This is a genomic window from Paenibacillus sp. FSL F4-0097 (assembly GCF_038593125.1).
GTDB lineage: Bacteria > Bacillota > Bacilli > Paenibacillales > Paenibacillaceae > Paenibacillus_AQ > Paenibacillus_AQ odorifer.
Map to the genome: position 1 here is coordinate 5,877,609 of NZ_CP151965.1, position 57,671 is coordinate 5,935,279.

A 57,671-nucleotide genomic window follows, 5' to 3' on the forward strand; every position below is an offset into this window, starting at 1 on the left:
TAGTCTGCGTGACAGTTGCAGTAACATAATGTTCAGCCTCAACAGTAATGGCATAACTTCCTTCGGCCGGAAATACTGCTGCTTCGATTGTGATTTTTCCCGGTTCAATAGTGTACTGCTCTGCATTAAGTGTTGTACCGTTAACCTTTACCGCCATGATTTGATTCCGCCAATTTGCATTGTCGATAAAAGTAAGCTCAATCGGCTGCGAAACTCTGTTATTGCTGCTGTCGCTTAGCAGCTCCTGCGGTTTGGCCGGTGCATTTTTGATCTCAAATTTCACATTGTCAATGATAATATCATGGTTTTGAGGAATACTAATCCCCTCAACCTTCCCAAGCAGGAATTTTAGAGACAATGTATCCTTGCTTCCTTGCCGGAATTCGAATCTGTAATGATTCGTCTCCGGCCTTACCTCCACGATATTGCTGAACGAGGCCTGATACGTACCATTTTCTACGTTCACCCCGATTTTGCGGATTACGGTTGAACTGGCGTCAAATTCAACCACATAATCCATTCCAGCAGCAGCTTTCAAGTTGTTCTGAAACAACATTACAGAATACGCCTGACTGCCGGTATTCGTAATGCTAAATTTCGCTGCTCCATCTGCAACCGTAGCGCTGCTCTGACCACCCTGCTCTGTCAACAGGCGGTCCCAGGCGCTAAACCCAAAGTTAAATTCACCATTCAAGAGTGGGTAGTATATTAGCGATGGATCAAAATAGAAGCTAGTACGCAGCATCTGGAAATTATCCAGAATGACTGTATCCGCAGCACCGTTTAACAGTAATACGAATTGTCCTTCATGATCGGTTGCACCTGCAAGATTGATAAAGGTAGCTTTAATTTTTTGCTCACCTTCGCTTAAGTTAACCGGTTGTTCTGCCTGTACACTGCCGTCTTTCCCTAGTAGTTGAACCGTTCCTGTGCGTGCAGAGGAGACTGAAGCATTGAACGTAACCTCATAGTCCTGCCCTTGAATGAGCTGAATTCCCTTCTGAAGTAACCGAACCTCACCATTTTCACTGCCGCCAATCTGCAGCTTTAACTGGCCATTGTCATTAACGCTTGATTCTACCATGGCACCACCAGTTGCTTCCGTATGCCAATAACTCATCCGATTGGGTTCCCCAATATCGAAAGTACCATTGTACAGATGATTACCGTTGGCCAGCGGTTCCTTCACACTATCATGCGGGAATTGAATATTCTCAATCTCTTCTAATCTGACATTACCAAACCATACCGGTGAAGTATTGGTACCCACGTTGAACTCGACGCGTGCAGCAATATCTGAGTTTTCCTTCATTTGAAACATCGTCTCGTAATGGGTCATCGCTGAAGTTAGATCTACCTTAAGCGATGGAGAATACGCTGCAAATCCACGAGATTCTCCACCTGTTAACCGGACGCTCATACTGCGGGACATATCGGTTTTGGCATCGAAGCTGAGTTTATAGAACCTGCCTTTAGCTATAGATACGATAGCTTGGGGTTGAATCGAATAAAAATTGCCGCCACCACTGCTGATATCTACCTTCACATAATTGCGCTCCCCAATAGGAACGGTAGAAACCGTAGCTTCAGCCCCTGCTTCTTTATAAAGTACCCAATGTGCGGTATTCGGGATTCCCATACCGTCATCCCCCGGCACCTGCTCCGAATAATTGTTGTTATAGACCATGTTGCCGTCTGCCAGTGCAAGCTTGGAGCCTTCTGGATAGGCTTCCTTCTCCAGTGTAACTGGAATAGGCTCGCGGTACTCACGACCTGTCAGCTCATAGACTCTAACGTAATCGATCTCCATCGATTTTGGAAATACGGTTTCGCTAGTCGGATCACCATCAAAGTTACCGCCTACGGCCAGATTCATCAGCAAGTGGAACTTCTGATTAAACGGCGCTGGATACACATTATTGGCAGGCTGCCCATTGCTGATGCTATACCAGTCATTTTTGGTCGAATATAATTCACCATCCACATACCAGCGAATTTCGCCCGGCTCCCACTCAATAGAGTACGTATGGAACTGCTCAATCGTAGCGTTATCCGGAAATACATACTCTTTGCCGGAGTATACATTGTTCGGCGCCATACCGCCGTAATGAATCGTCCCCGCTACCGTGTTTGGACGACTGCCCCAGCCTTCCATAATATCAAGCTCACCGGAAGCAGCCCAAGTCCCGTACACATCGTTCTCCGGCAGCATCCAGATCGCCGGCCAGTACCCTTTTCCAGTAGGTGCTTTGGCCCGAATTTCAAATTTGCCATATTTTTTACTAAACAACCCTTTAGTCTTAATCCGTGTAGAAGTATATTGTTTGCCAGCTTTTTCTTCTTTGTGGGCCGTAATGATCAGGTTACCGTCCTGTTCCTTTACATTCTTCTCATCGTTGGTATACCACTGCTTCTCATTGTTTCCCCAACCTGGATTGTTGTATTGCGAACCATCTCCAAGGTCATAGGTCCACTTTGTAGCATCAATGTCTCCATCATCAAACTCATCCCCCCACACCAGTGTCCACGGATCAGTGGTCGGTGTTGGTGTGGCTGTTGGTGTCGGTGTCGGTGTCGGTGTTGGTGTTGGTGTTGGTGTTGGTGTTGGTGTTGGTGTTGGTGTTGGTGTGTTTGGTGTTGGTGTTGGTGTCGGTGTTTCGGTTGGTGTTGGCGTCGCTGTTGGTGTCGGTGTTTCGGTTGGTGTTGGTGTCGCTGTTGGTGTCGGTGTTTCGGTTGGTGTTGGCGTTGCTGTTGGTGTCGGTGTTTCGGTTGGTGTTGGCGTTGCTGTTGGTGTCGGTGTTTCGGTTGGTGTTGGCGTTGCTGTTGGTGTCGGTGTTTCGGTTGGTGTTGGCGTTGCTGTAGGTGCCGCCGTTGCTTCAGGTGTGGCGCTTGGCGTCGTTATTGGACCTACATTCCCCGAACTGCTTGGCGCTGAGCTTGCTATTGGCAATGTTGTTTTGCCAGTGTTTCCTTTTTTCATTGCTACACCGCCAATCGTCACTCCATCGGCTTTGTTATCTATTGTGGTTACGCTTCCGCTGCCTTGAATTGCTGTAGCTCCAGCGCTCGCAGATAGGATTAGTGCCGCCACTTGTGAATTATTCTCCAATGTTAAATGGGTCGGACTTCCCAGAGTAAGGCTGCCGACAGTTCCAAGGATTCTTAACAAAGAACCGCTGACTGCTGAGTCTGCCGAACGAACCGCTCCAAATGTTCCGCGAAGCGAAATATTGTGAGGAACGACATCCATCTCAACATCCCCAAACCCTGCCCCGGTAAGATCGCTGCTTTCTTCCAAGATTGACCCAGATAGCAGCTGCACAGTACCCACAGCTGTCGACCCGCTGGCATAAATCCGAACCTTACCATTAGGCTTGGCTACTTGAAGCAGTCCAAGAGAAGTATGGTGTAAGCCGATACTTTGCTCGCCGCCTCCCCGTACAAAAGTAGTCCCTGTTACCTTTACACCTTCAAGCTTTGCATTCCCTTCAGCTATCCCCTCGGTTAGATAAAGATTACCTTGGATGACCGTGTCTTTAAGAATCACATCAGCCCGATTAATGACTACATTGCCCTTTACTGTTCCTAGTGAAGTCTCTCCTGATTTCAGGAGGAGTCCCGAAACCATTCGATCAGCCAACTGAGCTAACTCTGCACGGGTGATCCCACCATCAGGCTTAAACAAACCTCCAGGATAACCTTTTACATAACCTGCACTCGATAGAACGGCTATTGCTTTTGCGGTTTCATCGCTGACTCCGTTCAGATCGGTGAATGCTGCTGTACTGCTTTTGTCTGCATTGAAACGAAACACTTTCTCCAATGCTAACGCTGCCTCCGCGCGCGAAAGTGCTTTTGAAGGATAAATATTGTTCTTCTGATCACTGCTTAAATATCCAGCTGCAATCCCTTTGGCTATATCATTTTTATACCAGTCTGTAGCCTGGACATCAGCGGGAACCTTATCCGATTGCTCCTGATAATTAAATATACGATTCATAATAGCTGCGAATTCTGCCTTCGTGACTTCCTTACCCGGACGAAACGACCCGTCGTCATATCCGCTTATGATCCCATTTGTGCTCCAACGCTGTAATGGGCCTGCGGCCCAATGATTTGGAGATACATCGGTAAACGCTTTCAATCCATTGATTGGTTCATTTTCCACTTTCGTTGCCGCTGAATCAGGTGAGTTTTCCTTTAACGCCTCTGCCGCTGAAGCATTCATGCTCCCAACCGGTGATAGCAGCCCGGTGACAAGGAGCATAGCAGCAAGTGCTGCTGTGAAATTCCTTTTCATCCTAAACATCACTCCTCGAATTTCGTAATATTCGTAATTCAAGCGAAAAATCGAAATCGGTTTCGACAATGCTATTGTTGCTTAGTTTTCTATTTTTGTAAAGATGTAATTTTGAATTTTTTTACATAGATTATTTTGGAGTAAATCTGCATAGTGAAATATATATTTGACTTGTTTCGGCAATAATAATAGACTGAAAATAATTGAATTTTCATTCACCCTATTCATAATAACTCGCAAATAACCGCTCTAGAACAGTCTTTTTCTCAAATTTCAACGATTTAGCGGAGGGTGGCATTATTAACTATGAATATCAAAATGATTGCCGAAATGGCGGCGTTTCTGTCTCGACTGTTTCGAAAATTATGAACAATTACAGTGATGTTTCCGAAAAGACCAAGCAAAGAGTTTTGGAAATCATCGAACAAACCGGATACTCACCTTCCAACTCCGCCAAGACACTCGCAACTAAGAAGTCGAATCTGATCGGGGTTATTTTTGCTGGCGAGCTTAATGTCGAATTTACACATCCCTTTTTCGTAGAAGTGCTAAATTCTTTTAAAAAGCAGATGGGCGTTCTGGGCTACGATCTCATTTTCTTTTCCAACGAGAAATTCATCAGCAGCGGCGATTATTTCGCTCGATCTGTTCATTTTAATGTGGATGGATGTGTCATTATTTCCGGGCAAAAGATGGAGCCTACCATCCGCGATCTGGATATGAGCAGTATTCCTTGTATCGGGGTCGACCTTGAGCTAAAGGGCAAAAAATCCGGCTTTGTGATGTCAGATAACTTTCAGGTTTCTTCCAAGGTCGTGGAGCATTTTTATCTGCTTGGCTATAGAGAACTTGGATTTATCGGAAGTGCAGCGGATTCAGATATTTCTAACCTGCGGGAATCCGGATATGTCAAAGCTATTGAAAGCTTCGGCCTCACTTTGAACCGTCAGTGGTTTGTTCATGGCGACGATTTCTTTGAGCCCAGCGGTTATACGGCTATGCAGCAATTAATTCAAGCCGGAAATTTACCAAAAGCCATTTTTGCGGCTTCTGATTTGCTGGCTCTGGGAGCCATCCGGGCTTTGAAAGAACACGGTCTCAGCGTACCTGAAGATATTGCCATTATCGGATGTGACGACATTGAAGCCTGTAAATATACCAGTCCAAAACTGTCGACCATCCGCCAGAACAAAGAACGGCTTGGCATCCTCGCTGCCCATATGCTCTATGACTTGATTAACAATCAGTCTGGCGGTGGATCATTTGTAGTGGAGCCTGTGCTTATTGTGCGTGAATCCTGTGGCAGTCAATTAAATACTTAGTTAATCAACAAAAAAAGACAACTTATGTAAGCGGGTTTCCGCAAACGGCGTTGTCTTTTTATTGATTATCGAAAATGTTTCGTTATCTATCTTCATTGGTCTCTAGCTGGCCGAACTCCACCTCTTAATATGGAGTAGGTATCCCTACCTGATGATCCAAATTCAACTCAATCAATTGTCCTGCCTGGGTTAATCCGGCACCAAAACCATACATCAGGATCTTTTGTCCATTTTGTACCTTGCCCTCGCGGATGCCCAAATCGAGTGCTAAAGGAATCGTGGCAGCAGATGTATTGCCGAAATTCACAAGACTGTGCAGCACCTGCTCCAGCGGATAATTTAATCGCTCGCAAATTGGCTCAATCATCCGCATATTAGCGCTGTGTGGAATAAACCAGTCTACTTCCTCCAGACCTACCTCCGCTTTTTCTAGCAGCTGTTGCACACCTAAAGGAACCGTTCTGACCGCCCAGCGAAACACTTCTCGTCCGTTCTGTACCAGCATTTGTGTATCTACCAGCTCAATATTGTTTACAGTATGGGCAAGCCCCGTACGGTAAACATGATGTGCCCCACCGCCATCACTTGCCAGCTGGAAGCCTAAAAATCCCGTCGTCTGCTCATCACTTTCCACAAGCACTGCTCCAGCGCCATCCCCAAAAAGAATACATGTACTGCGGTCAGTATAATCCGTAATCTTGGAGATCGTATCCGCACCAATAACCAGTACCTTGCGATGCATTCCTGAAGCCACATAACTGTGAGCAGTATGCAGTGCATAGACAAAACCTGCGCATGCTGCACTCAAATCCATAGCACCAGCAGTCTGCGGAATGTTAAAACGATTTTGAATCAAAGAAGCTACTGAGGGAAAGGAAAAGTCAGGTGTACTCGTAGCTACCAGGACCATATCGACATCCTGAACGCTTTTTCCATAACGAGTCATAAGATCCTGCACAGCTGCTGCACATAAATCACTTGTATACTCATCCTGCCGACTAATTCGGCGCTCACGGATTCCGGTCCGTTGCACAATCCATTCATTATTTGTATCTACGATCTGCTCCAGATCGGCATTAGTCAGTCTTTTGGCTGGGACATAGGTTCCGATAGCGGTAATTTTTGCACCTGTCATTCCAATCACCTCTTCAATTAGTATCTGATATTAGTACTTGGTACTAATTATAACTCTGTGCCTGCTAAAAAGTAAAGAAGGCCGGTAAAGCATCCTAGCTTCCCGGCACTTCCGAAACCTTACGAACCCACTTAGAAACGTTTCCTATTACGCTGCTTTCTTTTTCTGACGAACAATATAATCGCAGTTGCAATAACCACCACTAAAATGATAAGCACAATCACGATATTCCATACATTAGGCACATAAACCTGCATTTGAATTGGCTCTGTATCCGCTAGTGTAACATTCCAAGTAAGGGTTCTGCCGTCCTCCACATTTGCATTATTGTCTCCATATAGATCCACAGGTAACGTTAATTTAAAGTCGAAAGCCATGTTTTGCAAAAAAGCCCGAATAATCGGCTTCGATAAACTGAGCGATCCCATATTATCCATTATGGTGTCTATGTAGCTATTTAATTTGGGCTTCGCCTCAACGTCATATTTGGTATAAAACCAATTATCTTTGGTATCTAATTTCAGGTCCACAATATCCAAGTCACCAGAAAGTGCTTTCATATCCTCAAAAGAGGCATAAGATTTCACGAATTCATAGACTGTAGATTTTCCATCTTGGCTTTTCTCTAGCTCAATCCCCTGATCCTTAAGTTTGTTTACCAGAGCATCTTCCATTTTTCCGCTAATCAACGCTTCTGCACGCGAATTCACTTTCATGTTCACTGCAATATCTACGCTTCCGTTCTTATTCACTGTGACATGAGCAGTGCCTTTAGAACAGCCTGATAATAGTACAAGCATTAAGAGCAGCCCTAGTAACGAAAACCCTCTCCATTTTGACAACAACATTTCCCTCAAACCCTTCAGTAACATGTATTTATATAACGGCTACCCATTCTATAAAGGCTAACTCATTTATATCATAGAATCAAACTCTATATGAATGAATAATCAAATTTGAGAACCGTCAAACTTAAACTTTATACGCGCATAAAAAAGAGGCCCTCACAGAAGTAATCATTTCTACTCATGAGGTAACCTCTTTCATAAAAACAGCACACGTAATGTTACTTCGAACGCTAGTTGTTCATACGATGCTCAATGTTACTTGGAGTGCCTATTGTTACTCAAGATGCTCATTGTTACTTGGAGTGCTCGACGTTACTCGGGATGCTCAATATTATTCGGAGTGCTTATTGTCGCTTGGGTGCACGGTGTTACTTGGACTTTCAAAGTCGCTTTCGGACTCCAGAGCCGTTATTTCCCCACAAACACCTCTTTTCATGAGCTATCGGACTCCAGAGTCACTATTGCCGCAAAATCACCCCATTATGAGCCAACTTACGAGGATTAGCGCCTCTCCAGTCCGAAACTATCCAAAAAAGGACCTAAACCGGCAAATAGCTGCAGCTGAGTCCGAAAGCACAACGCCAGAGCTCCCGTAACCGCCCTACTGCCCCTAAACTAATCAATTTTCGAGCCGCAGAGTTGCTCTTGTTTAATCGGGATGATCATTGTTACTTGAAGTGCTCATCATTACCTAGAGTGCTCGACGTTACTCGGGATGCTTAATGTTACTTGAAGTGCTCGGCGCTTCTCAAGATGCTTAATGTTACCTAGAGTGCTCGACGTTACTCGGATGCTTAATGTTACTTGGACTTTCAAAGTCGCTTTCGGACTCCAGAGTCGCTATTTCCGCACAAACGTCTCTTTTCATAAGCTATCGGACTCCAGAGTCACTATTGCCTCAAAATCACCCCATTATGAGCCAATTTACGAGGAATAGCGCCTCTCCAGTCCGAAACTACCCGTAAAAGGCTCTAAATTAGCAAATAGCGGCATCTGAGTTCGAAAGCACCTGTCCTCCCGTAACCGCCCAACTACCGCTCTCCTGCAGCCGCCCTACTATCGCCCTACTATCGCCCTACTATCGCACTACTGCAGCACTACTACCGCTTACTCCGCCCTACTGCCGCAACAAACACTACTCAACAAACAACGTCCGACTCTTAAACCACTCCATTGCCCATCAAGCTAGGCTTATAGAGTCCCGCTTATGTGGTTAACGAGGTGCTTCTTTTCCCGGCTCCATGTAGTGAAGCATTCTCTTCACTCAAGCCGATATCCGCTTGGCGGAGAACCTTTCGCCCCCTCCAGCGCGCCAGAACAAGCAAGCCTCTCACCAATTCGTCGGCTATCATACAACAATAGATACCCATAAGTCCCCAGCCGACGCTGATTCCTAACCAATAGGAGCAGCCCACGCCAATGAGGGACATAGACACGATGGAAGTATACATCGTATAACGCGTATCCCCGATGGCATTCAGCGCGTTGCCGAGGGCCATATTCAGCATTTTGGAGGGCTGGAGCAATAGATTTAGAGCTAACAAAGAAACCCCGATCGCAATAATCTTCGGATCAGATGTGAAATAACCGAGCAGCTGTTTTCCGAACAGGAATAGTAACAGCATGTTAGCTGACACAATGCTCAAACCAATAAAGAGTGTACGATACGCACTGCGATAAGCTTCTTTCAATTTGCCTGCTCCAAATAAATGAGCAATCTGTATCTGCCCCGCCAGCGCAAAAGCATAACCAAGTGTGAAGCAAAAGGACTCCAAGGTATTAAGATACGTGCGTGCTGCTAACGCTTCGGCTCCAAGTGCAGCCAGAAAGGAATATACAATAAGCTGGGAGAATACCCAACAGGAAGAATTGATCCCGAGAGGCCAGGCAATCTTCAAAATTTGCTTGAACAGCTTGCCATTGAATATGCGGAAATCTCTAAGTCTAACCTTGATCTCGAAAGAACGCCGGAATAAGGAGTAGAGAATAATCACTCCGACCAGTCTACTGATAATACTGGAGATCGCGATGCCCGCAAGGCCTAGCTGTGGCAGACCGAATACACCAAATATAAAAATATAGTTCAGAATAATATGGATGACATTGATTATAATCCCTGTGTACATCGGTCCTTTGGTATTCCCTGTGTTACGGATAGCGGTACCGAGGGAAGCGATCATCCCGACCATAAAAAGTCCACCGCCGACGTAGGAGATATAGACATTGGAAAGTGACAATAGCTCAGGTGCTATATTTAGAACCCCACCAATAGGGCCCGCATAGAAAAACAACACAATACTCACGACAATCCCCAACACGAGGCTAACCGATACTCCCATAATAGCAATCGTGCGTGCTTCACCAAAACGTTTGGAGCCCATTCTCTGTGCGATCAGAATCCCCGCTCCACCCGCAAATGTTGTAAAAAGCGTGGTCAATGCACCGAACAATTGATTGGAAATGCCGACTACGGCGACTGCATCATCAGAGATACGGCTGACCATTAATGTATCTACCGTACCCAGCAGAGTCTGTAGAAATACCTCTATAAATATAGGCCAAGCCAATACCCAGAGTCCAAAACCCTGTCTTTCTTTTTTCACTATACAAACCCTCCTCGTAAACCATGCCTACAGACTTAGCCTAAAAAATAACATCTTTATTCATTAGGTCAGACTAAATTATAGATGATATACTTTGGATGATGGTACAGATTTCAAACCAATTATTACATTATTCCAACCTCACTAAAAGGAGCTTCTGACATGAACATCTTGAACTTCACCGTTCCTCCGTTGCTGTACTACATTGTAAGCGGATTCCATACTTTCTCCCCCGGCCATTATCATATGAGCCGCCATAATACCCGGGTGTTCGATTTGCTTGTAGTTAAACAAGGCTGTTTATATATGAGTGAAGGCGGACTCCCTTTTCAAGTAAAAGCGGGTCAGGCGCTCTTGCTTCGTCCAGACAGCCATCATTTCAGTACGGACAGCTGCAAGGAATCCACCTCTTATTATTGGCTGCATTTTCAAACGGTGGGTGAATGGAATATGACCGAGGATACGGCTGCTGCGCTTGAGAAGGACAACGTCAAAATAGAGAACTCCCTGCAATCTGACGAATTTGATATCCGGCCGTTTAGCTTACGCCTGCCTCAGTATACGACTCTGCTGCAGCCGTCCAAGATAGAAGAGCTGCTCTCACAGCTGAATCAGCTTGTGCCTAATTCCCATTTAAGCGATACTCCATTTCAGCAGCAGCTGTTGTTTCAGGAGGTTATTCAGCAGTTATCCGCCTCCCTCAGCCATGAGCGCCCCTCGCCCTCCAAAACATGTGCAGAGCAAGCGGCCTCCTATTTACGCAGCCATTTTCGTGAGCACATCACTGCGCAGCAGCTAGGGGAAAGCCTAAGCTTTCACCCTGTATATATCGCTCGTTGCATGAAGAAGGAATACGGCTGTGCGCCGATGGAATATCTGCTGCATTATCGAATTCAGCAAAGTAAACTTTTGCTGATGCAGACCAGCTACACGATTGCCCGTATAGCCGAGGAAGTCGGCTTCAATCAGGCCCCTTACTTCAGCTCCAGCTTTATTCGAATAGAAGGGACCACTCCGCGGGAATTCCGCCAACGCTTTTCGTAGATCCTGAAGACTCTAAAAAACACAAAAAAAGGGATGCTCCCCATTTGGCTTAGGGAACATCCCTTGCTACTTTTATTATTTCAAACCCTTCTCCTGCACATAAGCGTCCCATTGCTTGATATATTCGGTCTGGATTTTCTCAAGGCCTGCTTGCTTAGCCTTTTCCATAAAGGTGGCTAAACCCGCATCAACATCCTCTACTAATCCAGCTTGCAATGGATACAGGTATTGCTTTTCCACCTGCTCTAGTGCTGCTTTTTCCGCCTGATAGGAGGTATAATCCTCAGCAAAACCCGTGAAAATATCCGGCTTCTGAATTTTGTCGAGCTCAGCGAAGATTTCCTTCACGCCGTCATAGGATTTATCAAACAACATGAACTCCGGATTCCGCCAAGCCCAACCATTCATTCCCTCGCGTGTAAAACCGTTTGTTGAAGCATCTCCAATAAGTTCATAGTAGCCGTTCGCATCAATTTTATAGTTCTTTCCTTCCACACCGTATTGTGTGAGTTGGTTGTAACGTTTATCCATGACCATCTTTTCATAGAAGGCCAGCGCACGTTCAGGGTTCTTGCTGCTCTTCGGAATGGCGAAACCATTATGAATAGGATGAACTGGTGTTGCATAACCAATGGTATTGCCATAAGGATAGTAACCTAGATCCCAATCCGGATGTGCTGCTTTCACCTTCATCAACGTATCGTTGAAGCGAGTCGGATTATCTCCGAAGATGCTTGCTGCCTTGCCCGCGATAATCGGCGCCTGGATGGTATCCTTTAAGTTCAGGACGTTTTTGGAAATCAATCCGTTTTCCTGCCAGCGTCTCATCGTCAGCAGCTCTTCTTTATGTTCCTCCGAGCCCCAATAGAGATAAGCTTTTGAAGGATCATCGTACTTAATACCAATACCGTAAGGCAGCGGACTGCCGACCTGTGCGGTAAGTGTTGAATATACATCATGAATGTTACCTCTTACATCACTGTTAAAAGAAGCCGGCGACATCTGCGGTTCATTTTTCTTGATTCCTTCCATGTATGCTTCATAGCTAGCCAGATCTGTCGGCTGAGGCAGATTGTATTTCTTGCGCAGATCCTCACGCCATACGAAGCCATTCGTTACATACTCCTTATAAGTCGCAGGAACGGTGTAAATCTTGCCATCAATCTTCACGGCATCCCACATTTCCTGTGGTACGAATTGCTGGAGTTCTGGGGCAGCTTTTGGCAGCAGATCATCTATAGCCAAAAAAGCTCCCTTTTTCGCATAAGCCTGATATTGTGTCCAGTCCGCAGTGAAGATCAAATCAATCGATTGACCCGACGACAGCAGCAGCTTATATTTCTGATCCCAATCTGTCCAGGTTGTATAATTGAATTTAACGGTTGCATTCAGATCCTCTTCAGCCATTTTGTTAATTTCGGCTTCAATGCTTGAGAGATCCTTCGGCGCATCGCCTAGCATATAGAATTGCAGCTCGACCTTTTTGGAAGTGTCCAGTCCGGTCTTCTCCTCAGTAACTGCGTTCGTACTTTGTGCTGTGTTTCCTCCGCTATTGCTCTCTTTTACCGCCGAATTGTCTCCGTTTGCAGAATTAGAATTCCCCCCGCAGCCTGCCAGCAGCGTCAAGCCCAATACTGACGTAAGCAGAATAGACATGCGTTTGCCCCGTTGTTTATTCATCTGAATCCTCCCTTTTCACTATGCTTCTATGTTAGCCGACTGTACCTTAACCCGGTAGTGGGCAGGTTGCGGTTCTAACCTTTCACAGCGCCGATGGTTAGGCCTTTGACAAAATAACGCTGAACGAACGGGTACAGAAAAAGAATAGGTCCCGTCACGACAATTGCCATCGCCATTTTGGTAGACTCAGCAGGGACCTCCGTAGCCAGTGACACCCCGGTTCCCGCCCCCATCTGTGCGATAAACTGTGCTGAATTAATAACATTGTACAGATAGAACTGCAGCTGATATTTATGCGTATCATTGATGAACAGGGAAGAGGTGAACCAGTCATTCCAGTAATACAAAGCCAGAAACAAACCGACTGTAGCGATGCCCGGCATGGAAAGCTTGAGTACAATCTGCCAGTAAATCCGGAAATCACCAGCCCCGTCTATTTTGCCAGAATCGAATAATTCCTCAGGAACTGCAGATTTGATGAAGTTTTTCATTAAAATGATCAAAAATGGCGTCATCAGACCTGGAAGCACCAGTACCGCATAGGAATCCAGCAGGCCGAGGTATTTCGTAATCATGATGTACCACGGGACAAGTCCTCCCCCAAACAAAGTCGTAAAGTATATATAGAAGGAAAAGCTATTTCGATATTTGAAATCTTTACGCGCCAGTACATAACCGGCCATAGTCATGAAAAAAAGTCCCATTACCGTTCCAATCGCAGTTGTGCTGACTGTGACCGCATATGCCCGCAGCACCTCATCCGGGAAGATGAATACCGTCTTGTAGCCCTCCAGTGAGAACTGTGCCGGTATCAGATGATAGCCATCGCGAATAATGGACTCATTGCTGGTCAAAGACGCAGAGATAATTAGCAAAAAGGGCAGCAGGCAAGCGATCGACAGGCCAATAATGACCACATAGGCAATCCAATGAAGCATTCGCGTATATTTATCCTTTTGAATTTTCATTCCTTATCCTCCTAGAACAGGGCGTAGTCATCGTTTATTTTGCGGATAATATAGTTGACCGTCATAATGAGGACGAAGCCGAACAAGGATTGATAAACCCCGGCAGCCGTTGCCATGCCCACATCAAAGGTTACTTTAAGCGAACGGTATACATAGGTATCAAGGATATCCGTCGTATTGTAGAGCAGCCCGTTATTGCCTATTAATTGATAGAAAAGATCGAACTGGCCCTTCATAATACTGCCGAGCGCAAAGAGCAGCAGCACCACAAAGGTTGATTTGAGCATCGGCACCGTTATATACCAAATCCGCTGGAAAATATTAGCGCCATCAATTTTGGCCGCTTCATAATATTCGTCACTAATCCCCGTAATCGCCGCCAGATAAATCACCATACTGTAGCCAAGATTTTTCCATAGATAAAAGATAATGATCAGAAAGATCCATGCCCAAGGTTTACTGTAAACGTCGACCGGATCAAGGCCAAATTGGGTAAGTATTGTATTCAAGAAACCGCTGTCATAATTAAACAAGTTGTAGACAATTACACTGAGAATTACAAAGGATACAAAGTAAGGCAGAAACATTACCGATTGGCTAATCTTTTTAAACCATTTTCCATTGAGCTCACTCAGCAGGATCGCACAGACAATTGCCAGCACATTCCCTAGTACAATAAAAGCAATATTGTATCCTATCGTGTTCATCGTGAGCTTCACCAGCGTACCGGATCTCCAGAGGAACTCGAAATTCTGCAACCCGACAAAATTGGAATTGAACATACTGCTGTTGAAGTCGAATTGAGTGAACGCATAATAAATGCCTACCATTGGAAAATAGGAATTCACCAGAAAAAAGACCAAGGTGGGCAGCAGCATCAGAAACATTACCCGATTGTGCACCAGCTCATACAACAATCCTTTCTTCTTTCTTGTCGTTCGTAAGCGTGCTCTACCATCAGCCTGGATGCCAAGTTCGACGTTTGAAATTCCTTTGGATGAGGTTTGGCTCAAGATCTCTCACTCCCCTTAATATAGAAACTGCATAATTCCACTATAGGGGGATTCTTCTGAACACAGAAGTGAAGCTTACAAGCCTTACTGCACAAACTGGCGAAACAGGAACTGAACAATCAGGATGTTTATGTAAAAGTCTTCGGAGACCCACAGAGCTTCTCAAGCTTCGCTAACCCCGTATAATCCTTGTAGAAAAGGCTGTTTTGTACATGAATATTTAATTTGTTCACTCCCTTCAGATTGGAAAAATGCAGGATTATAAGGTTGCTCCACTGTTCCGTTCACTCTTGGGGACTTATAATAAAGGAACTTCATAATATGAATTCATCCAGAGTCTTGTCCGAGTAAGTCATATGATGATCAGGGGGGACGGTATGAAGAATAATGATCTACGGAGAAAAAGACTACTGTATGGCAAGCTGCTCACTACCATAACCCTGTGCATATCGTTAACCCTTCTTATCTCTACTTTTGTTTACTATACGTACTACATCGGTGTCGAGAAGACGCAAACCTTCCGCTCCGATCTAAGGGACCTGACCCAGACCGGCAAAAAAGTAGTCAACATGGCTGAAGTCGCGCAAACGCTTTCATTTCAACTGTATCGAACCAGCACGATTTCTCATCTGTTGTTCTACAACAAGCCTTCTATTTATGAGGTAACCGCAGCGATGTCCGATCTCGGAAACTACTTAAATTCCATGCCCTATATTGAATCCATCTATGTATATAATCCGAATAATGACACGGTTTATATTTCGGCAGCACAGGGCCAGAATGGCGTATTCACCACCCGCGAACTGGTGGACACTGAAATTATTCAGATGCTGAATCATTATCAGGATTACAAAACATTCACGCCGATTCCGCGAACCTATTCCATAAATGAACCTGAGAAGAAAACCATCTCAGTCTATACTTACCTCTGCTATGATGCCATCAATTGGGACCGCTCTATTAACTCTGCGGTTATTGTTAACATATCCGCGGCTTGGATCAATAAAGAACTGGCTAACGGCAATACACCCGGTAGTGGCAGTACCTACATTTTAGATGACCAAGGCCGTTTTCTGTCGGGGAATAAGCTGACACTGGAGAAGCTCTCCGGGGATGAAAACAGTTGGCTGGAGCATCAAGTAAAAGCACGCTCTGCCGGCTATTTTACTGCCCCTTTTAGAGGGAATAAATCACTGGTGTCCTATACTTCGCCCGATTCGCTTGGCTGGCAATATGTGCGCATTACTCCTTATGAGGTGATTACTGAACAGACCAATCATATCCGCAATACTACACTTCTGATTTCTATAATTATTCTATTGTTCGGTCTTGTTATTTCTAGAGTACTGTCCAAACGGCTTTATCTGCCGATTGATTCGATCGTAAGCCGAATGAACACCCTTGAGGCAGATAAACGCAACACCATGTTCACGATCAGGCAGAATTCATTACGCAATCTGGTGCTTGGCATTAAATCTCCTCATAACAGCCGGCAAAATGATGTTCAACAGCTGGGTATTTCTTTTAATTTAAACGAGGGCTACCGGCTAGTATTACTACGCATTGATGAGTACGAAGCTCTGCGAAAGGAACGAGGCTCTTATCTGCTTCCGTACAAGTTTGCCATCATGAATATTGCCTCAGAGATCTGTGGACAGACTTATCAGGTGGAAACTGTAGATATGAATGACGATAGCGTGGTCATGTTGCTTAGCAGCATGACCTCCACTGAACATCTGGATACCGAGCTGATTGAAGTGCTGCTGCGGCAGATCCGCGTGGCCTGCTGTGATTATCTAAAAATCGGACTGTCGTTAGTGTACAGCCCCATCAGTGATAATCCTGATGTACTAAACCGGCTGTACAGTCAGGCCAGAGAAGCTTCCAAACATAGACTGTTTTATGGTCATGGCAGCTTGATCAATGCTGAGCGCATTAGCGAGCTTCAGAACAATCTTTACTCCTATCCGGCTGACAGCGAGAAAAAGCTGGTCGATGCGCTCACAAGTGGCAGAACAGACGAAGCCCGCAGTCACTTCTCCGAAATGGTACGTGAAATGGAGCAATATCCCTATCATGTGCTGGAACTTACTGTTTCAAGGGTGACGCTAACGATTAAACGAATCGTCGATAACATCAAGAAGCTTAGTCCTACCTCCACCGAAGGGATGATGGTGATGCCTTCGCTTGAACATTATGAAACGATAGAAGAATTTGAAGCGGCTTTTTACCAGCTTTTCGATCATATTCAGGAATTCCAAGCGGATAAGCGCAGCTCCAAGCAAAGCGATCTAATCCGGCAAATCAACCAAACCATTCAGCAATCTTACATGGACCCTTGCCTAAGTCTGAACCAAATCGCGGATGAACTTAATATGTCTCCGATTTATGTCAGCAGACTTTATAAGCAGCAGACCCTAACCACTATTGTGGATGTCATCATGGAGGTACGGATGAAGGAAGTTTGCCGCCTGCTTGTAGAGAGTGATTTGTCGGTATCGGATATTGCTGAAGTAACTGGCTTCACCAGCAGTTCTTATCTCCACCGGATGTTCAAACGCAACTTCAGCCTTACACCAATAGAATTCAGACGGACCAAAAACAGTTCATAACATGAATCACCTATCCCCCAAAAAGAAGGGTGTTCCAGCAGCCATTAACCCAGCCTTTGGAACACCCATCGATATCATATGAAATATTAAAATACCTTCGCAATATTTGCTTCATTCTCACCTGCAAGAATGGTGTATTCTTTGGTCAACAGATTCGCTTCAAGCTTCGCCACACTGTTCTCATTTTTCCAAGTGATGTTCAGCTCATTCTCACTACCTTGTTCAATCTTGATCTCACCATCAAAAGCTGGACAGCTATTTCTGAATTTTAACAATGCGAACAGCTTTTGAACAACAGGACGTTGTACCTCAGCAGCAATTTCATCTTTAGAATAATAATGGCGGTTAATATTGCGTCCTTCTTTTGTGCTTTCGAGCAGCTCAATATCATTCTCGCCAGCGAATAGACCTACATAATAAATCTGTGGAATACCAGGGGCGAAGCACTGAATAGCTCTGGCCAAAAGATATGCCTGATCATCATTGCCAAGTGCAGAATAATAAGTGCAGTTAATTTGATAAATATCCAGATTATTATAAGCGGCGGAGCTATATTTTTTCTTAACATTCGCTCCTTGGCTATATAGGCTTTCTCTGGTCATTTCAGCTTCTTCGTCGGTCATCAGGTCCTTAACATCCACTACGCCGATGCCGTCATGCGTATCCAGGGTAGTGAATTGTTTTCTCGGACAGATTTCCAGCCAATGCGCAAGCCGATTTACTTTTCCACTATACAGAGCATGTAATACCAACATTGGCAGGGCAAAATCATAGACATAATAATCCTTGTCTGCAATCTTCAATTGAATGCTGTAATGCTCATGGATTTCCGGAAGAACAGTTACGCCATAAGGTTCTACTACTTCTTTAGACAAATTCAACATTTCCCAAATATCCGGTTCTACGAAAAAGCAGTTGGTACCGATCTTTTTGTTGGCATAGGCAAAAGCGTCCAGCCGGATAATCGATGCTCCTTTATCAGCAAGAAAGGTCAGATTGTCTTTCACGAATTTCTTCGTAGTTTCCGTAGTCACGTCCAGATCAATCTGCTGCTCATCAAACGTACACCAAACCTTTTCCTTCGTCCCATCTTTAAAAGTAACCTCTACGTATGGCGCCCGCGGTTTACGTTTATAAATTAAATCCACATCAACCTCAGTTGGTTCACCGTTAGGCCAGAAATCCTTGTAACGAATGAATAAATCCTTATATTCCGATTCATCCTTCTTCTCAAGGAAATCTTGAAAGTATGGAGACTGCTGTGAAATGTGATTGATCATGAAATCATACATCATGTAGAACTTCTGGCTCATCTGTTCAATTTCCGCCCAGTCGCCAAAAGCTGAGTCAACCTTGGTGTAATCCATCGGGGCAAATCCCCGGTCGCCCGAAGAGGGGTAAAACGGCAATAAATGAACCCCACCCACGACTCCTTGCAAGTGTGTATCCAGTACTTCGTTTAGTTCTTTTAAATTGTTTCCCATGCTATCTGCGTAAGTGATAAGCATAGCTTCATTTTTAATCTGCATATTGGAGTTCTCCTTCTATTTCAATTTATACACTCTTGCTTCATAAGTCAGAGAAATCATCAAACTAATGTAATTTAATGAAAGCGTTCTCCTAAGAATCCTGTTCCTCCCTAGATGAACGTTTATTCAAAACCAATTTTATAGATGCGCAAATAATATGTCAAACGTTTTCATATAATTATATTCATATAATATAGACAAAATTATTGATATTTAATATTATACCTGAATATTTTGTGGTAACGTATAACATACCTATTATAACTATCAAAAACAATCTATGCTTTTACAATTGTTAGTCTTGATTAGTGTCAACAATCCAAGAAACGTTGTAGAATATAGATTAGAGCATTTTATGAAACGGGGATGAGGGTATGGCAAGTATTAAAGATGTTGCCAAGGAAGCGGGCGTTGCTGTAGCTACCGTGTCCAGAGTAATGAACAACCGGGGATATATCAGCAAAGAGACGCGTAAAAAAGTTGAACAAGCGATGGACGCCTTAGATTATCATCCTAATCAAATCGCCAGAGCCTTACAGAAGAATCAATCCCTTTTTATTGGGATTATTGTTCCAGATTCGAACCACCCTTTCTTTTCCGATCTCATCAAGTATGTTGAAATGAGTGCTAATGAAAAAAACTATAAATTGCTAATATGCAATTCTCTTGACGATCCTGAGAAAGAAGCCAACTATATTAGCATGCTTCGCCAGAATCAAGTAGATGGCATTATCATGTGCAGCCACACCATGAATATTGAAAGCTATAAAAAGGTCCCTTTCCCTATTGTCTCTTTTGACCGTTTTATTTCCTCCAACATTCCTTGTGTGGGATCGGATAATTACCGCGGTGGTGAGCTAGCTACCGAACATTTGATACAGCTGGGCTGTAAACGGTTGCTACATATCTCCGGCCCGCTAGATCTGGATATTCTAGCGAATCGTCGTCGGGATGCTTTTGTCATCACTAGTATGAAACATGGTGTAACCTACGATATTATCGAAGGTGCGCATAATAAGCTTACCTTTGATTATTTTTGGTCCTTTGTCACCGAAAATATCTCTCCAGCCCAACTTCGAGAATATGATGGAGTATTTTGCAGTAATGATATTGTGGCTTATGCTTTATACATTTATGCTGAACAGCAAGGCATTCGAGTGCCCGAGCAACTGAAAATCATCGGTTATGATTACCACAGCTTTACCCGCATGCTTCAGAGTCCTAAATTGACTACCATAATGCAACCTAGTGATCGGATCGGGGTCATGCTGACCAATACTCTCCTGCAAATGATCGAAAGTGCTGACGGAGAGCTAATCAACAACACTACTGTAGACGTAACTCTTATTAAAGGAGAGACTACTTAACGTATCTATTAAAAAGGTAGACTACCGTAATTAGCGGTGGCCTTCCTTTTTTTGTATTGCTTCATTAATAACGACTTTCAGGAATAACGGCTTTCAGGGCAATTATTGTAACAACTTCCGCTTCTCAGAATATGCTGATTGGGCAGGTTCCCATTTTTTAAAGGAATGAACAGGAGAAGTTCAAGGAGGAGATATAGAAATATGCCTGATTACAGACCATTTAAAGGCGATGCTATCCTAAACAAGCATGGAAGGATCAGCAGTCCTATTAGAAAGAGGGAGTGTAACGCACTATTAAAAATAGTCACTGATCTCTCTGCAGTGGTACCCCCCGTACTTACGAATCCCACAACACTTCATATTGTCAATCTCCAAAGAGTGTTAAGAGAGCTATTGGAATTCTTGCATACTTCTAAGTTATGCAGCCCTTTTAGAACTGAGCTACTTTCTGTAGTAGAGATAACCATTGTATCGACCGAAGTCAGTCCCTTCTCAGTCGTAAGCGTTGGCACTAATCTTCAACTGCTATTAGCTGAGTTATTATCTTTTATTCTCGCCACGAAGATTGACCCTAATTGCAAAGATCAGCTGATTATTCAGATCAGACATATTCAGGCTTCTATTACACAAGCAATTGGATTACCTATTAAAGGTGTGACTGGACCTCAAGGGCCACAGGGACCACAGGGACCTCAGGGGCCGCAAGGATCTCAGGGGGTTCCGGGAGCAACGGGAACTACAGGGGCAGGGCTGCAAGGAATTGTTGCTTTTAATCCTGCATTAAGCCCTACTTATCCTGCCGGTCAAGTAGTAACCTTCAATGGTAGTACCTATATAGCTACTGTTGCGGGACCAACGGGAACACCTGGAAGTTCACCAGATTATTTATTAATTGCTGGGGGCTCCACAGGCCCCCAAGGACCTCAAGGCCCTCAAGGAACACCGGGACTTCAAGGACCTCAGGGACCGCAAGGGGTAGGGCTGCAAGGGATTGTAATCTTTAATCCTGCACAAAGTCCTACTTATCCAGCAGGTCAAGTAGTAACCTTCAATGGCAGCACCTATATTGCTACCGTTTCTGGACCTACTGGAATACCCGGGAGTTCACCAGATTACTTGTTAATCGCTGGTGGCGCGATGGGACCTCAAGGACCACAGGGTGTGCAGGGGATTCAAGGGCCAACAGGTGCGCAAGGACCAGCGGGTCCAGGCGTAGGAGCAACTGGAGCGACTGGCTCGACTGGCGCTGCAGGCTTGGCAGGCCCTGCTGGTGCAACGGGCGCGACTGGTGATCCCGGTGCGGTCGGCGTTGCCGGAGCTACGGGTGCAACGGGTGCGACTGGTGATCCCGGTGCGGTCGGCGTTGCCGGAGCTACGGGTGCAACGGGTGCGACTGGTGATCCCGGTGCGGTCGGCGTTGCCGGAGCTACGGGTGCAACGGGTGATCCCGGCGCGGTTGGAGCTACTGGCATTACCGGAGTCACTGGTGCAACCGGTAACGGTGCAATTATTCCGCTGGCATCCGGAGGACCTATTATTATGACCACGGTTTTAGGTGGTTTGGTGGGAACAACAAGCCTTGTAGGCTTCGGAAGTTCAGCCACAGGCATTTCTCTTGTTGGCGGTAATATTGATTTAACAGGTACTCTCCTTGGACCGCTTATCAACTTTGCATTCTCGACTCCTCGTGCAGGAGTGATAACATCCCTTGCTGCTTATTTCAGTAATACCATAGCTTTATCGCTGCTTGGTACTACAATAAATGTAACAGCACAGTTGTACCAATCGGCCACACCAAATAACACATTTACTGCTATTCCAGGGGCATTAGTAGCGCTCCCACCTATCACAGGTACTATTAATCTAGGAACTTTTGTCAATGGAATTACAAATGATATCAATTTTGCTGTAACACCACAGACACGTCTGCTTATGGTATTCTCAGCCACTGCTACAGGCCTCACCCTTGTAAATACAGTCACTGGTTATGCAAGTGCTGGCTTTACGATTGTATAATCATTAAAACAAATTCAAAAAAAGGCATCTGCCATTCCTTCTAAGGAGTGATAGATGCTTTTTTGGTAATATACGGTACACTTACTTGATCTTTCGGACTCAACTGCCGCTATTCGTTAATTTATCCCTGTTTAGAGAGATCATCGGACCTGAGAGGCGCTATTGGGCAGAAATGGTGCTCAATAGCGTCTATTTTGTACAAATAACGCCTATGGGGTCCAATATCAACTCAAAAATAGGAAAATGTTGCAAATAAGAGCGCTTGAGTCCGATAGTCTGTCAATGTCACTCCCCGCTCTTCTTCTCTCCTACTCATGTCCGGAGGCTGAATCCCTATTACCGAAACCTTCCTTTCCTTTGGTCTCGATCAGGAGCTGCAGATACGCTGCTTATTACACCTCCTTCTATACACTTACAATCACTACTTAGAGTCTACTGTTTCTTTCCCACGTCGGATGAGCTGCTTACTATGCCTCCCTCTATACACTTACCTTAACTACTTAGGTCTACCGTACTCTCCCACGTCGGATGAGCTGCTTACTACGCCTCCTTCTATACACTTACCTTCACTACTTAGGGTCTACCGTTCTTTCCCACGTCGGGTGAGCCGCTTACTATGCCTTCCTCTATACAATTACCTTAACTACTTAGGTCTACCGTACTCTCCCACGTCGGGTGAGCTGCTTACTACGCCCCTTCCATACACTTACCTTCACTACTTAGGGTCTACTGTTCTTTCCCACGTCGGGTGAACCGCTTACTACGCCCCTTCTATACTCTTACCTTCACTACTTAGAGTCTACTGTTCTTTCCCACGTCGGGTGAGCTATATTTGATGCTGTGGTAGGGTAGGGACATTAAGTGGCGTTCTAGGTACAATATGCTTGTAAATGTTCAACATCCACCGGTTAGTAAAATACCAAAGGCTGGCTCATTCGTAGATTTCACTACTGATGAGCCAGCCTTTAGTTAGATATCCATTATATTAGGGAAATCCTCCCTAATATTCATCGATAATCGTTTTAAAATAAGGTTTTTAGGGAAATCCTCCCTAAAAATTCATGCAAATACCCATTTATGGCTAAAAACACCCTATTATTAGGGAGGATTTCCCTAATCCACGTTCTAGGAGCCATAATTCCCTTCACTTTAGGGAGAATTTCCCTAATCCACGTTCTAGGAGCCATGCTTTCTATCACTTTAGGGAGAATTTCCCTAATTCACGTGCTAGAAGCCATAATCACCTTCACTTTAGGGAGAATTTCCCTAAAGTTCTACCCAGAAAGACGTCCCATAGCCAGCTCATTCCCCCTGGCTATGGGACGCCCTTTTCCACTTAAACGCTTCGCTTGTAAAGGTCTCCCTATAGATCAGCTAATCTGCTGACTGCCCTGCTGCTTCTCTAAGAAACGTTGAAGAATCGCATTGAATTGCTCCGGCTGGCACAGATTACTTGGATCTAATGCGTTCGGAATAATCGCCAACTGCGCATGTGGCAGTTGGGACACCATTTCCTTCATACAATTCACTCCAAATTCATTAAAGTCCCCTACAATACATAAAGCAGGACGTTTAAAAGCCTTTAAGCATCTGGTGTAATCAACATGGCTCGTAGCCAGCCTTTGCCGATAAAGCTCCCGGGGACGTTTGTCCAGCAGCCCTCTTCTAATCTCATTGTAGGCCAGACTCCAGCGCTCTCGGTACATCATCCGAATCGAAGGCAACACCAGCTCGCTTGGGAGATAATACATTAGCAAACTACAATATGCTGCCATAGTTTGTATTTTCCCTACAATTGTTGATCCATGAGTCCTACAGAAGCTGTCTGCGACCACAATGGCTTTTACACGCTCAGGATATTGTTTGGCAATATGCTGAACGACTAAGCCACCATAGGCGATTCCTACAAAAACTGCTTCACGAATACCTAGGTCATTCAACAGCATAATCAGATCCAGACATTGCGTCTCAATAATCTCATGTGGGGCCTCCAGCAGTTTACCAGACTTACCATTCCCCCGTAAATCGCACAAAATCACTTTATATTTATCGGAAAAATACTCCAGCTGTGGTTTGAACATACTGTGTGTTAATCCATGTCCATGGATAAACACAACCGGAGTGCCAGTTCCATTGATTTCATAATAGAGCGAAGTTCCGTTCAGTTTAGCGATAGGCAAAGGTAACACCTCTTTCATAATAAATTCTACGACTATATCTGCTTAAAAACGCAGCAAAAAACCACAGAGGGATTCTCTGTGGCTATTCATCACTAAACACGCCATTCATCCTCTCTCCATACGCTTACGAGGTTAGCTGTCGGATTCGGGCAGTGAGAGTTGCCCTACCTGCAGGGATGCATGTTATGCACCCGGAACAGGATTCACCCCATAACCAGTGCCGACTCTCACATCGGCTGCCAGTTGTTGGTTCCCCCGCTTTCCAGAAACGGAAATTAAGCGGATTGCTTATGTAATTGTAAATTTAAGATAATTGTCAGTTCTGAGATGAATCATACTCTTGTAAGGTTTGCTTGTAAAGGAGGGCTCTGGTCAAAATAATGTTGAAAGCAATGCTTTTCATTTCATATTGAGCATACTCTTCATTTTCTCTTTCTTTTGCTCTTGTTTACTCGTTTTATTTAAGAAAATGGCTCTGAACCAAGCCAAACGGAGGTTAAAACACCAGTACTTTCTATATAAAGGCCATCCTTTTCACTGGAGATATGAAAAAAGCTAAGCAGAATCAGAGATATTCCCTGTCCACTTAGCTCCCTTTTACAATACTATGGCTACAAAAGATCGGCGTTTTTCAATGCATGCTCCCAGCTTGGAAAAAAGAACAGCGCACTTCTCATAAGCTCTGGGTCGCTTTGCTTTACTTGTTTTTTACTGATCGAGCTTCCGTCGCTTTGCAGCTTTTTGATCCGACTTAATACTTCATCAGCCTCCAAAGGAATTTCCATTGAAACACTCCTTTCTCAGTGACCTGTTTCCCTTCATTTTCTCCATAATATGTTTATTTATTCCGTACTCTTAATTTCCCCAGATTAAACCATCTGATAGATGGGTTGTTCAGCAATGAACCGGGTAGGAAGCATGGGATATTTGTCTGCTAAGATTTCAGCTAAATATTTCATTCCCGGCGCTTCACTCTCCGCATGACCTAACATGATGAGCGCTTTAGATCTGCCTTGGTGCCCTGCATCCCGCACATATTCCGGAGTCTCCCACTCTGGTCCCTCACCAGCAATAATTAAATCAAGATTGTGATCATTAAAAAGCGGAATAGCCATCGTCCCGCCTCCTCTGTAACCTACTAATATCCCTACGCGTTTGCAGGAAAGAGACAGGTCACCGGCAGCGCGTACATAAGAGATCCCTAGCTTACTTTTAATATATTGAGCAGCTTCCAGTACAGTCATAGCAGGAATAGTGAGAATCGTAGCAGCTGCTTGCTGCTCTTCCACGTATGCGGACCAATCTAGTTCTCGCAGTAAACCCACCATAATTCCATCCGGCTTTTGCCGATGCCAATAATCATGATAACGAAAAATAGCAATTTGGGAATGTTCGATCAGACTTTTTTTCGCATGATAAACCGGATCACCTTCTAACCACTCGCTCGCCGCATGATGGCTATAAAATACACCTTCATGCGTGATCAGCAAATTGGCTCCTAACGCTATTGCTTGCTCCACAACATTTTGTGTGGCAGAGAAGGCCGTAATAATCCCTGTGACTTCAGTTTCCGGTTCCCCTGGGTTCAGAATATCCACAGTCCCTTCTACCTGTTCCACAGTTCCCATTAAATCTTCCAAAATCGCTCTAATCGTGAGGCTCACTATCATCATCCCTCGATTCGAAATCTAATAAATCTTTCTGCCTTTAAGATCCTCAATTCCGCTCTTGCGGTAAAAATACGTATTGATCCGATCTCTCCATTCCTGCGCATGCTCTGCTTGCTCTTCAAGACGTTGCTTCACTTGCATATACAATCCACTATCCACGCTGCCTTCAAGTGATTCCCATGTCGCTAGAAGCTGTGCAGCCTGCTCAGCCCCCTCAAAATGAGTATCGTAGATATGCTGAATAATAGTTTGCCCCGATTGCAGAACATACGTGTATGGAACATGATGAAAGAACAGCAACAGCTCTTCCGGACAAGACGCTAGATTCTCATAATTTGATGCATTAAGCCCCATATACTGTCCGCTATAACCCGTTCCCGATTTGACTGAACGATCCACACCAATGCCCTTATGATCCGCATAATGGTACGTTCCCCACTTGGCGTATTCATACCCATCCACATTCGGCCCATAATGATGATCCGGATTAACCATCCAACCCACACCTAATGGAGCTGTGTAAGATTCGTAAATCCTCCATGAGTCCATCAACATCCCGCGAATAGCAGCCACTAGACCTTCATCAGTGCCAAAGGTAAGCCGAATCCATTCCTCAGCTATTTCTTTTGCCGTCAGCTCCGGATTCCAAATTAATCTTCCATATCCATACAGATTAGCTTGAGCTAACCCATGCCCCGTCCAGTTCATGTCATCTCCAACATTAGTTACAGCAGCCACACCATTATACTTATTTCCCCACACCGATCCGTCCACAATATGTTTCACAAGCGTAGTTTTCCCTTTGGCATAAGTATTGAAATCAAGGACTTCTTTCCACTGTGGAACAAGATAACAGAGATGCCGCTGCTGCCCCGTATATTCTTGAGCAATCTGAAACTCCATCAGATGATTGGTATGTTCCAGTGCGCCAAACAGCGGAGATACCGGTTCTCTGACTTGAAAATCCATCGGTCCATTCTTGATTTGCAGCACTACATTATCATTAAACCGGCCATCCAATGGTTTGAAATGATCATATGCCGCTCTGGCCCGATCTGTCTTACGGTCACGCCAATCCTGCTTGCAGTTATATACGAAACAACGCCAAATCACGATTCCGCCAAACGGCTCCAGTGCTTCTCCCAGCATGTTGGCGCCATCTGCATGGTCACGTCCGTAAGTGAATGGTCCTGGTCGATTTTCTGAATCCGCTTTGACCACAAACCCGCCAAAATCAGGTATCGCCCGATAAACCTCACTAGCCTTATCTTTCCACCATTTCCGCACCGCTGGGTCCAGAGGATCAGCTGTGTCCAATGCTCCGATCTGTATCGGGCTGGCGAAGTTAGCACTGAGGAATAGCTTAATCGCGTATACGCGGAATATTCCTGCAATCAACGCGATATCAGGCAAATATTGCTCCGTTATAAATAGAGATTCAAGCTCATGAACATTCACATTGTTAATCGAAATCGCGTTGATACCCACAGAGGACATTAATCTGGCATAATCACGTAGCCGCTTTGTATCGTTAAGAAATTGATTGGACTCGTAAAAAAAGGAGCGTCCAGCATAGCCACGTTCAATACTGCCATCAAAATTATCCCAGTGATTAATCATTCGCAGGCCGTTCACCGGATTCATAGATAAATCTAGAGCGTCTATCTCGCTTTCTGTTCCTATCAGCCGTAAAAGATGGAATACACCATACAAAATTCCAACAGACGTTAAAGCACCGATAGCGATACATCGCTCAGTAGCGTTTGTACGTATAAGGAAACCTTCAGGACCTAGTGAATCGGTTCGCTCTCCTCCGAATACTCTACCAATTAACGGATTCCCCCCTTGGAGGGTTCCTATAACGATACACGGTCCTTCTGGTTGCGCTGTGAGCAGTGGCGCTTTGCCCAGCATAGAGGTCATCCCCTGTATGAATTCCGCGGCTGCTGCCTGAATCGTCTCGTTGTCCTCCGTTACAACCAACTCACCACACCAATTTAAATATTGATTGTATAGAGATCCAGATTTCAGCTTGCCATAGTTGAGCCAAGCCTCATAAGCGGTATTTGTCATGTATATTCCTCCCGTATAAATAACCCGCCCTGGATTAAAAAGGACGGGTTCATGATTCGCAAGCTTGAGCAGATTACCCACTCTATGATTTGGTGACAGCGTTAAGCAATTGATGATAAGCCGGCTTAGGATTATGCTGCTCATCGAATAGAAATGGCCAATTTTTCCGTCCCCGAACAGGGAATTCGTCCAGCCATGTATAGTCATCCGCTGCTCCCCAGAAAGTGACAGAGCTAATCACGTCGCGGTATTCTTTCAACAGAGCAAACATCGCTTCATACCGCTCTGCCTGCAGCTCGAGCAGTTCGGCAGGTGCAACCTTTAAATCCATGCGTTTGTCATCGAAACGGAACATGGATACATCCAGCTCTGTCAATTGGAGCTGAAGCCCTAAAGATGCATACTTCTCAATAGCAGCACGTATATCGTCTAAGCTCGGATCGTATAAATTCCAGTGTGCTTGCAATCCGACGCCATGGATCGGCACTCCTTGTTCCAGCAGCGACTTCACCATTTTATAGATTTTATCGCGCTTAAGGGGATTAGACTCGTTATAGTCGTTGTAGAATAATAAAGCCTTAGGATCGGCTTCATGAGCATATTCAAACGCTTTGCCGATAAACTCCGGTCCGACAATGTCCAGCCACTTTGACCGGCGAAGAAGTTCTTCTCCTTCATCTGCAATAACTTCATTTACAACATCCCAAGCATAGATATCTTCCTTGTAACGCCCAACCACGGTCTGAATATGTGATTTGAGCCGTGCAAGCAATGCCTCTTTGCTTACAGGCCCACCCTTCTTATCCTCAAACAACCAGTCCGTAGTCTGGTTGTGCCAGACTAAAGTATGCCCGCGCATAACCATATGATATTTTCGGGCGAACGCAACCAACTCATCTGCTAGCTTAAAGTTATAAATATCTTCAAGCGGATGCAGACTTTCAAACTTCATCTCATTCTCAGCGGTAATGCTATTGAAATGATAGGCGAGCAAGTGCTCCTGTGATTGAATCGTCAACGGGTTAACGGCTGCGCCAATTTTGTAATCCTCAGCAAATATTGTTTTTAGTGCAGGTTCTGTGTAATCACTAGCTTGTCTCAACAAGTTCCCTCCTGACAAACGCATTTATATCAGTATTCGAATAATTAAGACTGATAATCGAACCAATCGAAGTAGGCAGGCACCTCAGCTACCTTGCCATGACCTGTCGCATATAAGCCGATAAGAACACCCGTAAATCCATTTCCTTTTACGGCTTGGGGGGATAATGGATAAGCTGCCGCTGTTGATAGCTTATTCCACTCCTGCCCATCCAAAGAATACAGGAAGCTGTATTCGTTAAGCTCAGCCTTAGCTTTCAAATAAATTCGCTCGGCAGTAGTTGGAATCTCTGCCGCTGTATGGGTTATTCCATCCATGGTCACATGAGCTGTAATCACTCTTTGGCCGTTTTTTTGAACAAGTCCAATTTCATAATGAGCGTTCTCATCTAATCTGGCGCAAAGTCCAGCCTCCACATCAGCAATAGATGAAGGCATTTCAAGCAGTGTGCTCCATTCTGCTGAAGTATGCTGCTGTCTTCTGCCTACAAAAGCCACTTGGCCTACTTCACTGAGACCTTTCGGTTGTCCTCGAAGAGATAACCATCCCTGCCGTTCGTTTAAGGACCAGCTTCCCTCAGCCGGATTCCGCAGAAAGGCTAATCCCAGCGGCAATACATGTTCATCAAAATCATATCTTCCACTAGTCTCAGGTTTTGGTGATTGACCAGGTACACGTGAAACCTTCATTTCCAGTCCGACAGTGTCTTCATTATTATCGATCATCGGCCATCCGTCTTCAGTCCAGCTTACGGGAGCAAGGAAAGTCTCTCTTCCAAGCACAGTAAATTTTGCATCTACTAGTCTTACTCCAAGGAATACGGCCCACCAATCCCCGTTACGATCCTCAATCAAATCGGCATGCCCTAAATACTGAATGGGATTATCAGTACCGCTGTGCGTCAATATCGGATGCGGCAATCGTTCAAATGGTCCATAAGGAGAGGAGCTGCGGCCAATGATCTCCCGATGTTCCTTTGCCGTTCCTCCTGAAGCCGTCATGATATAGTACATTCCATTTATTTTGTACAAATGGGGGCCTTCCGTCCAAGGTCCACCATCCCCAGTCCAGATGACAACAGGTTCTGTTAACGCTGCTCCCGTAGCAATATCTATCTCATATTGGATGGCATGGGAGTCATAATCTGCCCCCTGCTGGGTGGTTACATAAACCTTTCCATCCTCATCAAACATTAGAGAAGGGTCAATTCCTCCATAAGGAATACTAATCGGATCTGACCACGGACCCGCAGGATCCGTAGCCGTAACATAGAAATTCCCTTTCCCGTGTATTTCGGTCGTTATCATGTAAAACGTTCCTTCATGATACCGGATCGTTGGGGCAAATATCCCTCCAGAGCTCTTGCTTTTACGTGTATCCAGCTGACTTACACGATTGAGCACATGACCTATTTGGGTCCAGTGAATCAAATCCTGACTATGAAAAATAGGTACGCCAGGGAAATACTCAAAGGAGCTGCAAACTAAATAGTAGTCATCCCCTGCCCGGATGATACTTGGATCAGGATAGAAGCCTGGAAGTATCGGATTCGTGTATGTGATTGAAGATGGGGTCATAATTTAACAGACAACCTTCCTATTACTTAATAGTGATTGCAAGCTCCTTATTCCTTCACGCTTCCTACGTTCATTCCAACTACAAAATACTTTTGCATGAATGGATAGACTAGCAAAATTGGAACCGAAGCAACAATAGTAACGGCTGCACGAATGGACTTTGGAGTAACCATTGACCCCGCTGACTCTGCAGTTACCCCTGCCCCGTTAGCTACACTTGCGTTACTGTTCGCATTCATACTAGATGATATTAGTTTCATTAATTCATATTGCAATGTACTCAAGTGTTGGCGGGAAGAAGTGTAGATAAAAGCATCAAACCATGCGTTCCATGCACCTACCGCGACAAAAAGGGCGATGGTAGCAAGAACAGGTTTACACAAAGGGAAGACTACTTTCATGAAAATCTTGAATTCACCTGCACCGTCGATTCTCGCGGATTCCATAAGACTTTCATGCAAGCCGCCAATGTAAGTACGGATGACGATCATATTAAATGCACTTATCATAGTCGGTATTACATATACCCAAAACGTATTAATCAAATGAAGATCCTTAATTAGGAAATAGTTTGGAATCAGACCCGCATTAAAATACATGGTTAGGACGAAAATAAAGGTAATCTGTTTGCGGAAAACATATTCTTTCCGGCTTAAAGTATAAGCAAGCATTGTGGTTAAAAATAGATTCAGGATCGTAGATATCACTGTTCGTGCTACCGAAATCCAAAAAGCAGGAATAATTGTACCAGAGGCAAAAACTGCCTTGTAGTTTTGTATGGTCCACTCTCTAGGCCATAGATAAATGCCGCCGCGGATGGTATCATTCCCCGCATTAAAGGAGACTGCTATAGTATTCAGGAATGGATACAAGGTAACAATAACTAGACAAACCATAAATATAGTATTGAAGGTGCCGAACACTACGGGTTCGAACCCCAAATTTCTCATCCGTTTTCCAGCATTACTTTTTGGAGATTTTTGAGGAATCAATTGAGTTTTTTCCATGATTATAACAGCCTCTCTTCCCCTAGCCGCTTCGAAGTCCAGTTAGCTAATAGCAGCAACGTTACACTTACGACTGTTTTAAATATACCACCCGCAGTAGCTAAGGAATAATTCCCTTGCCCAATCCCGTATTTCAATACAAATATATCAATCGTATCCGACCAGTCTACAGTAAGCCCGTTCCCTAATAAGTACGGAACCTCAAATCCGACATCCAGTACATGTCCTATGGACATTATCATCAGGATTACAATGGTTGGTCTAATTCCCGGCAATGTTACATTGAACATTTTTTTGTACCGGTTAGCCCCATCAATCTCAGCAGCCTCATATAAAGCTGGATCTATAGAAGCAATAGCAGCCAAGTAGATGATAGTACTCCATCCAACCTCTTTCCAGACGGTTGAAGCACCCACAATACCCCAGAAATACTTCCCTTCACTCAACCAAAGAATCGGTGAATCGATAAGATGTAATTTCATGAGTACGATGTTGATAATCCCGTCGTTAACCGAGAGGGAGACACCTACAATCCCTGTTACAATAATCCAAGAGAGGAAGTGAGGTAAGTAGGATATGGTCTGCACGGTTCTTTTCCAAAATACATTTTTGATTTCATTAAGAAGTAAGGCCAATGTTATTGCGGTTATAAATCCTAGAAAGAAATTAATTAATCCCATAGCCAGTGTGTTTCGTAGTACCCTTAAAAAGGTATCGTCCGTAAATAGAAACTTGAAGTGTTTCAAGCCAACCCACGTTTGTTCGCCAAAAGCCTTAGCTGGTTTATAATCCTGAAAAGCCATGGTCCATCCCCAGACGGGAACATAAGCAAATAATATAATATAAAGCAGCAATGGAACCGACATCCAAATTAGCTGTTTCTGATTCTTAATCAAATTCATAGTAATAGGTTGCTTCTTTTTTCTTTTAGGATGCCGGTTAACTTTTTTTCCCGTTAAAATCTCATCCATATATTTTCTCCCCACATCATCCATATATTTCAGAAAGTGGTTGGCTAATAAGCCACCACTTTCTGATTTTTAAGCATGCTCTAACTATTTAACACTCCAAGTATCAAATCTCCATTTAAGCTGTTCATTGATTCTGTCTTCGTAGGCTTTAACATCCGCTTTATTAAGTTCTTTAACAAATTCAGCCCAAACTTTATCGAAATCGGAAGGACTAGCCAAGATTGCTTTTGGCAAGAACTTGGTTTTAACTTCTCCCATCTTCGTATCGGCAATTTTTGCTGGAGAATTTTCAACAAGATCTATGGACCAAGCAGGGTAAGCTACTGGATTCGGTCCAGGCTTACTGAAGAAATCTACATAACTGTTGAATCCATATGCGTCGAGGACTTCCTTGTCAAACGCTTCCAATCCTGCCTTATATTCTTCTGGTTGGGCTGCCGCATCCGTTGAGTTACCGTCTGCAAAGTACCCTTGCATTTTCGGAGCGGTAGCATACCAAGCTTCTGCTTTGTTACTCAGCTTCCAAGTAGCATCAACTGCGTTATCCCGTTGTTCTTGGGTTCTCATAAAGCGGCCGTTTTCCACAATATAATCTTCGCCTTCAATACCCCAAGTGAGAGTTTTTTGCCAATCTTCTTGAATCAATGTGTCCATAAGTTTAAGGATTCTCACTGGATCCTTAGCATTGATAGTAATCCCGAATCCATTATTCAAGTTAAGCGCAGGGCGATCCAGATAATAATCTTTGGTGTTGGTATCATACACAAGAGGCAGACCTACATAAGTTCTCATATCTTTTTCTTGAGTCTTGAGTGAATCTTCTGCTTTACCAAAGTTCCAGTGCTGATCAAACATTCCTAGAACGGCTCCGCTGGACAATTTAGCTAAATATTGGTCATAATCCATTGTAAATGCTTCTTTATCAATAATACCCAATGCATTCATATCATTAAGCTTCTTATAGTACTGCTTAGCATAGTCTTTATCCGCAAAGATTTCTGCCACGTTATCCTTAACCACTACTCCGCCATCATTAGGATGTCCGATCAGATGCTGAGGAGCGTTAAACAATCCCCAGTTTCTCCAGTCTTTGTTATGAATTTCAAACCCAACTGTTGGTTGTCCATCAATGGTTGGATTCTTCTCTTTATACTTAACGATAAGATCGAAATACTCATCCAAAGTTTTAACCACTGGATAGCCAGCATCTTTAAGTACAGCTTTCTGAATCCAGAAAGCTGGGCCAGAGTAATAGGTTGAATTCACATCACCGTTATACGCACCATAGTTTGGAAGTGTATAAATATGTCCATCATTTGGATCCTTCATCATGTTCCAGTAAGCTGCGTAATGCGCTTTCAAATTTGGAGCGTGTTCTTCAATCAAGTCCTCGAGAGGAATAAATGCACCTGCTGCCGTCAGTTGGGTATTAGAACTCATTAGATCTGGATAATCCGAACCGGCAATCATAACGCCAAGCTTCTGTTTAAGATCTCCTGCCAAGAATTCGAAATTGAATGAGGCGCCTGTTTTTTCTTTAATCATTTTATAAATTTTATTATCTGGTGTTGGTTGCTGGCCTGCTTCTCCAAGAAAGATACTAATTTCGAAAGGTTCAATCTTATCAGAATTTGTTCCTGCTGCAGTTGAAGTGGCTGTTTCTGCTGGTTTGTCTTCCCCCTTAGCCGTCGTATTGTTGCTGTTATTTCCTCCGCACCCTGCTAAGGTAAAGCTTAGGGATAACACAGCAATCAGACTAAGTTTCCATTTGGATATTAACCTGCCCCCCATAAAGCACCTCCATATATTTGTTGGTGTAACAATGTTGTAAGCCCTTACAAGTTAAATTATAGAGGTGATAATCTTCTGAAAATACGCCAGAATTAAAGATGTACCCCCAAAAAGTTTAGGTATTAGTGTTTTTAAATTCGTTAGGACTCATATGTAGTTTTTTTTCAAATTGCTTGAGGAACTGACTATAATTGCCATAGCCCACTTTCTCAGCGATTTCACTATTTTTTAACTTATTTTGTTGAAGTAAATGTACTGCCTCTTTTATTCGGAGGTTATGCAGCTGTTCATTGAAGTTAATTCCGTTCTTCTTGATCAATAATTGTCCCAGATATACCGGGTGCAGGAAAAACACCTCTGATAGCCTCTTAATGGTAAGACATTCGCGAAAATGCTCTTCAATATAATTGTTAATCTCCTGAACAATCCCCTGTGATCTTAGGTTTTGTTCCTTAAGAAGGATATCAATACTGGCCTCGCCGCAGAATAGCAAATTACGCATTAAGTCCGTCAAGGTGATCATTGAGTCTAACATCGCGGGAATTCTAATTTGATTAGATAAGGAGGACTCATGGACTTCACTGGCTTCCGAGGTAAACTCAATAATCTTATACATCATATGAATAACAATTTTCTTCACAACCTCTGGAGCGATGCGCTGCTCACGGAAACTGCGGGCTGCCGAGTTCACAGCTTGGCTAAAATCTGCGGAGTCCAGCGTATTAATAGGTCTTATCAAGTCATCCATCAGTTGAATTTGATCATAATGATAACTGAAGGGACTATCCTTAATCTCTTGATAACTCAGGACCTCTGCATTTTCAGGATAATAAAAATAATACATTAATGCTTCTTTCGCCGTTCGGTAACTGTTCCCGATCTGAAGCAAGGAGCCTACGCCAGCGCCAGCTGCAATATACAAAGCTTGTTTAGGGTGTTCATTCAGCAAGGGAGTTGCGATCTGATCGATCACAGCTCCCTCAGTGGACAATGAATTGTATCCGTATACGATTCCAAAACAATGACTCTCCAGATCCATCAGAAACATCGAATCTTTATCGGTTAGGAGGGCTGAGGCTTGCTCTCTGATCTCTGTATATAAAACCGGCTCTGTCTGTATCAGACAAATATTCCAATGGCTTTTCCCTTCCGATAATCGGTTAAGTACCTCCTGATTCGACTGCTCAGCTTTCTCATGCAGTATTCCTTTCAGGAGAGAAACAGCCTCCTCCGCGGAGGCTATTTGATTTAAACTGCGCTTCTGAGCTTCCTGCTCCAGCTCCTGATAAATCTCCAGTAATTCTTCTGCCGCTTCTTCTGGAAACACTGGCTTCATCAGATAATGATTAATTCCATAGTGTATAGCTGTCTTGGCATATTCAAACTCACTATAACCACTTAGTATGGCAAACTTAATCTCCTTAATCTCAGCTCGTTGCCAAGCTGCGACCATCTCCAGCCCATTCATTAGCGGCATATTAACATCCGTAATTACAAGATCTGGTTCGAGCTGTTTCATTAACTCCAGCCCCTCTTTGCCATTGCTGGAGGTTCCACATACCTCAAAGCCAAGCTCCTGCCAATCAATCCATAGCTGCATCGCTTCAAGCGCACTAGGCTCATCATCGATCAACAATACTTTGTATTTCATAGGGGGTCCCTCACTTTCTAGCTATTCTTCCGTTCCAGGAGTTTTAATGGAATATCAAAAGTGACAATGGTCCCTTCATCCGGAACGCTGCTGATATCAAAACGGACCTGATCTTCATAATACAATTCTAATCGGCGGTACACGTTGCGGATTCCGATATTCGTTCCCGAAGACGCTTCATTTTGCACATTACCTAATAATTCTTGCAGCTTCTCTGGCTCTATCCCTTTACCGTTATCAGAGACGGTAACTTTTAAGCGTCCCTCCTCCACTAACGTCTTCACTTTTATCACACCAAGTCCCTCTATGGCCTGTAGACCATGTTTGCAGGAATTCTCAACGAGCGGCTGCATGCTTAGCTTGGGAATCTTATATTGAAGCGACTGCTCATCGATCTCAAATTGATAATCAAATTTATCCCGGAACCGGAATTTTTCAATTTTTAAATACATCTCGATGAAAGTCATTTCTTCTTCCAGAGTGACGAGATCTTCTTTCCAGCTCAGCAGCCGTCTAAGTAATTTGGATAAACTCTTAATAATATCTGTAACATCCGAATAATTATTTTTAGTACAGACCACCAAAATGGCATTTAACGTATTAAACAGAAAATGCGGATTCATCTGGCTTTGCAGAAAATTCAGTTCAGCTCTTACTCTTTCCATCTCCAGATTATTTTTTTGAATCTCCAGTTTATATACATCATTGATCAAGGAATTAATGGTAGTGGTCATCCTGTTAAAATTACGGATCAGTCCCCCGATCTCATCCTGGCCTTCATCGATTCGAATCAGCTCAAATTTCTCATTGGATACTTTCTGCATATGTCTGGATAACCGTTTCACCCGATAATTATAGGATCTTAACATCACATATAAAAAAGCGGTTGTGATTAGCGTGACAATGGACGCCAGAATCCCTGCATAAATCCGAATCTCCATTATCGCTTGGGTAATACGCTCACCTTGTGTAATTCCTATTATCCGCCAGCCCTTTATATAACTAGCTCCGCCGACGGGTACAATATGAACGTCCTCCTTGCGCTCATCATCCTGCAGCTTGAACACGGGATAAGGTTCCGCGGTGCCTCTTTGATAGCCGCTTTGTGCAGACATAATAATCTCGTCCTGCTCGTTAACTAAATAAAGACTCAAGTAATCTTTTTCTCTGATAATCACGTCATATATTTTACTGAGATCCAAATCAATTCTAAGCAGCTTTTCAAACTTATTGTATGAGCTGTAAGCGTCCATTCGCTCAATAACACTCAAATAAGGCGCTGTAGAAATCACACTAGAGGTATCACTCATATGATAAGCGGCAAGAAACAGATGTTTATCCGCAGCCTTCGACTGCTTATACCATTCACTATTCATTACCTTTTCATTGATGACCTGATAGTTGCTGCCGGAAACAATGGAATCATTGTTCGTAAATACAGTAATCCGTTCAATCTGATTATTCACCGGCATATAGCTGTTCATGCGGTCTCTCAGCTGTTCATCAAAAGTGTCATAAAATTCAATAGAGTTCCCATACGTCCGCTCAAGCAATTCATACAGGTTCTTATCGGCAGAAAGCGTATAGCTGACAGCTACCCCACCTTCAATGAAATCATGAATGTCCTTTCGGGCTCTTTCTAAAGATATTTCCAGGTTCTGCTGCTCTCTCGATTTGATCAGATCGGAAATCCGATCCAAAAAAACAAGGTTAATAATAATGATAGGGAGAAGAACACCTATGATATAAATAAGGGAAAATTTATAATTCAAGGGAATATCATTCACTACTTTTCTAAATCTGAATTTTTTTCTCTCCATATGAAACACCTTGCTTCCCCTAGAGCTGTTGGTTCTTATTCTCATTTTTATACACGGATGGTACTACCCCTACAAGCAGCTTAAACTTATCTATAAAATAATCAGTGTTAGAGAATCCCACCTGCACCGCTATATCCGATATCTTTAGCTGTGTTCGTTTCAGCAGACTTTTCGCCTCTTCAATCCGTTTAGCATTTAGGTATTCACTAAAGCCCTGACCCGTTTGCTTTCTAAACAGTTGTCCCAAATAGGTAGAATTAATATGAAATTGTTGTGCCAAATCCTGAAGCTTTAATTTATTCCGAAATTCACGATCCACATACTGAATAACCTTGTAAATCGTATTTCGTTCATTCTGCTGCTCTAATTCAGACAGATAGACGGCAGCACGTTCACACAGACTTTGTACATAACGGCTTATTATAAAATAATCACTGAGTTCACCCAGATTTCCGTATTCTTGCTGAAGCTTAGTCATAATCGCATCCGGGTCTCCATTCATTTGAGCTATAATTCTACAGATCGTAAGCTCTAAATGGGCCACTTTTGCTTTTACAACTTCAAGGGTCAGCAGATTCTCGACGAAAGCAGCAAACGCTTCTTTAACACAAGGCTGGATTTGCTCCGTATCATTCGTTTGGACCTTATGCAGCAGCTGTCTGAAATGATCCTCATGAGGTTCTTCCTTTTTCAGGTTTCTAAGTTCACTATAATAAAAGACCCCTCTTTTCTGCTGGTGCGTTTTTCGTTTCCATACCTCAAGTGCCTGCCTATAAATCTCTCGAATAGAGCTCACCCCGACCATTCTGCTGCTAAGTGCTAGAAAGACCAGCTCCTGTGATTGCTCAGTGAGATCCGAATACATCTGGTTGACGATAGACTCCAGGCTCTCATTCCCGATAGAAGCAGACTGAAGAATGATCCCCGCTCTTCCCGATCCGTCTTGAAAGAAGCAGAAGTTTTCCTTAGAAAAATAATCGCTTATCTGCGGCTGGTATGGATTCATAGAGGAGGCCGGTTCAATAAGAATACACATTACCTCTGCATCCGCTTGAAGCTTCAAGGTGTTTCGGGTTAGAAGCTCTAAATTTTCGTTATACTCCCCTTGGATCAGGCGATTGATGATATTATTTACGATAAAAAATTGCTTTTTATCAAACTCCTCATTGGAAGCGATTTCATTTTGGATTATTGGAGTGATCCTGCTTAATAAAGCCTCTATTTCTTCATCATCAATGGGTTTTAATAAATATTCATTTACCCGCTGGCGCAATGCCGTGCGTGCATACTTGAAATCATCATATCCAGACAAAATCACAAATTTAGGAGGTTTCTCCATCACCTCATTCAACTTTGTAATAAGCTCAAGACCGTTAATTACAGGCATATTAATATCCGTGAGAACCAGTTCCGGTTTATTCTCCTGGATAAGCCTCATCGCATCCGTGCCGTTTTGAGCTTCACCACAAACTTCATAACCGAATTTTCCCCAGTCGATCATCGTCCTTAGCCCCTCAAGAACCCAGGGTTCATCGTCCACGATCAGAACCTTAAGCATGACGTTCGCTCCAATCTTATTAAGATAAGCCCGCGCTTTACACCAAAATATATAGATCATGCTATCATACTTGGATAATGATGTGAATTCATAAATTTTCCTTCTTTTGTTTAAAACAGTACTTTTTTTACTTGAAAAAACATACTAAAAACAGCGTATCCTAAATTTCAGACACACCTTTACAAGGGCCCAACAATCCATTATTATAGTTTACATTGAGTAAAGGATTACACAGTGTAAATATTATGGGAGGGCTATGATATGAGCAGCTTATCTAAGTCTGCTAGATTTCCACTTTTCATTCTGATGTTGAATCTATTTATCGCTTTATTGGGGCAAGGTATGGTCATTCCCATTCTACCTGAATATCTGAAACTGTTTAATGCGTCAGGGGCTGCCGCCGGATATCTTATTGCGGCTTTTGGAGCAGCACAGTTTATTTTTTCACCTATAGGGGGACAGCTTTCGGATAAATGGGGCCGAAAATCAATGATCATTTCCGGAATGTTTTTAACCGTCCTTTCAGATCTGATATTTGCTGTATCTACGACATTGCCCCTACTTTACATCGCTAGATTTATTGGGGGTATAGGTATCGGAATCATGGTCCCTTCCAATATGGCCTATGTCGCTGATATCACCACCCATGAAACCCGTGCAAAAGGTATGGGGTACTTGGGGGCTTCCATGAATTTGGGTATGGTACTTGGTCCAGGGTTAGGCGGGATTATCGCTGGGTTTGGCATACGGGTGCCTTATTTTTTTGCGGGTGGACTTGGGCTTATCGCTACGATACTTTGTTTTTATATGCCAGAGACACTACCAAAGGAAAAACGGAAATCCGTTAACAAATGGGCCCCTCGGGAATCCATTCGTAGTCAAATCGTAAACTCATTCCGGACGTCCTATTTCCGCTATCTTCTGCTCATTCTGATCATGACATTTGGTCTGATGAATTATGAAACGGTGTACGCCCTTTTTGTGGAACAAAAATACGGTTTTGATGCAACGAAAATCTCAATCATTATTACGGTTGGTGCTATTATAGGCATTATTGTGCAGATCTGGCTGCTTGATCATCTGATTAAGAGACTTGGCGAGATAAAGCTTATACGTATATCATTGGTGATGACCGCTATAACCTTATTGTTGATGATATTCAAGATCAATTTAGGTTATTTATTAGTTGTATCAGGTTTATTTTTTGCTTTTAATGCTTTTTTACGACCCACAGTAAGTACATTGATTGCCAACTCAGCTGGTGATCGACAAGGATATGCTGCCGGATTAAATACAACGTACACCAGTATAGGAAACATACTTGGACCCATTTTAGCGGGATTGATGTTTGACAAACATATTAATATTCCCTATATTTTTGGGGCAATTATCCTGGCATCTGCCTTTCTCATCACCTTACAAAAACCAAAAAAGGAGCAAGAAAGGAGTGTCGCCCATGACTGAGAACTGGCACCAGAATTTAAAAAACAAAAACCGGGAAGAATTAATTGCTGCGGCGAAGGATCTTTTTATGAAGCAAAGCTTTCTCAAAGTTAATATTAAGGATGTCTGCGACGTGGCTGGTGTAAGCCGGGTTACCTTTTATAAGCATTTCCAGTCCATGAACGAACTGATTTTTGAGGTCCAGATGGAAATTCTGGAGAGCATGACGCAATTTGTTAGAAGCGCACCTTCTTCAATTGAAATGAATGGTAAGCAAATGCTTGCTTCGATGCTTAATGCTTGGATTGATTATGCCCGGCAACACTCAGGTTACATCAAATTCATTCTTCTATTCGATTTGCATTTTGAAGCCTATGATTACAGTAAAGAACTCAAAGAAAATTACAGAAATTTTGTGATGCGGGGAAAAGAACGACATTTCTTAATGGATGCTCTGGAGGCCGGAGTTAAAGATGGATCGTTAAAATTTGATACAGAACCCTTATCCACTGCTCATTTCATCTTCACGTCTATGATGGGTTTATTACAGAAAATGAGCCTGATTTCCAAAGACGATTTCAAAAACGAACTTCAGGATATTCAAATTGCTAACCGATTTGTGGACATGTTAGTTCAGTATTTAAGTACAGAAAGTGATGAATCTCCTGCCTTGAAGTAAGGGGATCCATCACATTCTACGTAATAGAGAGAAGTAGTTTAAATGAAATTATTCTGATTTAAGGAGCGGTTAGACTCATGTTTGATTAACCATTCTTTTCTGGCAAGCCCGCCTCCATAACCACCCAATTCACCATTGCTGTTTATCACTCGATGACATGGAACCAAGATTGAGAGTTGATTGGTACCATTCGCCCTTGCTACAGCGCGGCAAGCAGAGGGATTATTGATTTTCTCTGCAAGCTCCTTATAAGAAGCTGTCTGTCCCAGAGGTATTTTCCGGAGTTCATTCCACACCTTTTGCTGAAAGTCTGAGCCCAGATAACGAACCGGCGTTGTAAATTCCGTAAGTTCACCTGTGAAATACAGCTTCAATTCCTCCTCAATTTGGTGAAGGACGGCTACCTTTTCAGGTAATATAGTTGCATTTAAGCGAGTGCGTAATCTTTTGATTTCATTTTCAAGACCCTTGCGATCCACAAATTCCAGCAGTAAAAGACTCTCTTCATTGGAGATGGCCAGCATGGAACCCAATATCGTTTCTATCCAAGTACAGTACAGCACTTTAATCTGCTTGGAATGATTCGGGACAGTCCCCATCGTTCGTGAAAAGGCATCCCTAAACCCATTGCTCGAATCGTACCCGCTTTCCAGTTGTGCGTTAATGATTGAATCCCCATTCCTAATATGTTTGAATGCCAGTCCTAAACGTCTAGAACGTGCATATTCGATAAAGGTCATCCCGAATTGTTTCTTAAATTGGCGGCGTGCCGTGTTTGCACTAATAGACAGCTCATCAAAATCTTTATCTGTCCATTTTCGTTCCGGATTGCTCTCAATAGCTTCTACAAGCAGCTTTACTTCAGGAGACATTTTTGTTGGATTGGATAACGGCTGACACCTTTTACATGGTCTATATGATGCTAATAAGGCTTCCTTGGCTGTAGCAAAAAACTCACAATTTTCTTTTAATGGCTTTTTAGCGGGACAAGTTGGCCTACACATGATCCCCGTTGTCTTCACTCCTACAAAAAATACGCCCTCATAATTCGAGTTTTTCTCGACCAGCATCTTATAATATTTATTGATATCCTGCTCATTAGTTATCATAGTATGGTTAGCTCATTTCTAAATAAAGTCCTGAGGCGTCAAGCGTTTGCCGGGCATTTTCCTGAAGATTATGTTGTGCCTGAAAGAAACTACGCGGGCCATAGCTAATCCGTTTCACGCCAATTTTTTGCAATTCATGATTTGAAAGCATACCGTCCATAACCATGATATTCACAGGCAGTGGCGATTTTTTGACAAATTGTTCAATCAAGCTTGGATCAGCGAGCCCCGGTATAAAAATCCCATCCGCTCCAGCGTCAGCATAAGCATAGGTACGTTCTATAGCTTGATTCACTAGATCCATCGAATGTTCCTTATCCTTGAAAAAAATATCCGTTCTAGCGTTAATAAACACACGCTTTTGCAGTTTGGAGGCTACTTGTTGTATGGTTTTGATCCTACGGCTTTGTTCGCTGGTCTCCCATAGTTCATTGTTAGGATGATTTACAATCTGATCTTCAAAATTGATACCACAGATGTCTAATTGAAATAACTGCTCCATGTTATGCGCTAAAGTATCCTCATCTACAGCATATCCACCTTCGATGTCTACGGTCAATGGAACCGCTACTCGTTCGGCAATCTTTGAAATCATCCAAAGCATAAGCTCAAATGTAAGCTGTTCACCGTCCGAATATCCCCACGCTTCCGCCATGGAATAGCTGCTAGTTGCTACCGCCTTTGATCCAGCTTGTTCTATTGCTTTAGCTGAGGCTACATCCCAGCAGTTGTACAGGATCAGTGGATTTTTTTGATCATGCAGCGTTTTAAAATAGTCATAGTTTTTAGTGTTCATAAGTGGTCACCTCCATTTAGTTAAGAATAGAACCACTATATATTAGACATCCATTATCGATACCAGAAAAATTAACACCAATCTTTTTTTCCACAAAAAAAACACCGATAGATAATCTAATCCTCTCAGGATCAGATCATACCATCGATGCCAGTTTGCCGATTAAAGTTCTACCTTACGGAGTGATTGTTTTGGTGATAGTTTGGATGACTTTTTCCCTGTCCCCATCGGTAGGATTTGTGGAGCTGCGATCCCGATCAGAACTACGATAATCCCGATCCAGCGAAGTAATGATACCTCTTCTTGCAGAACTAACACGGAGGCTACTACAGCTGCCGGTAACTCCGCTGCCCCTAAAATCGCGCCTAGACCTGAACCCAGCTTCGGAACCCCGATCGAAAAGAACAGAACTGGAATTACGATGCCCAACAAACCTAGAGGTAGTCCGTATTTCCAAAGCCCATCGGTAATCGCACCGTCATATAAAAACGAAGGAGAAAAAACAGTCATAATAATAACCATTGCACTAGTGGTCATATACAAGCTTTTATTAACTGCAGGTACCTGCGTAGCTACTCTTCCACTCACAAAAATATAGAAGGCAAACGACACGGCTGACATTAAGCCAAAAACCACACCAGTGGTCGTGATTCCACCTACACTCGGCTCAAGGATGCCCCCCGCTAATACCGTACCAATTAGAAGGATAACCATCGAAATCACTTTTTCCCGACTAGGAAGTTTTCGATCTACAACCGCCTCCAGAATTACACCGATCCAAGTAAATTGGAATAACAGTACAATCGCAATCGAAGCAGGCAATTGTTCAACGGCGAAGCCATAAAATATGCCAGTTAAACTGATGGTGATCCCAGCGGCTAATAATTTCCCGCCTGTTTTTAGCCCTAATTTCTTTCGGGAAAATAATAAGACCAGCAAGAGCAGCATACACCATCCAAAAAAGTATTGTGATCCTACCAATTGTTTCATTCTAAAGCCATCGTTCATTCCAAGCTTGACGATCGTAGAGAGTGAGCCATAACTACAAGCACCTAAAAAAACTAGTAAAGCATATTTGAATAACTTCATATTCATCGTAAACCTCTTCCCTTTCTCTTGAGCAAGCTCATTAACATAATAAAGCCCCTTGTCATCGAAATGACAAGGGGCGATTGAAACCAAAGAATACATCTTTGACAAAATTCCGCCACTCCATCCACTGGATAGAGTTTGGTTTATTTACTTGTAACAACTCCAATCATAATATGATAAATCACACAGGGTGTCAACTTGAAATTTAAGGATTTAGCTGGAACAATCGATAGACAATAACAGCTGCCTGAGCACGAGTTGTATTGGCTTTAGGTGCAAAGTTATCTTTGCCTACACCTTGAATAATCTTTGCTCCGCTCATGAATTGTACAGCCTCACGAGCGTAGGATGAAACGTCAGCGGCATCATTGAAACTCACTGGCTGGTCCACTCCCACGACCGTAAGTTTGGCGAGTTGTGCTGCACGATAAGCCATCAATGCCATTTCCTCACGGCTAATTGTTTCATTAGCACCGAAGGTTCCATCAGATCTGCCCTGAATAATTCCTAGCTGCTGAGCAGCAGCAACGGAGCTGTAGTACCAAGCATCCAGCGAAACATCCTTAAATGTACTTGCCGCATTACCTTCCTCTAGCTCTAATGCAAGCATCAGCATCTTTAGGAACTGTGCCCGAGTTACGTTCAGCTGTGGCCCGAAGTTATGATCTCCGGTGCCATTCAGAATGTCTCTGGCGGCAAGAGCTTGAATGCTATTTTGTGCCCAGCCTAGTCCAGCGATATCCTTAAAGGAATTTTCCGCATATCCTACTGCGAATCTGCTGGAATTGTCTGGTCTGAAGATGATCTTGCCAGTTGTCGGATTAAACTGGGAGTTTCTAACCACCTCTACAGTCCCGTCTTCAAGGATTTGGTAGGCTACTATTTGTTCTACACCTGAAGTTGTCTTTCGTTTGTAAACCCGTTCAACCTTCAGTCCACGCCCAAAGCTGTCAAACTGTTTGCCATCAACAAAGAACTTAAACTCATAAATATCCCCGACATCCGTCTGAAGCGACAGTGTCTTCGCGTCAACTTTGCCAACTACAAGCTTCACGCTTACGGCGTCAGATCCTGCCATTGCAAGAAGCAGATCGGCATTTATTCGGAACGTAGACAATCCCATGTCTATTTCTAAAAGTTGAATTGCTTTTGCTCCCGCTCCAGTCAACTCACGAGCTGGCAAGGTCAGTTCAACCACCGAGCTGGCAGAGGCTGGCTTCACTGTGATTCTCAATACTCCATTCTGCATTGAGCCAATTGCTTGTTGCAGAATCGTCGAGGATACCTCTGCAATAGCTTTACCATTCACATCCGCTGTCACGGAAAGAGTAACTCCATCTGCGTTCACAGTTGGTTCCGGTTGTTTCACTGGTTTGACTGTCGTTGAAGATGAAGTACCGCCCGATTCTGAAACCTGCGATTCTGCCTTAATCTCAATGGACATCGTACCTACAACACCGGAGTCATCTTTAGCTGTCGCTCTCACCGTTACTTTGCCTGCTGCAATTGCAGTGAGCAAGCCGGTATCCGTAATAGTTGCTCGCTCAGTAGCTGATCCATCCTCATTCACTACTGACCAGGTCACTGCTGGATCGGATGCATGGTCCGGCAGGATTACAGCTGCCATTTGCAGGGTTTGCCCTGACTTGATTTCGCTCACATTATCTTTGGAGGAGACTTTTATCTCCATGACGGATATAGGAATGACATGAACAACCGATTGTGCCTCATGCAGGATGTCAAAATCAACATCTGTGTTGGATCCTCGGAAAGAAATAAATCCAAGCGGCACGGCGATTTCACGGTTTGTCTTCTTCGCTTTGAAGATGATTTCTAAGAATTCCGCATCATCGGTCAGGATATTTCCTGCCTCCGTTCCAGCTACACTAACTGTTATTAGACCTGGACTGTCCTCATTAATATGAGTGATGCTGAATCCGTCTGGCAAGGTCTGAGCGGATATGAATTCCACACCAGATACGTCATATGCCATGGTAAAGTCTACAGCATACACTTCCTTGTAGACGGAGGTAGTAACATTTGTAAGCCCTACACGGTAAGTGAAATCCTGTCCTGCCACCACTGTGACCGGTCCGTTCAGCGTTGCAGCGGGCAGATTACGGGCAATCTCATCTTGTCCGCTGATATTAATCTCTAGGCTTCCGGATACTCCACTTCCATCTAGAGCTCGCGCAGTTACTTGTACGCTACCGTTCTTTCTAGCTGTCAGCAAGCCCTTCTCATTAATAACCGCTTTATCCGTAGAGGTTATCCCATCTGCTTCAGTTACCGTCCAGATAACTTTAGGATTCGTCGCATTCTCTGGAAGCACAGAGGCTTGCAGCTGCAAGGCACCGCCCTTCGACTCAATGCTGCTAATTCCATCTTTACCCGTTACAGTAATTGAAGAGACATGTACCGCAGGTATCTGCTCTTGACCCACTAAGATCTTGGATTGCTGTGGATTCCAGCCATCACTTCCACCAAGCACAGCTTCAATCGTATAGGCAGCTGCCTCTTCTGCTGTTAATTGTTTGGACCAGCTGTAACGTGAAGCTGCATTAGCACCCTCTCCGTAACTTAAAAACTCAGAGAACCGTGCAGTTTTGGAACGACCTTCATACCATTCATGCCAGCCAGTAGCACGAATATGAGCTCCCATCTCCGTGTTAATGAAGGTAGAGCTGCCATATTCTCTCCATGGCCGGCCCAAATCAACGGTTCCAGCAGCAACGCCCTCACTGGCAGTTAGTCGATTATTGATGAACACATAACCAGGCTTACCCGTTGCCGTGGAAGGCGCAGTAACATAGCCAGCACCCGCACTTTGAATCACATTATTCTCGAATACAGCAGCGGAATTACCAAAGATAAAGTCCACTGTACCTTCAATATGGCTATCGACGAAATAAGCTCTTCCCTTGTCTGCGAACAGGGTATCCTGATATCCAAGAAGTTTAACATTTCTGTACACTCCCCGGTCTCCTTCAGCATATAAAGCGACTGCCTGACCGGCATCCCGCCCAGCACTGTTCTCAACCGTCATGTTCTCCAGTGTGAAATCAGTTGCCGCAACCTTTAATGTATAGCTGCCGCTGGTGCCCATTTCTTTACCATCTGAGCCAATGGTTTTCGCGGAGTCACCGTTAATAAGTACGGTACCTTCCCGGCTCTCACCGATGATACTAATATTCATCTTACTAGAAGGTACAAGCACCTTCTCCTTATACGTGCCGTTCTTCACTTTAATAATCGTGGTTAGGGCACTATTATCAGGTGCTGCTTGAATAGCGTCATTAATCGTTTTATAATCTCCTGTCCCATTCTGAGCAACAATAATGACAGGAGCTGGAATTCCCTTGACCATCTCGGATGGAAGACTGGCACCCTTATCACCGATGGCGATTACCGCATATTGATAGGCAGTCCCGTTGCTCAAGCCTTTATCGGTATAATCTGTTGCTTCGATGCCGTCGGCCACGACCGCATAGCTGCCACCGCTCTCCGAGCGTAGAATTTGATAGCTGCTAGCTCCATCAGCTACATTCCAAGTCAGATGGATATCAGTGTTGCCAGGCTCAACGCTAACTCCTTGTGGAGCCTGCGGCTGGCCGGAATTCTTGTATGGAACCGCTGGGGTAGCAGCTGAATCTAGACTACTACGGGTACCGCTTATTGCTTTGACTTTGTAATAATACGGTGTTCCGTTTACGAGCCCAGCATCAGTAAAGCTTGTGTCTGATAAATCAGACCCGAGCACTTCATAAGGACCATTCGCCGATGAGGCACGTTTGACAATGTACTGGCTCGCCTCCTCAATCGCTGGCCAGCTTAGTTTCATTACACTGTCACCAGCTTCCGTGGAAACGACAGGTGTTCCCAAAGGAGATTCCGGAGTAGCTTCAACAGGCGCTGATTCTTTTCCCTCCCCGGCCACATTTGTTGCAGCTACGACGTAACGGTAGGTTTGCCCGTTGGCCAAACCTCCGACGCGGTAAGTTGTGCCGGTGATTTCTTTTGCCACGAGTTCATAGCTACCTGAAGTCTCATTCCACTTCTTGATGCTGTAGCTGGCTGCATTCTCCACAGCTTTCCAACTGAGATCCAGTTGTGCATTCCGACTTACAGCCGCAAACGATTCTGGCGCAGGCAATTTCACCGCCAAAGCGGATGGGGTAATACTAATTTCATTGGAATTTCCCGATTCACCAGTGGGCGCCGTCGCCGAGATAACATAATAATAGGTAGTTTCGTTGGTAACTTCATTATCAATATATGATGTCTCTGTAATAGCATTGGCAATAGTCTCATAAGGCCCCCCGCTCTTAAGACTTCTCTTAACATTGTAGGAAGTTGCGCCTTCAAGAGCAGGCCATGATAGCTGGGCTGCTTGGTTTCCTGGAAGCCCAGTCAGTCCAAGCGGTGTTTCAATGGGCTCAACATAGATCTTTAAATTGTCTAAGTAATAATTTCCTGAGCCGCCGCCCGGTGTCTTGGACAAGATACGCCCAATGCCGTAGCTGGCGAAATTCGTGGTTGTGAACGGAAAAGAGCCAGCAGGCTGATCATCGATATATACATCCACTTTATCGTTGTTCACATCCACCTTTAGCTTCAGGTTGTACCATTGTTTTAGGGAATAAGAGCTCATCAGTTGATGATACTGGCTGCTCCCCCTGCTCATGGTTAGCGTATATTTACCTGTAGCTTCAGGAAGCGTTGGCTTTCTGCTCTCAATGGAGAATGCCGTTTTGCTTCCATCTGTACTCTGGGCCTGCAGGAACACCGAGGTTCCCGATTCTGTCGCAAACATAAAGTCAGTGTCAATAACCAGTGCACCTGTAATTGGCGCAAATTTACGGATAAACTGCACGCTGCCGTTCGCACCATCGAACACATTCAACACTTGATCTGACGTATTCCCTTTACTGTCAGACGGTGTGGGAGATACAATAACCTTTTGAATTTCAGTCTGTGGATTTGGAGTTACATCATAATACTCTGGTGTCACACCTACGGCAACCTGCTCGAAGTCTTCATCCACATAATAGACATTACCTGCTTCACCTTCAGCTGTAGCGCTGGCCTCATCGGAATCAAAGCTTTCACCAAGCTCATTCACCGCGCTGACCACGTAATAATAAGTTTTTCCGGAGCTGAGTCCGGAATCAGTATACAAGCTATCTTTAATTTCAGTATTAATCGTTTTGTAGGGACCGCCGGAAACCTCGCTACGTTTAACACTATACGACTTGGCAGAAGCAACGTCCTCCCAATTCAACTTCACTTTCTCTTCACCGGCTGTGGCTGTAAGTCCACGGGGTGCGGCAGGAAACTGATCACTAAGCGGTTTCAGCTCCACCTCACTGAAGACAGACGCATTATAACGATTAACCTCGTTATCTACCTTAGCAGCATCGGCTGCAAGACCAAAATAAACCGTATCATTCAGGTCAAGCTTCACCGTGCCTACCTTGCTCCATGTTACTTTATCCGGCGATACCAGACCTGTCACTTCGTTACCAAGACGAACCAGCTTCACCCAATAAGGTGTATTGATGAAACTGTCCGGTTCTGTTTTTACCACCTTGGCTCCTGTGGTGGAGCGGGTAATCATAACTCCCTTCTTGCCATATTTGACATAAGGGATTGCCAGCATCGTCATTTTAGAATTGTCATTGAGATCATCACGAATCATGACACCTGCTTTGGCATAATCATCAGTTCCCGTTACGGAGTCGATTCTAGCAATAATTTCACCATTGCCTGTCAGGGTTTGATAAGCAAACTGAAAGTTATCAACAGCAGTTTCGCTCTCCGATGTAGCTCCGATAAGTCCAGCCGATTTGAGCGTAATTTTCCCGCTATCTGGATGAAGTGTAGTCACTCCCGCTATCCCTGGACCACCAACATCCACTGAAGTCCACGGAAGAACGGATCCAGAGGTGTTGACATGTATAGCTACGTTATCGGATTGTGTCTTAAGCCCTTTATTGTCTATAGCCTGAACAACAAGATAATAGGTACCATCCTGCACATTGTTCCAATTGAAACTATAAGGTGCTGTGGTAGCTTCGTCTTGCTTCACACCATTAACGATAAATTCCACCTTAGCAATACCATCGCTATCACTGGCAGAAGCTGTAACATTCACCTCGCTGCCTGACTCTATGATTTGGTTATTCACAGGATAATTGATAGCGGTTACAGGATTGTCCGTATGCTCATTCCCTGATTTCCCTAACACAATGAGATCATTCAGATACACTTCTAAATTTGTATATCCCTCCGAAGATAACGTCGACTTCTTGCCATCCTCAGGATCGGTAGGATCTAGTCCATTAGCAATCTCCCAGCTATCATCCATACCGTCATGATCCATGTCGATTACATTGGAAGCTGTCTCTGTATAGTCTGGGTAACCGCCTATTTCAATAGGTGAATTAATATGCTGTCCAGTGCGATTCTTCACATCATTAATGACACGCGCATCGTAAGCATCACGTCTTGGCAAAGTGGCACCAGCATCAGCCATTACATTTGCGTAGGCTTCCTCCGCCGACACTGCCGTATAGGGGTTAGGCATCTTTGCCGGCTCCGCAAGCTTAGAGATATTCGAATACTTTTGCACACCCTTCCAGTTGTCTTCGGTAACCTTCGGATTACCATCCATGATGTTCCCATCTATAAACAACCGGGTTTCTGGAGACACTTCCCCAAACAATTGATTTTTTACACTGGTGTAGGTGTTTGGACCATTTTTATAATAATTGTTAGTGATATTATATCGATAATCTTCTGCTCCCCCACCATAGGTCGAAGCGAATCCCCAGTTATAGATAACGTTATTAGACATTTCCGTCAGGTCCACCAATTTGGTCACCGTCGGCAAACGGGGGTTGCGGCTGGTGCTATGAGCAATCAGATTGTGAAGGAAACTGGCATTTTTGCCACCCCAGATTCCTCCGTAGCCGTGACGTCCCTTCTGGTGAGTCGTCATCAGCATACTTTCAGCGGATATCGACCATTGTACGGTAGTATTCTCGTTGTCATACAGACTGACCACTTCATCCACCGACCAGCTGAATGAGCTATGATCGATAATGAGATCCTTATGGTACCTTGATCCAAAAGCATCATCTTCACTAGCTACCCGGTCGCCTAACCGGAAACGCATATAGCGCATAATAATATTGTCAGCTTCAACAGAGGTTGTGTAGTCGGCAATTGTAATTCCGTCACCTGGAGCCGTTTGCCCGGCAATCGTCAGATTTGAGCCGGTAATCTTGAGGGATTCCTTCAGATGGATGGTTCCCCCCACTCGAAAAACAATGGTCCGATTACTTTGACTTACCGCATCGCGGAAGGAGCCGGGGATCGGAGTTTCCTTGATACCATAATCAGCCAACGTCGTCACTTCATACACAGGTTGAGCTCTTCCGCCGGTTACATATTTGCCGCCGCCTTCCGCACCCGGAAAGGCAGGAAGCGCTTCCAAAGAAGCGGCCTCGACACCACCAAATGGCATACATGTTGCAAGAAGACTCGCGACCAGCGCCCCAGATAACCATTTTTTCTTCATACAAGACCTCCTAATATCTATTGGAATAAGAAGGGGGCCCTGTCCTCAGAGCAACCCCTTCCTTAGTAAAGCCGTGTGTATTATTCCTTGCCCTGATAACGGAAATATGCGAAATCAGCACTGCTGCCACCGAACTGCTGCATATCATGCGCCGCAATGCCAACAAAGTTCCCAGTGAAGCCTCCCGATAAAAAGCTGATATTCTGCGGATCGCCAAGTGGCTTCCACTCCGTATCGTCACCCTTAAGATAAACAAATTGCCCAGTCACTTCCTGCACCTCAACCGCGATCCGCAGTGTCTCCCCTGCATTTAGTTCAATCATTACAGGCTCCGCAGTGAATTCATCCCGCTGACAGCGCATTAACCGCAGCACCTTGCCACGTCCTTCTTCATGGCTGATATACGCATAAAGATAGTTATCTTCATTCAGGTATAACAGTAGTCCTGCCATCTGCAGATAAGTATTCGGTTCATATTCAAGCGCTGTTTCGGCGCGGAAGCTTATATCCGTCTGGCGAATAGCCAGAATATGATGCTCAAACAGACTCTGCACGGATTCCCCGGCCCTGATTCTTAACCAGCCCGGTCTTTCAGCAAGGGAACACCAGCTTTCATTCCTAGGAATCCGCAGTGTATTCCAGTTCTTTTTCAATTCCGGGCCGTTAAAATCATCCTCGAATTCAAGCGTCCGCACTTGTTTCAGGACCTTCGTTCCTTTAGGTGCTGGTACCTTGAGCTGTGGCGCATTTCCGCCTGAGGTTAGTCTTAACCAGCCCTCCTCATTCCAGTGCACCTGCTGAACGGCAGTCTCTCTCCCCAGTATGGCGTATTCGCCTTCCAGGGGGCGGGTACACAAATGGGCCATATACCATTCACCTTCTGGTGTCTCTACCAGACTTCCATGGCCGGCACATTGAAGCGGCAGCTCGGGATTATCCCGTGAGGTCAACATCGGATTGAGCGGATCCACCTCATACGGACCCAGCAGCGCCTTGGAGCGCGCTACGGTTACGGCATGCCCCGATCCAGTGCCACCTTCTGCCGTAATTAAGTAGTAATAACCTCCCCGCTTGTAAATATGCGGCGCTTCCGTCTTCTTCAGCGGCGTGCAATCAAAGATTTTCACAGGTTCACCTATTAATTGGCATTGCTCTGGATCGTACTCCTGAATTACAATTCCGCAGGACTTGTTGCCTTCCGTAATCCGGTAATCCCACAGCTCATTCAGCAGCCATTTGCGCCCATCCTCATCATGGTACAGAGATGGATCAAACCCGCTGCTATTCAGGTATACCGGGTCAGACCAAGGTCCCTCAATATCCTCCGCAGTGATCAGATAGTTATGACAATCTTTAAAAGGCCTTTTAGTGCTCTTAACATCGGTATAAATCAGATAAAACAAACCGTCATAATAGCTAAGCTGTGGAGCCCAGATACTGCAATTTTTCGGATTTCCCCGCAGATCCACCTGATGAGTCAGAATATCTGTGCAATGCTCCCAGTCTGCTAAGTCCGCTGATTGATACACCCTTACACCGGGCAGCCATTCAAAAGAAGAAACAGCAATATAATACATCTCCCCCGCTCTTACAATACAAGGGTCAGGATTGAAGCCTTTTAATATGGGATTGTGAATAATTCCAGTCTGAATATTATCTGTAATCATCTTCATACTCCTTCCTATTTCCATACATCCGCACCCTTCACCCTAAGCAAACCTGCAGTCTATCCTGTTCAATTATCAATCTGCCTGCTCACTTAGATCTTCCTGTGACGGGACAACGGTCACCTGCTGCACTAACTCTTCCACTTTACGGGTGTTTCTCGATTGGCAACCGGTGATATCTACCGTTTCTCCATTTTCAATATAAAAAGCCGGTCCCTCATGATTCTCGATCGTCACTTGGCGGAAGCGGATATCTCTTACGTTGCCAAGATAGAACCCACGGTTGTTCATATCCTGGATTCCTGACATCATGGCTGGACGACCAGGGATTGCATTCTCTGCCATGGAAATATCAATATCGGAAAAGGTAATTTCTGAAATGTATTGCTCCGCAAGGCCGTAAAGAAAACCTGCAGCAGCATGAACATTCCGAGCAGTAATATTAGCAAAATGAATCCGTCGGAAGCAGGGGGTCTCCTCCGTCACCGGATAAGGATTCTTGTCCCATACGTATTTGTCCTTACCACGTGGTCCGCAGAAATAATAAAGATTAAGAATAAACGGACAGATCACGTCCTCCATCACGATATTACTGACACGAATATCTTCGACAACACCTCCGCGCCCGCGTCTGGACTTCAGCCGAATTCCGCGGTCTGTCTGCTTGAACACGCAATTGCTGATCACGATATTACGGATATCTCCGCTCATTTCGCTTCCCAGCACCACACCGCCGTGACCATGAATCATCGTGCAGTTAGTTATCGTGATATTCTCACAGGCAACCCGCTCCTTCGTATCCTCCGTCCCTGCTTTAATGGCGATGCAGTCATCACCCACATCGATATTGCAGTTGCTGATGCGGACATTCACACAGGACTCTGGGTCAATGCCGTCTGTATTAGGCGAATCCGCCGGATTATAGATCGACAGATTATCAATCGTAACGTCATGGCAACAGATAGGATTCACAGTCCAGCTTGGGGAGTTCACGAGTGTCAGATCTCTAAGCGTGACTCTACGGCAGTTGTCGAAGCTGATAAGCTTCGGGCGAGGATACAGCAGTGAATCAGGAGAATTCCGATGTTTATCCCACCAAGGTGCGCCCCTTCCATCCAGCTTGCCTGCACCTGTAACCGATACATTCTCTAGATTTATTCCAAAAATACATGAAGCATGGACGTTCTGTTTCACACCCTCCCAACGGGAATCCACCACCGGATAATCGTTAGGATTAGAGCTGAAGCTAAGCTCAGCTCCAGGACTGAGCTTCAGCTCAATATTGCTTTTCATGAAGATAGCACCCGTCTGATAGTGCCCGGAAGGAACATATACTGTTCCTCCCCCTGCCTCGCTTGCCGCATGAATGGCACGGGCTATCGCTTCCGTTGAAGGCTCTGGACTATTAGGATGTGCTCCGTAGTCATTTATATTGTAGATAGACATGCGCTTCACTCGCTCCCTTTCGTCACGGCAGGACGCTGCAAATATTCATATTCTCCGCAAGCCAGGAGGAATGCGCCAAGCCCCTTCTGATCATTGGTAACAATCGGTTCACTGATATAATAGGTGTAAGTACCATCTCTCCGGTCTTCACCACCGAGTCCAGCGACCTGGCAGTTTTTATTCAGGTTAACCCAGCCATTTTTGGTTTCCAGCACAAATTCAGTAATAAGGCCTTGATAAGCACGGTCAAGTGTCTCGAACCAACTAGCATCCAGTACACCAATCCGAATGCCCTTAGCCATTGCATAGGTGATCATACTTGAGGCAGAAGCCTCCAAATAATTGCCTTTACGGCCGCCCATGTTTACAACCTGATACCAGACTCCGGCATCAGCATCCTGAACCTGACGAAGCGCTGTCAGCGTATCTGTCAGAATACGTGCCAAGATCTCGTAATCCGCGTGTTCCTTAGGGAGCATTCCGAGTACATCCACTAGCGCCATCACATACCAGCCCAGCGAACGCCCCCAAAAGTTCGGAGACAACCCCGTTTCAGGATCGCACCACGGCTGTACCCGCTTTTCATCCCATGCGTGAAACAGGAGACCCGTCTCAGTATCCTTGGTATGACGCTCGCACAGAATAAATTGCCGGGTCACATCGTCCAGACCCTTGCCGCCTTCATACTCAAGTAAATACTCCAGATAGAAAGGAGAGCCCATATACAAGCCATCCAGCCAAATCTGATAAGGATATACATTCTTATGCCAAAACGCACCTTCCGAGGTTCGAGGATGCGTTGTTATCTGCTTTCTTAATAAATCTGCTGCCATTTTATATTTCGCTAACCCAGTTTCTTTATGGAGCACAAATAGGATCTTCCCGTTATTTAAGTGATCAATATTATGTTCGCTCAGGCGATACCCCTTCACAGAGCCGTCTTCCTCAATAAAATAATCAATATTATCTTTGATGAATTGATAATATTTAACCTGCCCGGTCTGTCTCCACAGCAGCTCAAAACCCTTCAAGATGACTCCATAATCATAAGACCATTTTCCATGATATCCGTTATCCTCATATAATCTTGGCGTTCGCTCCATAATCGAATCTGCCATTCGAACACCCCAGCCCATACTCCTAAGTGCATTGTTGTCTTTCATTTTTTCCTCCTGTTTGAATAGATATGGTCCTAAACGCAGCCTCCCCATTTAGGACCCATCTACTATTTTCTTAGAATATAGTCTGTAGTACTTCTTAAGGATTTACAGCTTTATAAGCAGCTTCATATTCAGTAATGATTTTGCTGCCGCCGGATTTCTTCCACTTTTCAACCTCAGCTTTAAATCCGTTCAAATCAATTTTGCCAAGAATATATTTATAAGTGGCATCTGTCATAATCTTCTGCAATTCAGATCCTTGAGTAGAATAGGTCTCAGATTCCAGAGAGTAAGCAGGATTCAGTACAGCATATTTAGCATTCTCAACGATCAGCTTATCAGCTTCAACTTTGAGTGGATCAGCATCATGGATAATGAACCCATTCTCTAATGGACGAGATGCCGAAAATGGCTGAACTTCTTGCTTCCAGAGATCCGTATCCTTAATCGTAACCGCTTGTTCTCCATCAATTGTGTAGTGAACATCCTTAATACCGTAGGTCATCAAGCCATAGACATCTTCATTCATAAGATCATTAACAAATTTCAAGATCCGTCTTAACTCATTTTCATCCTTAACTTCGGATTTCGGGAAAGACAGCAGTCCCCCAATTCCGTTATTACCAGCCCAGATGGCACGATCTGCTTCATTGCCAGTGGAAGTGATATCGTTAACCATAACCAAATCCATGCCATCCTGTATGCCCTTAGACAGATTTAGCAGGTTCTTGCTGTCAAACAAGGCACCCACATAAATTCCAGCCTTTCCTTGCGCAAAATTCTGCTGCTGATCTGTTTTAGCCGTCACAGCAAAATCCTGATTGATATACCCACCATCATAAAGAGTCTTCATATAATCC

Annotated in this window: 34 protein-coding genes, 1 pseudogene and 1 riboswitch (2 of these 36 cut by a window edge); of the genes and pseudogenes, 7 read left to right on the forward strand and 28 right to left on the reverse strand. The window is 44.2% G+C overall.

The annotated features are described in order from the left end of the window. Positions 1–4,300 carry the 5' portion of a carbohydrate binding domain-containing protein gene (locus tag MHH86_RS26425; RefSeq protein ID WP_342479546.1) on the reverse strand. 953 nt of this gene lie to the left of the window's left edge, so 4,300 of the gene's 5,253 nt are visible here — the first part of the coding sequence; its start codon is at positions 4,298–4,300; the stop codon falls past the left edge of the window. Positions 4,301–4,606: 306 nt separating this feature from the next. Between MHH86_RS26425 and MHH86_RS26430 the strand changes: the two are divergent. Beyond that, a pseudogene (locus MHH86_RS26430) lies at positions 4,607–5,622 on the forward strand (LacI family DNA-binding transcriptional regulator). Positions 5,623–5,746: 124 nt separating this feature from the next. Here the strand turns inward: MHH86_RS26430 and MHH86_RS26435 are convergent. The 3 genes from MHH86_RS26435 to MHH86_RS26445 all read right to left on the reverse strand — a co-directional run bounded on the left by MHH86_RS26435 (position 5,747) and on the right by MHH86_RS26445 (position 10,211). Continuing rightward, positions 5,747–6,757, reverse strand: coding sequence for a ketoacyl-ACP synthase III (locus tag MHH86_RS26435; protein ID WP_036685367.1), 1,011 nt, complete (start codon positions 6,755–6,757; stop codon positions 5,747–5,749). A gap of 131 nt (positions 6,758–6,888) precedes the next feature. Next, positions 6,889–7,557: a DUF3153 domain-containing protein gene (locus MHH86_RS26440; protein ID WP_051491378.1), complete on the reverse strand. Its 669-nt coding sequence runs from the start codon at positions 7,555–7,557 to the stop codon at positions 6,889–6,891. A gap of 1,253 nt (positions 7,558–8,810) precedes the next feature. Next, positions 8,811–10,211 carry an MATE family efflux transporter gene (locus MHH86_RS26445; protein WP_076213680.1) on the reverse strand — a complete coding sequence of 467 codons (1,401 nt, stop codon included), beginning with the start codon at positions 10,209–10,211 and terminating at the stop codon, positions 8,811–8,813. 159 nt (positions 10,212–10,370) lie between these two features. Between MHH86_RS26445 and MHH86_RS26450 the strand changes: the two genes are divergently transcribed. Next, a complete protein-coding gene (locus MHH86_RS26450) occupies positions 10,371–11,252 on the forward strand; it encodes an AraC family transcriptional regulator (RefSeq protein WP_036685373.1) in 882 nt (293 codons plus the stop codon). A 75-nt stretch (positions 11,253–11,327) separates the two neighbouring features. Here MHH86_RS26450 and MHH86_RS26455 read toward each other — a convergent pair whose 3' ends face one another. The 3 genes from MHH86_RS26455 to MHH86_RS26465 all read right to left on the reverse strand — a co-directional run bounded on the left by MHH86_RS26455 (position 11,328) and on the right by MHH86_RS26465 (position 14,787). Further along, complete coding sequence (locus MHH86_RS26455) at positions 11,328–12,938, reverse strand: extracellular solute-binding protein (protein ID WP_143758575.1); 1,611 nt, start codon at positions 12,936–12,938, stop codon at positions 11,328–11,330. Between the two features lie 68 nt (positions 12,939–13,006). Further along, the gene (locus tag MHH86_RS26460; RefSeq protein WP_036685379.1) at positions 13,007–13,900 is read right to left on the reverse strand and encodes a carbohydrate ABC transporter permease; all 894 of its coding nucleotides are present in this window, start codon (positions 13,898–13,900) and stop codon (positions 13,007–13,009) included. 11 nt (positions 13,901–13,911) lie between these two features. After that, positions 13,912–14,787 carry an ABC transporter permease subunit gene (locus MHH86_RS26465; protein WP_143766835.1) on the reverse strand — a complete coding sequence of 292 codons (876 nt, stop codon included), beginning with the start codon at positions 14,785–14,787 and terminating at the stop codon, positions 13,912–13,914. Positions 14,788–15,290: 503 nt separating this feature from the next. On the opposite strand from MHH86_RS26465, the gene MHH86_RS26470 reads away from it, so the two are divergent. Further along, complete coding sequence (locus tag MHH86_RS26470; protein ID WP_036685380.1) at positions 15,291–17,525, forward strand: AraC family transcriptional regulator; 2,235 nt, start codon at positions 15,291–15,293, stop codon at positions 17,523–17,525. Between the two features lie 86 nt (positions 17,526–17,611). On the opposite strand, the gene gtfA is transcribed toward MHH86_RS26470, so the two are convergent. After that, positions 17,612–19,054 carry a sucrose phosphorylase gene (gtfA, locus tag MHH86_RS26475; protein WP_326046874.1) on the reverse strand — a complete coding sequence of 481 codons (1,443 nt, stop codon included), beginning with the start codon at positions 19,052–19,054 and terminating at the stop codon, positions 17,612–17,614. Positions 19,055–19,428: 374 nt separating this feature from the next. Between gtfA and MHH86_RS26480 the strand changes: the two genes are divergently transcribed. Continuing rightward, positions 19,429–20,421 (forward strand): LacI family DNA-binding transcriptional regulator, encoded by a 993-nt coding sequence (locus MHH86_RS26480; RefSeq protein WP_342479547.1) that lies wholly within the window; start codon positions 19,429–19,431, stop codon positions 20,419–20,421. A gap of 201 nt (positions 20,422–20,622) precedes the next feature. Next, the gene (locus MHH86_RS26485; protein WP_340892893.1) at positions 20,623–22,437 is read left to right on the forward strand and encodes an exosporium glycoprotein BclB-related protein; all 1,815 of its coding nucleotides are present in this window, start codon (positions 20,623–20,625) and stop codon (positions 22,435–22,437) included. Positions 22,438–23,807: 1,370 nt separating this feature from the next. Here MHH86_RS26485 and MHH86_RS26490 read toward each other — a convergent pair. The 12 genes from MHH86_RS26490 to MHH86_RS26545 form a co-directional block, all read right to left on the reverse strand. Then, a complete protein-coding gene (locus MHH86_RS26490) occupies positions 23,808–24,635 on the reverse strand; it encodes an alpha/beta hydrolase (RefSeq protein WP_080742622.1) in 828 nt (275 codons plus the stop codon). A gap of 87 nt (positions 24,636–24,722) precedes the next feature. After that, positions 24,723–24,909: riboswitch (cyclic di-AMP (ydaO/yuaA leader) on the reverse strand. A 319-nt stretch (positions 24,910–25,228) separates the two neighbouring features. Further along, positions 25,229–25,402: a hypothetical protein gene (locus MHH86_RS26495; protein ID WP_169744809.1), complete on the reverse strand. Its 174-nt coding sequence runs from the start codon at positions 25,400–25,402 to the stop codon at positions 25,229–25,231. A gap of 84 nt (positions 25,403–25,486) precedes the next feature. Continuing rightward, positions 25,487–26,245: a Nif3-like dinuclear metal center hexameric protein gene (locus MHH86_RS26500; RefSeq protein WP_256717319.1), complete on the reverse strand. Its 759-nt coding sequence runs from the start codon at positions 26,243–26,245 to the stop codon at positions 25,487–25,489. Positions 26,246–26,305: 60 nt separating this feature from the next. Beyond that, complete coding sequence (locus MHH86_RS26505) at positions 26,306–28,360, reverse strand: alpha-glucuronidase family glycosyl hydrolase (RefSeq protein ID WP_076316376.1); 2,055 nt, start codon at positions 28,358–28,360, stop codon at positions 26,306–26,308. 82 nt (positions 28,361–28,442) lie between these two features. Further along, positions 28,443–29,462, reverse strand: coding sequence for an endo-1,4-beta-xylanase (locus MHH86_RS26510; RefSeq protein ID WP_036685392.1), 1,020 nt, complete (start codon positions 29,460–29,462; stop codon positions 28,443–28,445). A gap of 44 nt (positions 29,463–29,506) precedes the next feature. Next, positions 29,507–31,039 (reverse strand): glycoside hydrolase family 43 protein, encoded by a 1,533-nt coding sequence (locus tag MHH86_RS26515; protein ID WP_051491381.1) that lies wholly within the window; start codon positions 31,037–31,039, stop codon positions 29,507–29,509. A 47-nt stretch (positions 31,040–31,086) separates the two neighbouring features. After that, on the reverse strand, positions 31,087–31,989 hold the full coding sequence (locus MHH86_RS26520; RefSeq protein WP_036685620.1) for a carbohydrate ABC transporter permease: 903 nt from the start codon (positions 31,987–31,989) through the stop codon (positions 31,087–31,089). 59 nt (positions 31,990–32,048) lie between these two features. Beyond that, positions 32,049–33,017, reverse strand: coding sequence for an ABC transporter permease subunit (locus MHH86_RS26525; protein ID WP_036685395.1), 969 nt, complete (start codon positions 33,015–33,017; stop codon positions 32,049–32,051). Positions 33,018–33,101: 84 nt separating this feature from the next. Continuing rightward, positions 33,102–34,808, reverse strand: a complete 1,707-nt coding sequence (locus tag MHH86_RS26530; protein ID WP_036685398.1) for a sugar ABC transporter substrate-binding protein — start codon at positions 34,806–34,808, stop codon at positions 33,102–33,104. A 115-nt stretch (positions 34,809–34,923) separates the two neighbouring features. After that, positions 34,924–36,459 carry a response regulator gene (locus MHH86_RS26535; RefSeq protein ID WP_038573235.1) on the reverse strand — a complete coding sequence of 512 codons (1,536 nt, stop codon included), beginning with the start codon at positions 36,457–36,459 and terminating at the stop codon, positions 34,924–34,926. Between the two features lie 17 nt (positions 36,460–36,476). Then, positions 36,477–38,279: a sensor histidine kinase gene (locus MHH86_RS26540; RefSeq protein ID WP_036685623.1), complete on the reverse strand. Its 1,803-nt coding sequence runs from the start codon at positions 38,277–38,279 to the stop codon at positions 36,477–36,479. Positions 38,280–38,298: 19 nt separating this feature from the next. Beyond that, positions 38,299–39,837 (reverse strand): response regulator, encoded by a 1,539-nt coding sequence (locus tag MHH86_RS26545; RefSeq protein ID WP_076144559.1) that lies wholly within the window; start codon positions 39,835–39,837, stop codon positions 38,299–38,301. A 261-nt stretch (positions 39,838–40,098) separates the two neighbouring features. Here MHH86_RS26545 and MHH86_RS26550 point away from each other — a divergent pair, with 261 nt between their 5' ends. Next, positions 40,099–41,301 (forward strand): MFS transporter, encoded by a 1,203-nt coding sequence (locus MHH86_RS26550; RefSeq protein WP_036685408.1) that lies wholly within the window; start codon positions 40,099–40,101, stop codon positions 41,299–41,301. Beyond that, positions 41,294–41,959, forward strand: coding sequence for a TetR/AcrR family transcriptional regulator (locus tag MHH86_RS26555; RefSeq protein WP_036685410.1), 666 nt, complete (start codon positions 41,294–41,296; stop codon positions 41,957–41,959). The genes MHH86_RS26550 and MHH86_RS26555 overlap by 8 nt, the downstream gene beginning before the upstream one ends. 38 nt (positions 41,960–41,997) lie before the next feature. On the opposite strand, the gene MHH86_RS26560 is transcribed toward MHH86_RS26555, so the two are convergent. The 8 genes from MHH86_RS26560 to MHH86_RS26595 all read right to left on the reverse strand — a co-directional run. Then, a complete protein-coding gene (locus MHH86_RS26560) occupies positions 41,998–43,068 on the reverse strand; it encodes a trifunctional transcriptional activator/DNA repair protein Ada/methylated-DNA--[protein]-cysteine S-methyltransferase (protein ID WP_036685413.1) in 1,071 nt (356 codons plus the stop codon). A gap of 7 nt (positions 43,069–43,075) precedes the next feature. After that, entirely contained in the window at positions 43,076–43,864 is a 789-nt protein-coding gene (locus MHH86_RS26565; RefSeq protein ID WP_076144560.1) for an isocitrate lyase/phosphoenolpyruvate mutase family protein, read from the reverse strand. 162 nt (positions 43,865–44,026) lie between these two features. Further along, a complete protein-coding gene (locus MHH86_RS26570) occupies positions 44,027–44,953 on the reverse strand; it encodes a DMT family transporter (protein ID WP_076144605.1) in 927 nt (308 codons plus the stop codon). A gap of 208 nt (positions 44,954–45,161) precedes the next feature. Continuing rightward, on the reverse strand, positions 45,162–52,538 hold the full coding sequence (locus tag MHH86_RS26575) for a pectinesterase family protein (protein ID WP_342479548.1): 7,377 nt from the start codon (positions 52,536–52,538) through the stop codon (positions 45,162–45,164). Positions 52,539–52,618: 80 nt separating this feature from the next. Further along, on the reverse strand, positions 52,619–54,205 hold the full coding sequence (locus MHH86_RS26580) for a glycoside hydrolase family 43 protein (RefSeq protein ID WP_076213695.1): 1,587 nt from the start codon (positions 54,203–54,205) through the stop codon (positions 52,619–52,621). Between the two features lie 75 nt (positions 54,206–54,280). Continuing rightward, complete coding sequence (locus MHH86_RS26585; RefSeq protein WP_038573243.1) at positions 54,281–55,651, reverse strand: glycoside hydrolase family 28 protein; 1,371 nt, start codon at positions 55,649–55,651, stop codon at positions 54,281–54,283. 5 nt (positions 55,652–55,656) lie between these two features. Continuing rightward, on the reverse strand, positions 55,657–56,814 hold the full coding sequence (locus MHH86_RS26590) for a glycoside hydrolase family 88 protein (RefSeq protein ID WP_076144567.1): 1,158 nt from the start codon (positions 56,812–56,814) through the stop codon (positions 55,657–55,659). A gap of 94 nt (positions 56,815–56,908) precedes the next feature. Next, positions 56,909–57,671, reverse strand: partial view of an extracellular solute-binding protein gene (locus MHH86_RS26595; RefSeq protein WP_036685421.1) — the end only. Its footprint extends 794 nt past the window's final position; the window shows 763 of its 1,557 coding nt (coding positions 795–1,557); the start codon falls outside the window, past its right edge; the stop codon is at positions 56,909–56,911.

Excerpts from the sequence above, each read along its gene's own strand:
- MHH86_RS26550 (WP_036685408.1), top strand. The coding sequence starts at position 40,099 with ATGAGCAGCTTATCTAAGTCTGCTAGATTTCCACTTTTCATTCTGATG.
- MHH86_RS26495 (WP_169744809.1), bottom strand. The coding sequence starts at position 25,402 with ATGGAAATTCCTTTGGAGGCTGATGAAGTATTAAGTCGGATCAAAAAG.
- MHH86_RS26525 (WP_036685395.1), bottom strand. The coding sequence starts at position 33,017 with ATGGATGAGATTTTAACGGGAAAAAAAGTTAACCGGCATCCTAAAAGA.
- MHH86_RS26465 (WP_143766835.1), bottom strand. The coding sequence starts at position 14,787 with ATGTTTCTGATGCTGCTGCCCACCTTGGTCTTTTTTCTGGTGAATTCC.
- MHH86_RS26470 (WP_036685380.1), top strand. The coding sequence starts at position 15,291 with ATGAAGAATAATGATCTACGGAGAAAAAGACTACTGTATGGCAAGCTG.
- MHH86_RS26585 (WP_038573243.1), bottom strand. The coding sequence starts at position 55,651 with ATGTCTATCTACAATATAAATGACTACGGAGCACATCCTAATAGTCCA.
- MHH86_RS26530 (WP_036685398.1), bottom strand. The coding sequence starts at position 34,808 with ATGGGGGGCAGGTTAATATCCAAATGGAAACTTAGTCTGATTGCTGTG.
- MHH86_RS26570 (WP_076144605.1), bottom strand. The coding sequence starts at position 44,953 with ATGAAGTTATTCAAATATGCTTTACTAGTTTTTTTAGGTGCTTGTAGT.
- MHH86_RS26520 (WP_036685620.1), bottom strand. The coding sequence starts at position 31,989 with ATGAGAAATTTGGGGTTCGAACCCGTAGTGTTCGGCACCTTCAATACT.
- MHH86_RS26500 (WP_256717319.1), bottom strand. The coding sequence starts at position 26,245 with ATGGGAACTGTGGAACAGGTAGAAGGGACTGTGGATATTCTGAACCCA.
- gtfA (WP_326046874.1), bottom strand. The coding sequence starts at position 19,054 with ATGCAGATTAAAAATGAAGCTATGCTTATCACTTACGCAGATAGCATG.
- MHH86_RS26555 (WP_036685410.1), top strand. The coding sequence starts at position 41,294 with ATGACTGAGAACTGGCACCAGAATTTAAAAAACAAAAACCGGGAAGAA.
- MHH86_RS26460 (WP_036685379.1), bottom strand. The coding sequence starts at position 13,900 with ATGAAAATTCAAAAGGATAAATATACGCGAATGCTTCATTGGATTGCC.
- MHH86_RS26590 (WP_076144567.1), bottom strand. The coding sequence starts at position 56,814 with ATGAAAGACAACAATGCACTTAGGAGTATGGGCTGGGGTGTTCGAATG.
- MHH86_RS26575 (WP_342479548.1), bottom strand. The coding sequence starts at position 52,538 with ATGAAGAAAAAATGGTTATCTGGGGCGCTGGTCGCGAGTCTTCTTGCA.
- MHH86_RS26480 (WP_342479547.1), top strand. The coding sequence starts at position 19,429 with ATGGCAAGTATTAAAGATGTTGCCAAGGAAGCGGGCGTTGCTGTAGCT.
- MHH86_RS26540 (WP_036685623.1), bottom strand. The coding sequence starts at position 38,279 with ATGGAGAGAAAAAAATTCAGATTTAGAAAAGTAGTGAATGATATTCCC.
- MHH86_RS26535 (WP_038573235.1), bottom strand. The coding sequence starts at position 36,459 with ATGAAATACAAAGTATTGTTGATCGATGATGAGCCTAGTGCGCTTGAA.
- MHH86_RS26485 (WP_340892893.1), top strand. The coding sequence starts at position 20,623 with ATGCCTGATTACAGACCATTTAAAGGCGATGCTATCCTAAACAAGCAT.
- MHH86_RS26545 (WP_076144559.1), bottom strand. The coding sequence starts at position 39,837 with ATGCTTAAGGTTCTGATCGTGGACGATGAACCCTGGGTTCTTGAGGGG.
- MHH86_RS26505 (WP_076316376.1), bottom strand. The coding sequence starts at position 28,360 with ATGACAAATACCGCTTATGAGGCTTGGCTCAACTATGGCAAGCTGAAA.
- MHH86_RS26450 (WP_036685373.1), top strand. The coding sequence starts at position 10,371 with ATGAACATCTTGAACTTCACCGTTCCTCCGTTGCTGTACTACATTGTA.
- MHH86_RS26515 (WP_051491381.1), bottom strand. The coding sequence starts at position 31,039 with ATGACCCCATCTTCAATCACATACACGAATCCGATACTTCCAGGCTTC.
- MHH86_RS26560 (WP_036685413.1), bottom strand. The coding sequence starts at position 43,068 with ATGATAACTAATGAGCAGGATATCAATAAATATTATAAGATGCTGGTC.
- MHH86_RS26440 (WP_051491378.1), bottom strand. The coding sequence starts at position 7,557 with ATGCTTGTACTATTATCAGGCTGTTCTAAAGGCACTGCTCATGTCACA.
- MHH86_RS26565 (WP_076144560.1), bottom strand. The coding sequence starts at position 43,864 with ATGAACACTAAAAACTATGACTATTTTAAAACGCTGCATGATCAAAAA.
- MHH86_RS26435 (WP_036685367.1), bottom strand. The coding sequence starts at position 6,757 with ATGACAGGTGCAAAAATTACCGCTATCGGAACCTATGTCCCAGCCAAA.
- MHH86_RS26490 (WP_080742622.1), bottom strand. The coding sequence starts at position 24,635 with ATGAAAGAGGTGTTACCTTTGCCTATCGCTAAACTGAACGGAACTTCG.
- MHH86_RS26580 (WP_076213695.1), bottom strand. The coding sequence starts at position 54,205 with ATGATTACAGATAATATTCAGACTGGAATTATTCACAATCCCATATTA.